The following is a 55,033-nucleotide window of genomic DNA, read 5'->3' as shown; positions in this document are numbered from 1 at the left end:
GCGAATATCGCCAATCTTGCCGGCGACAATGCCTAACGCCGCCTTTTCAAGATTGCGGTCATAGGGTGTTTCGGCCGCGGCCGGCAAGACCATCACTGCCAAGAAGGCCGCGCCGCACAGAAGCGTCTTCATCGTTGTCTCCCTGCCTGACGCCGGTCTAGCAAGGTGCCGTTGAAAAACCGCCAAGGGACACAGTAAGCGAAACGCCAAACGGCAGCGTTAACAATGCGTTACAAAAGAAAGCCGGCAAACTGATCCAAGCTGTTCAGGTTTTGATTCAGGCGCGCTGGGCGCGGACCGTATGACCGAGGGCCGTGAAAACAGTGCGCACGATCCCGGCGGCGTCGAGGCCAGCGTCGGCATACATCTTCTCCGGCTTGGCGTGGTCGGTGAAGGCGTCCGGCAGTACCAGCGGGCGTACCTTCAGGCCATTTTCCAGCAGTCCTTCATGGGCAAGGAACTGCAGTACATGGCTGGCGAAGCCTCCAATAGCGCCCTCCTCCACCGTCACCAGCACCTCATGCGAGCGGGCCAGCCGGCGGATCAAATCCTGGTCAAGCGGCTTGGCGAAGCGGGCGTCGGCAACGGTGGTGGAAAGCCCGGCCGCGCCGAGTTCCTCGGCGGCGATGAGGCAATCCTGCAAGCGCGTGCCGAAGGACAGCAGGGCAACCTTGCTGCCTTCCCGGACGATGCGGCCTTTGCCGATCTCGAGAACCGAGCCGCGCTCGGGCATGTCGACGCCGACCCCGTTGCCGCGCGGATAGCGGAAGGCGATCGGCCCATCGTCATAGCTGGCGGCGGTGCGCACCATGTGGCGCAGTTCCGCCTCGTCGGCGGCGGCCATCACGACAAAGCCCGGCAGGCTTGCCAGGAAGGTGGTGTCGAACGCGCCGCAATGGGTGGCTCCATCGGCGCCGACGAAGCCGGCGCGATCGATGGGGAAACGCACCGGCAGTTTCTGGATCGCGACATCATGGACGACCTGATCGTAGGCGCGCTGCAGGAACGTCGAATAGATCGCCGCGAAGGGCTTGTAGCCTTCCGTTGCCAGGCCGGCGGCGAAGGTCACCGCATGCTGCTCGGCGATGCCGACATCGAAGGTCCTCGACGGGAACACCTCGCCGAACAGATCGAGGCCGGTGCCGCTCGGCATGGCGGCGGTGACGGCGACGATGCGGTCGTCATCGCGGCCCTCCTGGATCAGGCTTTCGGCGAACACCTTGGTGTAGGCCGGCGCATTGGCCGGCGCCTTGGCCTGCGCGCCGGTGATGACGTCGAATTTGTTGACGCCATGGTATTTGTCGACGGCCGCTTCCGCCGGCGCGTACCCCTTGCCCTTCTGGGTGACGACATGGATCAGCACCGGACCCTTGCCGTTGTCGCGGACATTTTTCAGGACCGGGATCAGATGCTCCAGATTGTGACCGTCGATCGGGCCGATGTGATAGAAGCCGAGTTCCTCGAACAAAGTGCCGCCGGTGACGTAGCCGCGCGCATGTTCGACCGCGCGGGTGATGGCTCGATCGGCCCGCTTGCCGAGATAGGAGGTCAGTTTCTTGCCAAAGTCGCGCAAGCCGATATAGGCCTTGCCGGAAGCCAGGCGCGCCAGATAGGCGCTCATGGCGCCGGTCGGCGGCGCAATCGACATGTCGTTGTCGTTGAGGATGACGATGAGGCGGGCATCGAGCGCGCCCGCATTGTTCATCGCCTCATAGGCCATGCCGGCCGACATTGCGCCGTCGCCGATGACTGAAATGACATTGTTGCGGCCGCCTGAGAGGTCGCGGGCGGCGGCCATGCCGAGACCCGCCGATATCGACGTCGAGGAGTGGGCGGCGCCGAACGGGTCATACTCGCTCTCGGCCCGGCGGGTGAAGCCCGACAGGCCGCCTTCCTGGCGCAAGGTGCGGATGCGGTCCCGGCGTCCGGTCAGGATCTTGTGCGGATAGGCCTGATGGCCGACATCCCAGATCAGCCGGTCATCGGGTGTGTTGAAGACATAATGCAGCGCCACCGTCAGTTCGACCACGCCAAGGCCGGCACCGAGGTGGCCGCCGGTGTGGGAAACAGCATCGACCAGTTCGGCGCGCAGCTCGGACGCCAGTTGCGGCAATTCGCTCTCGGCCAGCGTGCGCAGGTCGGCCGGGACGCGAACCTTGTCGAGAAGCGGCGTATGCGGCGTTGCGTTCACGTTGGGCCCAGACTCTCTTTTCATCGGCGGGATAGGCCGCCGGCCGGCGAAAGTAAATGTGTGTCGGTGACGCGGATGGTCAGCCCCTCACCGCGCCGCTCAGCCTTCCGGCAGCGGAATGAATTCTTTCTCATCGCCAGGAACGATATCGAAGCGGCCGGTCTTCCATTCCTGCTTGGCCTGCTCGATGCGCTCCTTCGACGAAGAGACGAAATTCCACCAGATGTAACGCTTCGAACCGAGCGAGGCGCCGCCGAACAGCATGAAATGCGCACCGGTTTGCGACGATATGACGATCTCGTCGCCGGGCCGGAACACCAGCAGCCGTTCAGCCGGAAAAACGTCGCCCGAAATCGAGACCTCGCCCTCCAGCGTGTAGATGGCGCGCTCTTCCGCATCGGCCGGGATTTTGACGCTGGCACCGGGGTCCAGCCGCAAATCAGCGTAGAGCGTTTCGGAATCCGCCCGCACCGGGGACCGCAACCCCTGGAAGTCACCGATGACGACGCGGCCGTTGACGCCTTCGGCATCGATCTCTGGAAGCCGCAGCGCCGCTGTGTTCTCGAACACCGGTGCAACCTCTTCCTTGCCGTCCGGCAGAGCCAGCCAGGTCTGCAGGCCGGAGATCGACATCGGCGCGCCGCGCAATTCCTGCGGCGTGCGCTCGGAGTGGACGATGCCGCGGCCCGCGGTCATCAGGTTCACGTCGCCGGGCTCGATCACCATTTCGGTGCCGAGCGAATCGCGATGCCTGATCTTGCCATCGAACAGATAGGTCACTGTCGACAGGCCGATATGCGGGTGCGGACGGACATCGAGCGCCTGGCCGGCGCGCATGATCGCGGGGCCCATGCGATCGAAGAAAATGAACGGCCCGACCAGCCTTCTCTTGGCGGTCGGCAAGGCGCGGCGCACCTCGAAGCCGCCAATATCCTTGGCGTTGGGGATGACCATCAGTTCGATCTGGTCGCTGGCGAAGGCATCGCCGACCTCAGGGTCTTTCCCCGGGAAGAAGCTCATGAACTCTCCTGGTCAGCGATCGATGGCCGCTTTGGACATGTCAGGCGAACCGGATCGCCGCCTTTGCTCTCAGTTTGGCTGCCACCTCTTCGCGATTGCGCGGATGCTGGTGGGTTTCGAGGGAATCAAGCAATTCGCGTGCGGATGCCGCGATGGCTTCGACCGCATGATCGAACGCATGCTGGTTCTGTTTCGACGGTCGCGTCGTTCCACTCAGCTTGCGGACAAACTGGAGTGCCGCGTCGCGGACTTCGTCATTGGTTGCCGGCGGATCAAAATTGAACAGGGTCTTGATGTTTCTGCACATCGCTTCCGTATCTCCTCTCCGTTTCAATCGGGACGAGTTGTATCCTCAATCATGATCGTGTCCAAAAGTCGGTAAGCCTGCTCCGCACCTCAGTCCGCGTCGAGCGGCTCGGTTCCAACCGGCTTGCCATCGCGCGACAGCCTGATCTTCTCGACCTTGTCCTCGGCGGCCTTCAGCAACCGGTCGCAATGTACCTTCAGCGCCTCGCCGCGCTCGTAGATCCGGATCGACTGGTCGAGCGGCACGTCGCCACGCTCCAGATCATCGACGATCTTCTCCAGCGCGTCGAGTGCCTGCTCGAAGCTCATCGCCTTGACGTCTTCGTTGATCTCACCAGTCATCATTCATCCTTTCATCAGTCGCCCGACATGGGCGGCGACCGAAAATGCCAATCCCTGCAGATCGTAGCCGCCCTCGAGCACGCTGACGAGCCGGTTGCCGCCATGGCGCGCGGCGCGCTGCATCAGCTGGCCGGTCGCCCAGTCGAAATCGTCCTCGGTCAGATTGATTTCCGCCAGCGGGTCGCGATGGTGGGCGTCGAAGCCGGCCGAAATGATGATCAAATCGGGCGCGAAATTGTCGAGTGCCGGCAGCACGCGCGACAGGAAAGCATCGCGAAACACCTCGCTGCCGGTCCGCGGCGCCAGCGGCGCGTTGACGATGTTGCCGGCGCCGGTCTCGTTCTTCGCGCCGGTGCCGGGATAGAGCGGCATCTGATGCGTCGAGCAATAGAGCACCGAGGGATCGTACCAGAAAATATCCTGCGTGCCGTTGCCGTGGTGCACGTCCCAATCGACGACGGCGACACGCTCCGCGCCATGCTTCTTCTGCGCATAGCGGGCAGCGATAGCCGCAGTGTTGAAGAAGCAGAAGCCCATGGCCGTGGTCTTTTCAGCATGGTGGCCGGGCGGCCGGGCCGCGACGAAGACATTGTCGGCGCGGCCCGCAAAGACGTCGTCGACTGCGGCATTGGCGGCGCCGATCGCCGTGATCACCGCCTGCCAGCTCTTCGGGCTGGCGGTGGTGTCGGCGTCGATGCGGGCGAGGCCTTCATCGGGAATGGCGGCGCGCACGCGCGCGACGAAATCGGCGGGATGCGCGTAGAGGATGGTCGCCTCGTCGCCTTGCGGTGCCTCGACGCGGTCAAGCGCGGCAAAAGCTTCGTCGTCGAGCACGCGCTCGATGGCGCGCAAGCGGTCGGGCCGCTCGGGGTGACCTGGCGGGGTGATGTGTTCGAGGAAGATCGGGTGCGTGTAGAGACGAGTGGCCATGTCCCCTATCTAGTGCCCCGGCGCCGTGATGGCCATGCGTTGCGGCTTGATCGCTGGGGAAAATCACGCCTGCGTCCATTCATGTCGCTGCGGGGATTGGCGTCGCCGGCCCTTCGGCGTAAGGTCGCCGCCACTGCCTGGTGCCTGCCGGACGTTTGTTTTAGCCGCATTCCGCGACGCCAAGTGATTCCACTTGGCTGCAAATGCTCTGGCGGGAGAATCGGGAACACGGTTTGATACCGTGGCGTGCCCAACGCTGTGAGGGGGACCGCGCCGGTAAATGCCACTGTCGATGACGGGAAGGCACCGGACGCGGGTTGATCCCGAGCCAGAAGACCGGCCTGGCAGGCATCGTCATCCGCATGGTCAGGCGGACGGCATCAGAACGACGTGCGCCCTCCTGGACGCACGGACTCTGCTGCAATCGCAAGGGGACAAGCGATGCCGGAAAACATGACCGTTCCAGTTGGCGACGGATTCGACCAGGCGGCGCGCGACGCGGTTTACCGCGCCATGTTCACGCGGCGCGACGTCCGCAGTCATTTTACATCGGAAGCGATCGACGACGAGGTGCTGGCGCGGCTTTTGCTCGCCGCCCATCACGCGCCGTCAGTCGGCTTCATGCAGCCTTGGAATTTCATCGTCATCCGCGATGCCGCGCGACGGGCGGAGGTGCGCGATCTGTTCCTGGCGGCGCGCGAACAGGAACTGCCGGCAATCGAGGCGGACCGGCAGGCGCTTTACCGCAAGCTCAAGCTCGAAGGCATCTGCGAAAGCGCATTGAACATCTGCATCACTTGCGACCGCGAGCGCTCGAAAGGCTCGCCGCTGGGACGCTGGCACAATCCGGAAATGGATCTCTACAGCACGGTCTGCGCGGTGCAGAATTTCTGGCTGGCGGCACGCGCCGAGGGCATCGGCGTCGGCTGGGTCAGCATCATCGAGGCGCAAGCGCTGAAGAGCCTGCTGTCCATCCCCGATCACGTGACGCCGATCGCCTATCTCTGCGTCGGCCGTGTCTCGGAGTTCGCGCCAAAACCGGATCTCGAAACGCATGGCTGGGGCCGACGGCTGCCGTTGCCCGACCTGATCATGAGCGAGACTTTTTGCGGGCAAGGCGAAGCGCCGCTCAAATCGACAGTGGCCCGCTTCAGCACCGTCGCCGGTGGGCCCGCCAGCCCAACCGATCAGCGTGTCGCGCCGGCCGTGCCCCAGCGCGAACCATCGAAGGTGGAGAGCGCCTTGCGCTTGAGTTCCCGGAACTTCGACGAGGCATCGGCCAGCCTGGCGTCCCAGGCGGCATCGGGCACCTGACCCTCGATGGTCTTGAAATAGACCTGCATCAAGCAGGCGATGGCGAACGGCTCGATGAACGCCGCCTTAAAGGCCCAGGCAAAGACGATGGCCAGAACGAAGGCCCAACCGGCGAGCTGTCCTGGCATGACGTAAAGAATGGCGGCTGCCGGGGCCAGCATCAGCAGGAAGATGACAAAGGAGACCCCCCACATGATCACGGCCAGCCAGACGGCGTTCTTGACCATGATCTTGCCGTTCTGGGCGTAGAGCACAACGCCTTGCCGCGCGGTCTCGAAGGGTGAGGACGAATTGATGCGGATGTTGTAGCCGAGAATGATCTCGTCGACATAGGTCAGCGACAGGCGGATCACCGTGTTGAGGAACGAGACCAGGCCGCTCAGGCCCGGAATGGGCAGGAAAGCCGCGATGCCGCCCAGCAGGCCGGTGATGGCGCGGATGGCGCCCTTGACCAGCTGGTCGACGACGAAAAGGATGTTCGCCTCGGCAAAACGCTCGGTCACAACCTCTTTCGCGTAGGCGATCTGGTTCTGGCCGTCGGGTACGTCGTGGCCGTCGATCAGATGCACCATGACAGCGATATGGCCTGCCTTGACGACGTAGAGGATGTATTCGCGGATCCAGTAGACAGCGATCGAGACGAGGCCGAAACCGACAATCCCGCCCCACATGGCAAAGGACAACGGCCCGTCGGGATCGGTGGAGATATGGCCGACGCCATAGCCGACCGAGGCGCCCGTGCCGGTGGCCATGATATAGGCCAGCGTAATGCCGAAATAGACGATCATGCGAAAGACAATGAAAGGCCAGGTCCGCATCATGATGGACACCGACCTGCCGATATCGAAATCCCACATGCCCCGAATCCCCCAGAGGTGGCTGTGGAGGATGCGCCCAAACCGTCTATTGTCAACTGCGAGCGGTGGCGGAGCCCGATTGCGGGTCAGTTTGGCCGCGCTTCCGGCTTCCGAGCAGGCCTTCGAGCAATTGCTTGAACGCGACCACCACCTTCCTCGACGTCGCTTCGGGATCGTTCGAGTTGGCGATCCGCTGCGCGGCCTGGCTGCTCGCCCCGTTGATCAGCCGCGCCGCGGTCTCGGGATCGAGGCCCGGCACGACCACCCCCTCCTGTTGCAGCGCGGTCAGATGATCGGTCATTGAACCGACGCAGGCATTGGCATTCGACCACTGTGCCGGATCGCCCAGCACGGCCGGACCGTCCCGGAACATGATGCGCTGGATTTCCGGCTCCAGCGCCATTTCGATGTAGGTCGTGCATTCGTCGACGAAATGCTGCCAGCGGGTCGGCGCCCTCGATGCGACCTCATTCACCCGCGCGGCCATTTCGGCATCGATTTGCGCGATAACCGCCTGCAGCAGTCCCTTCTTGTCGCCGAAGTGATGGTAGAGGGCGCCGCGCGTCAGTCCGGCCGACGCGGTGAAATCGTCCATCGACGCTTCGGCATAACCGATGGTGCCAAAGGCTTGGCGCGCCGCGGCGATCAGCTTGGCACGCGTCTCGGCGATCATCTCCTTGCGGGGTCTGTGCATGCTCTGGCCTTATCTACATACGCTCCGTATGCCAATTGACATACGCGACGTATGGTCTATCTAACACTTATACGTCTCGTATGTAATTGTCGAATCGCCCCTTGTCGAGGAACAGGATCATGCAAAACCCCTACTCGGAAATCTTTCGCGCTCCTGGCGCCAGGGGCTTTGCCGCCGCCGGCTTCATGGCGCGCCTGCCGATCGCCATGGCGCCGATCGGCATCGTGGCGATGCTGTCGCAGACGCGTGGCGAATACTGGCTGGCGGGTGCGGTTTCGGCGACGTTCGCCTTGGCCAATGCATTCCTGGCGCCGCAAATATCGAGGTTGGTCGACCGCCTCGGCCAGACGCGGGTTGTCGTCCCCACCACCATCATCTCCGTGCTCGCATTCGCGGCCCTGATCGCATCGGCCAATCAGGACTGGCCGGTATGGACGCTATTCGTGTCGGCATTGCTGGCCGCGGCGATGCCAAGCATGCCGGCCATGGTACGCGCGCGCTGGACCGAGATTTTCCGGGGCCGGCCCGAGATGAACACCGCCTTCGCCTTCGAGTCGGCGGCCGACGAACTGGTCTACATCGCCGGCGCATCGCTGTCGGTTGGTCTCAGCGCCGCGCTGTTCCCGGAAGCGGGCGTGCTCGTCAGCACGCTGTTCCTAGCCCTGGGCTCGACAGCCTTCATCCTGCAGCGTTCGACCGAACCGCAAGTGCGACCGGTGGACCATGGCTCAACCGGCTCGGCTATCCGCCTGGGGCCGGTTCAAATCATCACCTTCGCCATGATCTTCGTCGGCGCGACCTTCGCGACGACGGAGGTGAGCACGGTGGCGATCACCAAGGAACTCGGCCAGCCGGGCGCCGCAAGTCTCGTCATCGGCGTCTATGCGCTGGGCTCCTTCGTGCTCGGCATCATCATCGGCGCGCTCAACCTGAAAGCACCGCTGCAGCGCCAGCTCGCCATCGCGGTCGCGTTGGTCGCGCTCGGCACACTGCTGCCGCTTACCGCCAGCACCGTGCCCGTGCTCGCGCTGACTGTCTTCATCAGCGGCGTGGCGATCTCGCCGACCTTCATCACCGCCTTCGGCCTGATCGAACGGCATGTGCCTGAGACGATGCTGACCGAAGGCATCACCTGGGTGACCACCGGCATCGGCATCGGCATGGCGCTCGGTTCGTTCGCCGCCGGCGCGGTGGTGGATGCGTTCGGCGCCCAGAACGGGTTCTGGGTTTCGGTGGCATCGGGCGTTATCGCACTGGTCACGGTGCTGCTCGGCCAGCGCAGCCTCGCCACCCACGAATGCGAGTTGGAAGGATGCGAGGCGGCAATCCCGGCCGAGTGACAGGGAGGGTTTGTTGAGCTCAGATAATCTCGGTCTTGGCGATGTGGATGCCAAACCCTTCGAGGCCGACATAGTGGCGTTCACGCGAGGCGATCAGGTTGATCGAGGAAATGCCGAGATCCTTCAGGATTTGCGCACCAAGGCCGATCTCGCGCCATTCGCTCTCGCGCCGGCGCGCCTCTTCATGGTCCTCGCGATCACCCGGCGCCGGCCGGTTGCGCTCCTGGTGGGCGACGCCGACCGAGCCCTCGCGCAGATAGACGATGACACCGCGCTTGCGTTCGCCCATCGCCTTCATGATGCCGTCGAGTCGGTGGCTGGTGCCGAACACGTCGGTTACGACGTCCTCCGAATGCAGTCGCACCGGGACGTCCTCGCCGTCGCGGATATCGCCGAAGACGATGGCGACGTGATGCATCGTGTCCCAGGGCAGCGTGTAGGTGAAGACCTGCGCCTTGCCACCCAGCGTCTCGATGTCGGAACAGGCGACGCGCTCGACCAGCGTTTCCTTGCGCTGCCGGTAAGCGATGAGGTCGGCGACCGATACCTGCTTGAGACCGTGCTCCTCGGCGAAGGCCGCGACCTGCGGGCCGCGCTTGACGGTGCCGTCATCATTGACCAGTTCCGAGATAACGCCGATCGGCGGCAGGCCGGCGAGCTTGCAGAGGTCGACCGCGGCCTCGGTGTGACCCGAGCGCATCAACACGCCGCCTTCGCGCGCGATGAGCGGAAAGATGTGGCCGGGGCGGACGAAATCGGAGGCGCCGACATTGCCGTTGGCAAGGTTGCGAACGGTCAGCGTGCGGTCGTCGGCTGAAATTCCTGTCGTGGTGCCATGCTTGAAGTCGACGCTGACGGTGAAGGCGGTCGTGTGGGCCGAATCATTATCGGCAACCATCGGCGCGAGGTTCAACCGCTTGGCTTCCTCGCGCGGCATCGGCGTACAGACGATGCCCGACGTGTTGCGCACGATGAAGGCCATCTTCTCCGGCGTGCAGTGGACGGCGGCGACGATCAGGTCGCCCTCGTTCTCACGCCCGTCATCGTCCATGACGACGACGATCTCGCCGCGTTCGAAGGCCCGAATTGCTTCGACGATTTTCTTCTGGTCGTAAGGCATAAAGCGCTCGTTTCACTCGCAGGGAGTAGGGGAATAGGGCAGTGCGGGAGTAGGGAAAAGGAAAATTTGACCGTTTCGGCGTGGCAGCCAAGCTTAGTCCCCTATTCCCTATCCCCTTCCTGTCTGTCCTCGGTGCCGCAGATAGTGGTCGGCGATGGCGCAGGCAACCATGGCCTCGCCGATCGGCACGGCGCGGATGCCGACGCAAGGGTCGTGGCGACCCTTGGTCATCACCTCCACGTCGTTGCCGTCCTTGTCGATCGATTTGCGCGGCGTCAGGATCGACGACGTCGGCTTCACGGCAAAGCGCGCAACGATCGCCTGGCCGGTGGAGATGCCGCCGAGTATGCCGCCGGCATTGTTGGACAGGAACACCGGCTTGCCGTCATTGCCCATACGCATCTCGTCGGCGTTCTGTTCGCCGGTGATGCGGGCGGCCTCGAAACCATTGCCGATCTCGACGCCCTTGACGGCGTTGATCGACATCAGACCGGAGGCAATGTCCTGGTCGAGCTTGGCGTAGATCGGCGCGCCGAGGCCGGGAGGCACGCCGTCAGCGACGATCTCGATCACCGCGCCGACCGAGGAGCCGGCCTTGCGAATGGCGTCGAGATACTGCGTGAAAACAGAAACGGAAGCCGGATCGGGAGTGAAGAACGGATTTTCCGCGTCGCCGATGAAATTCCAGTTCCAGTTGGCGCGGTCGATCGACTTTTCGCCCATCGACACCAGCGCGCCGCGCACCACCATGCCCGGCACCACCTTGCGGGCGAGGGCGCCGGCGGCGACCCTGGCCGCGGTCTCGCGCGCGGAAGAGCGGCCGCCACCGCGATAGTCCCGTACGCCGTATTTGACCTCGTAGGTGTAGTCGGCATGGCCCGGCCGGAACTGGCGGGCAATCTCGCCATAGTCCTTCGACCGCTGATCGACATTCTCGATCAGCATCGAGATTGGCGTACCGGTAGTGATCATCGTCGCGCCGTCCTCGTCGAGGACGAAGCCTGAGAGGATCTTCACCTCGTCCGGCTCGCGGCGTTGGGTGACGAAGCGCGATTGCCCGGGTCGGCGCTTGTCGAGTTCGGCCTGGATTTCATCGCGCGTGAAACGGATACCCGGCGGACAGCCATCGACCACGCAGCCGAGCGCCGCGCCATGGCTCTCGCCCCAGGTGGTGACGCGGAAAAGATGGCCAAACGTGTTGTGAGACATGGAAAGTGCCCTGCCCGGCATCGAAACCGGCTGAAGCCAGCCTTCTATTGGCGTTTTCCACAGTGGTCAAACTGTGATCTGGCGGATTTAGTTTTGACACATTCGGTTGGTTTCTGCTCTGCTCCATTCGCCGTTGAGGATCCGCCGCCACCCAGGCCGGCGTAATGACCAAAGAGGACGATTATGCGTACCCTGATTGGCGCTGTTGCCGCCACGCTGCTGCTCTCCACCGCCGCCTTTGCCGGCCAGACCGAAGGCCTGATCAAGAAGGTCGACAAGGACGCGTTGACGCTGACGCTTGATGACGGCAAATCCTACAAGCTGAACGCCGAGACCGATCTCGACGCGCTGAAGCCAGGCATGGACATCGTCATCGCTTACGATGTGACCGATGGCGAAAACGTCGTCACCGACATGCAGTTGCCGGGAGACAGCGACACGAACTAAAGCGCGTCGCGTCGAAATGGATTCATGCGACACGCTTTAGGTCTTGTTTTTGTGCATGTCGTCTTCCCCAAAACCGAGGTCACTTTTGGGCGACATGCGTTAGGAATTGGCCTCTCCAGGCGTCCTAAAGCCACTCCAGGCTGTTCCCTTCGAGTTTGAGCACGCGATCGTGCGGTATCTCCAGGTTCGCGGCCTCGTCCTCGGGCCTACCAAGCACGAAGCGAAACAGGGCGCGCATGACGCCGCCATGCGTGACACAGATCGTCTTGCGGTCGATCTCGCCGAACCATGGCTTCACCCGCTCAAGCAGCATCTGGTAGCTCTCGGCACCTTCGCCCGGTGGCTGAAAATTCCATTTGTCGCGAGCACGCGTCCTGCTTGCCCCGGGAGACCGCGCATCGAGCTCGGCAAAGGTAAAACCCTGCCAATCGCCGAAATTGACTTCAATGAGCCTGATATCGGTTCGATAGGCGAGCGGATCGAGCTTCATGGCGGCGCGGATGCGTTCCATCGTCTCGCGCGTCCGCCTCATTGGGCTGGCGACGAAGTCGAACTCGTTGGGATCGCCGATGAGTTCGGCCAGCCGATGGCCGTTTCTGGTCGCCTGCTCGCGGCCGAGGGCATTGAGATCGGTGTCGGCCTGGCCCTGAAGCCGGAACTCGGCGTTCCACGCGGTCTGGCCGTGGCGCACGATATAAACCAGCGGGTACATCAGCTCTTCCGAAGATCGGGCCAGGGCCTGGACGGAGGATAGGCGGAGAGAACTAATCCTTGACCGTCGAAATATCCGGCGCGTCGACCGCCTTCATGCCGACGACGTGATAGCCGGAATCGACATGGTGCACCTCGCCGGTGACGCCACGCGACAGGTCGGACAGGAAATAGACGCCGGAATCGCCGACTTCTTCCTGCGTGACTGTCTGCTTCAGCGGCGAATTGTATTCGTTCCACTTCAGGATGTAGCGGAAATCGCCGATGCCGGAGGCGGCAAGCGTCTTGATCGGGCCGGCGGAAATCGCGTTGACGCGGATCTTCTTGGCGCCGAGATCAACCGCGAGGTAACGCACGCTGGCCTCGAGTGCCGCCTTGGCGACGCCCATGACGTTATAGTGCGGCATTACCTTCTCGGCGCCGTAATAGGTCAGCGTCAGCAGCGAACCGCCCTCGGTCATCAGCGCTTCGGCGCGCTTGGCGATGGTGGTGAAGGAATAGACCGAAATGTCCATGGTGCGCAGGAAATTGTCGCGCGTCGTCTCGACATAGCGGCCGGTCAGCTCGTCCTTGTCGGAAAAAGCGATGGCGTGGACGAGGAAGTCGAGCTTGCCCCAGTGTTTGGCGACATTGGCGAAAACCTCGTCCAAGCTCGCGGGATCGGTGACGTCGCAATGGCCCGCGACAAAGGCGCCCAGTTCCGCCGCCAGCGGCTCGACGCGCTTCTTGAAGGCTTCGCCCTGATAGGTCAGTGCGATCTCGGCGCCGTGATCGACGCAGGCCTTGGCAATGCCATAGGCGATCGACCTGTTATTGGCGACGCCAAGAATAAGGCCGCGCTTGCCGGCCATTAGGCCCTGTCCACCCGCCATGTCAGCGCTCTCCGCAAGGTTTCTGCTTTGTGGAGTGCCTATCGCACAGGCACACAGCCCCTTCAAGCGTTCAAACCGGACAGTTCGGGGGACAAAAGCTCTTGATCAGCCTTTTTGGCCGCGCAACAGCGATTCCAGCGCGCTGTCACCGCCTTCCGGCAGCATGATGCGCACATGGGCGTAGAGGTCGCCATGGCCGCCGGCTTTCTCCGGCAAGCCCCTGCCCTTGAGCCGCAGGACCTTGTCGGAACTCGACCAGGCGGGAACGTTGACAGCGAGCCTGCCGGTCGGCGTCTCGACCGGCACCTTGGCGCCCAGCACCGCATCGGCCAGCGAAACCGGCAGATCGGCGTGCAGGTCGCGACCCTCGATGCGGTAGCGCGGATGGCGGCGGATGTGGATCTTGACCAGTGCGTCGCCGGGCTGGCCCGGTCCCTGCTCGCCCTGGCCTTTCAACCGGATGGTCTGGCCATCCTCGACATAGGCCGGCAGCTTGACCGCCACCTTGCGGCCGTCCGGGAACATCGCCGTGACCTTTTCGGCGTTCGCAGCTTCCTCGATGGTGACGTCGAGCGTGACGTTCAGGTCAGCTGATGTCGCCGGCTGGCGGCGGTCGCCTGCGCCTGGCCCGCGCGCGCCTGAAAAGGCATCGCCGAAAATCTGGCTGAAGATGTCGCTGTTGCCATCGAACGGATCGCCGCCGGGGCGGCCCGAGCGGAACTCGAATCGCGAGCCGCCGGCGCCCTGTTGCTGGCGGCGAAACCCAGCAAAGGGGTCGCCGCCGCCGGCCGCACCTTCAAAACCCTGGAAACGCGGCTTGCCGTCGGCGTCGATTTCGCCACGATCGAAAGCGGCACGGTTCTTCTCGTCGCCGATGACCTCATAGGCCTGATTGGCCGCGGCAAAACGGTCCTTCGCCTTGGGATCATTCGGATTCTGGTCCGGATGATGCTTCTTGGCGAGTTTCCGGTACGCCGATTTTATGTCCTTGGCCGATGCGTTCTTTGCAACGCCCAGCACCTCATAGGGGTCGCGCATGCTTCCTGCCCTGGAAAAGGAGTGAGTCCATACTTGCCCCCTATATGCGCTCGCATAGGAAGAAATTCCAGTAGCGGTGCATCATATCAAAGCCGGAAAATCAGAGTGCCTTGAAGCCCTGCATGCGCCAGCCGCCGGCGCTGGCAAGACAGAGTTCGCCCTCGAACATGGCAACGCCGTCAAAGCTCTCGCGCGAAGCCTTGAAGCGGCGGCACGTCTGGCCGCTGTCCTTCAATTCCGCCAGTTCCGTGATGGAGCCGCGCGAGCCGGTGCCGGCATTCGCCCAAGGCACGGCCTGGCCACTGAGTTGCTCGATGTCGGCGGAGGATACCGCATTGCCGATCGTCGTCTGGTCCGAGTCGCGATCCGAATCGGCCGGCTTGGCCGAAGCCGATGTGCTGCTGGTCAGGATCGAGCGGTCGACTTCGGCTTTGTCCAGGCTGAAGCCGCCCGCACCGCAGCCAGCAAGCGGCAGGGCGATTGCCACGATCGCCGCTTTCGCGCTGGCTGAAGCGATAACGCCCCATTGCCTGCTGTCAAAAGCTTGCGCGATACGCGACAATCGGCAACCTCCCTGATCTCGTGACAATTTGAGAAAAACTATGAGTGACACAGCGTTAATAACCAGTGACTTTACCGAAGCGGCCGAGCCGTTTCGCCTCTTTGCCGCATGGCTGGACGACGCCACCAAGAGCGAAATCAACGATGCCAACGGCGTGGCGCTGGCGACCGTCGATGCCGAGGGCATGCCGGACGTACGGATGGTGCTGCTCAAGGGGTTCGATAAAAGCGGCTTTGTGTTCTACACGAATTTCGACAGCGCCAAGGGCCAGGAGATTCTGGGCAGCATGAAGGCGGCGATGTGTTTCCACTGGAAATCGCTGCGCCGCCAGGTCCGCATTCGCGGTCCGGTGGAAATCGTCAGCGACGCCGAGGCCGACAGCTATTACGCGACGCGGCCACGCGGCAGCCGCATCGGCGCCTGGGCCTCGAAGCAGTCGCGGCCGCTGGAAAGCCGCTTTGCCCTGGAAAAGGCCGTCGCGGAATACACAGCGCGCTACGCTATCGGCGAGATTCCACGGCCCAAGCACTGGTCGGGCTTCCGCATCGTGCCGAAGACGATCGAATTCTGGCACGACAGGCCGTTCCGGCTGCATGACCGAGTGGTCTTCTCACGCGACGCCGATGGTGGTTGGAGCAAGACGAGGCTTTATCCCTGAAAGGGTAAGGTTCAGCCCTTTTTCCTGGTCATGAATGCCGTGAGGGCCGCGCGCGCCTCATCGGATTTCAGCCGCTCACGGAAATGCTCGCTCTCCACTCCGATGCGGGCAACCAGATCGTCGCGTGAGCCGCGCATCAGGTCGCGCGCGATCTTGAGAGCCTGCGGGGGCTTGGCCGCGATGTGGCCGGCTGCCGAGAGGACCGAGGCCTCCAGAGCGCCCTCCTCGACCACCTCGTAGATCAGTCCAGCGGCCTTCGCGCGCTCGGCCGAGAAGCCTTCGCCGAGGGCAAGCAGCGCAAACGCAGCTTGCTGACCCAGGATGCGCGGCGCCAAAAGGCTCGATCCAGCCTCCGGCACGAGGCCGAGATCGACGAAGGGCGTGCGGAACACGGTGCTTGGCGTGGCGAAGGTCAGATCGCAATGCAGGTTGATCGTGGTGCCGATGCCGACCGCGATGCCGTCGACGCCAGAAACGATGGGTTTTTCGACCCGGGCCAACGCCAGCAGGAAATCCCAGACTTCCGTGCCACCATCGCCGCCGGTGGCCATAACCATGAAATCGGCAAGGTCGTTGCCGGATGAGAAGGCGCCGGGCACACCGAGAAAGACATGAACGCGGACCGCCGGATCGGCGTCGCCTTCGGCAAGGGCCGCCGACATCTTCGCATACATGGCGCGCGTCAGGGCGTTCTTCTTGTCCGGGCGGTTCATGCGGATGAGCTGGATGGCGCCCTGGCGCTCGACGAGGATGTGGTCTGTCACGGTCTTTTCCTTGTGAAGATCAGGCGGAAATCAGTGCCTTGCCGGCAGCAGCCAGGCTTTCGGCGCCGCCGATGACGCGCTCCTTCAAAGCGCTGACTTCGCCAAGCAGGTTTTCGGCGAAGAAGCGGCAAAGCGCGATGCGGCCCTGGTCGGCAAGAGCGGCCCGCGCCAGATAGGCGCCGCCGGCGGCAAGCGAGATCAGCCTGAGATAAGGCGTCGCACCCGCCAGCGCCTCCTCCGTCCGGCCGTCGGCCGACAATCTCTGCAGGAAACGCGTCGCTTGCGTCAAATCGGAGAGCGCCTGATCGAGAGCATCAGCGGTGCGGCCAAACCCTTCGAGGTTCGACGTTCGCACCGCATTGGCGATACCAGCCAGTTCGTCGATATAGCCATGCACGTGCTCGCCGCCACCAAGCGGCAGCTTGCGCATCACCAGATCGATCGCCTGGATGCCGTTGGTGCCCTCATAGATCGGCGCGATGCGCGCGTCGCGGTAGAGCGCGGCCGCACCCGTTTCCTCGATGAAGCCCATGCCGCCATGCACCTGGACGCCAAGCGAGGCGACCTCTACGCCGACATCGGTGGAAAAGGCCTTGGCGAGCGGCGTCAAGAGATTGGCACGGTCGCGCCAATGCGCCGCCTCGTCATCGGACGTTGCGCGCGCGAGATCGATGGCGTGGGCGCAGGAATAGCTGATGGCGCGGGCGATCTGTGTCAGCGCCTTCATGGTCAGGAGATTGCGCTGCACGTCCGGGTGATGGACGATCGGCGCCATGCCGGCGCCACCAAAGCTTGCCGCCTTGCCCTGACGGCGCTCATTGGCATAGGCGATCGCTTTCTGGGTCGCGGCTTCCGCGACAGCGACGCCCTGCATGCCGACGCAAAGCCGCGCATTGTTCATCATGGTGAACATGCAGGCGAGGCCCTTGTTCTCCTCACCGATCAGCCAGCCGATGGCGCCGGGTTGGGCACCCTGGAAACCGTCGCCATAGATCATGGTGCAGGTCGGCGAGGCATGGATGCCGAGCTTGTGCTCGAGCCCGGAACAGAAGACGTCGTTGCGCGCACCCAGCGTGCCATCGTCGCCGACCAGGAATTTCGGCACCAGGAACAGCGAGATGCCGCGCGTTCCGGCCGGTGCATCGGGCAGCCGCGCCAGCACCAGGTGGACGATGTTGTCGGTGAAATCGTGCTCGCCATAGGTGATGAAAATCTTCTGGCCGAAGATGCGGTAGGTGCCGTCGCCGGCCGGCTCGGCGCGGCTGCGCAGGGCGGCGAGGTCCGATCCGGCCTGCGGCTCGGTCAGGTTCATCGTGCCCATCCATTCGCCGGAGACGAGCTTTGCGAGATATTTGGCCTTGAGGTCCTCAGAGGCGTGTTTATCGAGCGCTTCGACCGCGCCCATGGTCAGCGTCGGACCGATGCCGAAGGCCATGGCGGCCGAATTCCACATTTCGAGCGCGGCGACGCCGAGCATGGTCGGCAGGGCCTGACCGCCATACTCTTCCGGCCCGGAGAGCGCGTTCCAGCCGCCTTCGATCCAGCGGCGATAGAGTTCCTTCCAGCCCGCCGGGGTGGTGACGACCGCGTCCTTCAACACGGCGCCTCGTTCGTCGCCGATCTTATAAAGGGGTGCCACCTCCTCGGTGGCGAAGCGGCCGGCTTCGCCAAGGACGGCATCGACCAGATCCTCGCCGAGATCGCCGAACGCACCGGCATCAATGGCCGATTTCATGCCGGCGACGTGCTTCAGGGTGAACGCAATATCCCCGACCGGTGCCCGATACATGCCGCTCGATCCTCCTGATGCACCGGCCTCGCCGACCCTAGAGCCAGTGCCGCCGCAAAACCATCCGCCTTTGGGCGGCCTCCATTTTCTTTTTACGTAAACGTCAAAATTTGTCACGCGGATTTTGCATTGCGACTGCGTTGGCCGGCAAGGCTTCAAACTTACCGAGGCTGTCCGAGACGATGCCAAGCATTGCGCGCCTCGACCATCTCGTAATCTGATCCGGGGGTATAATAGCGACGGTGCAGCCAGAAGAGCCGCTGGTGTTCAGGTTTCCCTGATCGGATACCCGGATCGCGTCCCATGCGATCGCGAATCTCTGCTAACGAAATCACGTAGCACACCGGTTCTGGGCTAAGCGCAAACGCTATAAAGACCCACCACGGTGTAATATAGCTCTCCGGCTCAAGGCCTAAATGTGTATCCTGTGGTTTTTTTGCGTGAGCCTTGACCTGAATCGGATGCATGACGCTCTCGTCTGCCGAGATAGCAAACAAGTCAGCTCCTTTGGCGTTGCGGACCGTGAGCATAACGTTCCAACCGGACCTCGACAACTCACGGGCCGCATGAAAAACGCCAACGTTACCTGTCATTTGCTTGTCATTGCTCAATGGTGCTGCCTCCTCCATCCATCAATTCGACTATGCTGCTCATACTAGCTGGTAATTGCCGAACCACCATTGGCCGAGAATAGCCGCGCTTCACCCTCCAGCCGGACACCAATCTCCCGAGAAGCATTTCCTTAACCATAGCGGTCCAGGATTTGCCTTTGATCAACGGGGATTCCCTGTTTGAAAAGGACGGCGTGTTTCCTTCGCCGCACAGCGCCTCTCGCTCTTGCGGCGACAATGGCGCTGTCGATGGCGGCAAAGGCTTCGGATTTTTCCGAGCCGTGGAAGAGTGCCGACCGTGCCCTGGTGGTCGATGCCTACGAATACAATTCCATCGACTGGGCCCGGCTTGCCACCGACAAGCGCATCGTCGCTTTCATCAACAAGGCGTCCGACGGCATGCCGCCGCCCTACTTCTGTTTCGGCAGCGACACCGACGTGAAGCTGTGCAAGGCGCTGTGGAAACGCCACGCGGTGACGCGCGAATTGTTCCAGACACGCAGGGTCGTGGCCAAGGCGCTCGGCATGAAATGGGGCGCCTATCATCTCGCCCGTCCCGGCAATCCGGTCGAGCAGGCCAACAATTTCCTCGATTTCGCCGACCCCGCGCCGGATGATCTCATGGCTCTCGACATCGAGGGCAACGATCCCTCGCAATGGATGTCGCTCGATGACGCCGAGGAGTTCGCGCGCCAGGTGCATCGGCGCGTCGGCCGCTTCCCGGTGCTCTACACCAATGGCAAGACCGCCCAATATATCGCCGACAACCGCTACAAATACCGGCTCCTGTCGCGGCTGCCTCTGTGGTACGCGCGCTACAAGCCCGACATCGACGTGCATTTTCCGATGGGTAATTGGCAGGGCTACGCGCTCTGGCAGTTTTCGGCGCAGGCCAATTGCGGGCGCTTCCGTTGCCCCTACAGGGTTGCCGGCACGCCCGACAACATCGACGTCAACGTGGCGCCCACTAATGCCGTCACGCTGCGTCAGCAATGGCCTTTCGGCGGCCTGATCGACGTGCCTCCCGATTATCTTGCCAGCGTGCCGGTGCCGCTCTCGCGGGAAGCTGCCCTGGCCGGTAAAGCGACCATCATCTATGCCGATGTGGCGACGCCGCCGACATTCGAGGAAATGGCCGCCGTGCTCGGTTCGCGCTGGTCGAAATTCCGCGACGGATTCCGCATGCCTGTCGTGAAGACGGTGCCGCGACGGCCGGGCTTCGGTATTGTCCAATATGTCGCCTGGAAGCGGGCCGGGCAGCGTTCACCCGAGCAACTCGACGCCGCCTTCGCAGCGGCCGCCGACCCGGTCAGCACCGCTTCGACAACCCTCGACCGCGGCCAGCGGTAGCCGCCACCCGGTCGGAGTTCAGCCTGCCTGCTCGCGCGCCACGGCCTGCCAGCCGATGTCGCGGCGACAGAACCCGTCAGGCCAGTCGATCCGGTCGAGCGCGGTATAGGCCCGCGCCTGCGCCTCCCCGACCGTGGCGCCGGTCGCCGTGACGTTGAGCACACGGCCGCCATTGGCAACCAGCGCGCCGCCATTGATGGCTGTACCGGCATGGAAAATCTGGACGCCTTCGCCCGCGGCGTCCTCGACGCCGCGGATGACGGAGCCTTTCTCCGGCGTGCCGGGATAGCCCCTCGCCGCCATTACAACGGTCAGCGCCGCCTCGTCGCGCCAGCGCACGGAGGTATGCGCAAGCTGGCCGTCGACGGCGGCATTGAGCAGCACCAGAAGATCGTCCTTCAGCCGCATCATCAACACCTGGCATTCAGGATCGCCGAAGCGGGTGTTGTATTCGATCAGCTTCGGCCCGTTTTCCGTGATCATCAGCCCGGCGAACAGAATGCCGGCGAAAGGCGCGCCGAGATCGGCCATGCCGCGCATGGTCGGGTCGATGATCTCGCGCATGGTGCGCTCGATCATGTCAGGCGTCATCACCGGGGCCGGCGAATAGGCGCCCATGCCGCCGGTGTTGGGGCCGACATCGCCGTCGCCGACGCGCTTGTGGTCCTGTGCGGTGCCGAAGGGAAGCGCCGTTGTACCGTCGCAGAGGCAGAAGAAACTCGCCTCCTCGCCGGTCATGAATTCCTCGATCACCACCTCCGCGCCTGCGGCGCCGAACGACCCGTCGAAGCAGGAAGCGAGTGCCGCCTGCGCTTCATCCATCGTCATGGCGACGGTGACACCCTTGCCGGCTGCGAGCCCGTCGGCCTTGATGACGATCGGCGCACCCATCTTCTCGACATAGGCCTTGGCGGAGGCCAGGTCGCCGAACCGGCCATAAGCGGCGGTCGGGATGTTGTAGCGGGCGCAGAGATCCTTGGTGAAACCCTTCGAGCCTTCCAACCGCGCGGCGGCCTTCGAAGGCCCGAAGACGCGGATGTTTTCGGCGCGCAGATCATCCGCGATGCCGGCGACCAGCGGCCCTTCCGGACCGACCACGACGAGATCGATTTTTTTCTCGCCGCAGAAGGCCGCCACGGCGGCATGATCGGCGATATCGAGCTTCACCAGTTCGGCCTCGGCGCCGATGCCCGGATTGCCGGGCGCCGCGTAGAGCTTGGTCAGCAGCGGCGAAGCGGCGATCTTCCAGGCCAGCGCATGTTCGCGGCCGCCGGAGCCGAGAAGAAGAACGTTCATGGCCACCTCATGATGCCGACTATCTCATAGAGAGAACAACCCGCTATTGCTCTCTGGGCCACGGGTCAAGGCATCAGGGTGGATTGATCTGAATTGCGCACGGGAACGTTATGCCTGCCGAATAGGGGGCGCAGGCCACCAGCGCCCCCTATTCTGGCTCTCGTTCAGCCCTGATGGACCACCGGGAACCAGTCCTCGCGCAGCTTCTGCCCCGGCTGCATGCCATGACCGTGATAGGGCGGCGAGGTGCGGCCCGGCCGCTCGACATAATGGGCATCGTCGCCGACCCAGCGCAGCGACAGCGCCCGGCGCCGTGCCGAGGTCATATTGCCGCGCGCGCCGTGCGCCGTCCTGAAGTCGAACAGGATGGCGTCGCCCGGCTCCATCTCCCACTCGATAACTTTCATCGATGGATCGTTGTCGGGATCGGGCACAGGACGATAATCACCCTCGGCGCCGTAGAAATTGCCGTCGTCCAGCCAGCGTACCGGCAGGATCATCTTGTCCCATTTGTGCGAGCCGGCGATCAGGCGCAGCGTCGCCTCCCTCACCGGATCGATTGGGATCCAGAAGCTCACCGTCTGCTGGCCGTCGACGAAATAATAGGGAATGTCCTGGTGCCACGGCGTCGGCTTCTGCGTGCCAGGTTCCTTGACCAGAACATGGTCGTGGAAGAACTGCGCGGTGCGCGACCGCATCACCGCGGCTGCCAGTCGCGCCGCGGGCGATTCGCGCACCACCTTGACGAATTCGGGGATGCGCTCCCAATTGCAATAATCGTCGAAAAAGCTGCCGCGGCCATTGGCGATGTCGGACGCCGTGGCGCTGCGGTTCTGCATGTTGCGCTCGATGCCGGCGGCGATCGTGTCGACCCAGCCCTTGAAGGCGCCGCGGACACAGACCGCGCCGTCGCGCTGGTAGTCGGCGATTGTCCGCGCATCTATGATTTCGGTGTCCATTGCCCGTGGAGCGGTTTGGAAAGCCATGTTGTCCTCCTTTCAGTATCGAGGCGACTATCGCAACGGCCGCTCATTCAGTAAAATAATAACTTCTCATCCGACACATAGGTTTGAACTATGAGTCTGACGCTCACCCAGCTACGCTATCTCGTCGCCGTCGCCCGCCATGGCAGCGTCACGGGCGCAGCCCGGGCGCTCAACATTTCGCAACCGTCTATTTCGGTGGCGATCGACGCCATCGAAAAGGATTTCGGCCAGAAACTGTTCGTGCGCCAGCGTGGAAGCGGTGTCTCGCTGACCTCCTTCGGTCGTGTTGCCGTGGCAAAGGCAAAGCAGGTTCTTGCCGAGACAGACGAACTCCTGGGCTTGGGGAAGGTCAACTCGGCGATCGGCGGCGAGCTGGTGCTCGGCTGCTTCGAGGATCTGGCGCCCTATTTCGCGCCGGGCCTCATCCGCGCCTTCTCCGAACGCCATCCAGCGGTCGCCGTCATCGTCCGCGACGAGACGTTCGAGACGCTCGGGCGACGCCTGGCGGACGCCGCCGTCGATCTCGGCCTCAGCTACGATCTCGGCCTGCCGTCGCATTTCGCCCGCATCCTGCTGCACGAGCTGCGGCCGCATGCGCTGTTGCCGGCGGGCCACGCGCTGGCGGACCGCCCCGAGGTCAGCCTGGCGGATCTGGCCGCCTACCCGCTGATCACGACCGACCAGCCGCATAGCTGGCAGCATATGCTTGACCTGTTCCGCAGCCGTGGCCTGTCACCCGTCGCCGACATGCGCACAAGCTCGTTCGAACTCCAGCGCAGCATGGTGGCGAACGGCTTCGGCGTCGCGGTCAGCTATACCCGCCCGCATGGCGACCACAGCTATGACGGCTTGCGCCTCGTCTGCAAACCGCTATCGGATCCGCTGCCCATGCAGCGCATCATCCTCACCCACGATACGCATCAGCGCGTGTCGAATGTGGCGCTGGCTTTCATCGAGGTGGCGAAAGTCTGGTTTTCCACACGCGACATCTTCACCTCCTGACGGGTGGACGGACGCTCCTGCCCTGCTTGCCGCTTGACGGTTTCCGCCGCTGCTGCCACTCCATGCCAATGGAACCTGTCCAGTCGAAAGCGTCCCAGGGCCGCGTCTCCGATGCGCCGAACCGCCATTGGGTCTATCGCGTGCTGCCGCGCGCGATCTGGCCCTATGCACAGCTTGCACGGTGGGACAGGCCGATCGGCTGGCAGTTGCTTTTGTGGCCATGCTGGTGGTCGGCCGCACTGGCGGCGAGCGCCTATCCCCGGCCTGGCGACCCGCTGCTTTCGCTGCTGCCGGCGCCACTCTATCTCGTGCTGTTCCTGATTGGCGCCATTGCCATGCGTGGCGCCGGCTGCACCTATAACGACATTGTCGACGAGGACATCGACAACCAGGTCGAACGCACCCGCTCACGCCCGCTGCCATCCGGCCAGACCACGCGCCGGCGGGCCTGGCTGTTTCTTGTCCTACAAGCCCTGGTCGGCCTGGCGGTGCTCCTGCAGTTCAACAGCTTCGCCATCCTGCTCGGCGTCTGCTCGCTGGCGATCGTGGCCGTCTACCCATTCATGAAGCGGATAACCAACTGGCCGCAACTGTTTCTCGGTTTTGCCTTTTCCTGGGGCGCGCTGATGGGATGGGCGGTCGAGTTCGGTGATCTCGATGGTCCCGCCATCATGCTCTATATCGGTTCGATCCTGTGGGTGATCGGCTACGACACGATCTATGCGCACCAGGACAAGGAAGACGACGCCATTGTCGGCGTGCGTTCGACGGCGCGGCTGTTCGGCGACAACACCAAAGCGTGGCTCGCTGGGCTTTATGGCGGTACGCTGATCTGCTTCGCCATCGCCTTCGCCTCGGCGCAGGCCCCGGTGGTGGCGCTGGCTGGCTTGATAGCGGCCGGTGCCCATATGGCCCGGCAGATCGCGGTGCTGGATATCGACGATCCGGATCAATGCCTGCGGCTGTTCCGGTCGAACAACCAGGTCGGCTGGCTGATCTTCCTCGGCCTGATCGGCGGCGCGCTATGGGTGGCGCTGAAGCCGCTGGTGTAGCGGCTTTTTCCCCTCCTCCCCGTTACGGGAAGAAGGGGAGCCAAGTCTCACTCCCGCGCAATGATCTCCTGGCCGTCGATGACCAGCCTGAGGCCGAGGTCACCAGCCCTGCGGCGGGCAAGGAAGCGCGGGCGGCGCATGGTCGAGATACGGCCCTTGCGGCGGTCCTGCGGCGGCAATGTCTTGATGGCGGCGCCGAGCGATTCTTCCAGGGTGCGGGCGACGCCGTCGGATTCGATCAGCAGCATCGGCAGGCGGTAGGCATCGGCCCAGGCGCGCCAGTCGGCGGCGACGTCTTCGAGATCGTCGGCCACCAGCAGCGGCACCGACAACATCGGATCGTTGTGGAGGAGTTCCAGGGTCACCGTGACATTGCCTTCCGGATCCTCCATCGCACGAGCGGCGACACCGCGAAATGCATTGGCGGGCAGCACAATGATCGCCGGCAGGCCGCTCATCTCGAGCAGGCGGCGGATCACGGCGCCACGCTGGTCGATGGTGAAGGTCACGTCGCCATAATCGTCGCGTGTCGCGTAGCTCACCACCTGCGGCAGGCGGAATGGGTCGAGACGCATGTTGCGTCCCGCCCAGACTGGCTTCAGTCCAGTGTTCACGTTCATAGAGCGCCTTCCTGTCTGTCTCCTGAGAGCCGATGTCCGGTTCTCTCCGGGCCAGTTTTCCCGGCCTCGTTATGGGGAAACAGTAGCGCCGGCTCCTTACCGCCGCGCTTAAGAAAGTCGGTTAAATTTTGCTGATCTCAGGGATGGTTATCGGAATGCCACCAGCCACAAGATGTTGAAAGGATCAGATAACCTTACCAGGATTCATGATGCCGGCCGGATCGAAGGCAGCCTTTACCCGGCGCATGAGATCGATGGCCATCGGCGGCGCGGTGGCGATCAGTTCGTCGCGCTTCAACTGGCCGATGCCATGCTCTGCCGAGATCGAACCATGCAGGCTGCGCACCACGTCATGCACGGCCTTGTTCATGGCATGGTAGAGCGCCAGAAACGCTTCGTCGTCGCCGTCGACGGGCCGCGAGATGTTATAGTGTAGGTTGCCGTCTCCCATATGGCCGAAACAGACCACCCTGGCGCCAGCACTGACCGAGGCCACCGCGCCAGCGGCCTCCGCGATGAAGCGCGGTATCGATGCGATCGGCACTGAAATGTCGTGCTTGATCGAAGCGCCTTCCGGCTTCTGCGCCTCGGGCAACAGCTCGCGGAAATCCCAGAAGGCGTCGCCCTGCCCGAGGCTGGCGGCGATGACCACGTCGCCGACGAATTCCTGCTCGAGGCCCGCGGAAAGCACGTCCTCGATCAGCGCCCGAGAATCCTCCGATGAGCGGCCGGACGAAATCTGCATCAGCACATACCAGGGCCAATCCTCCATCAGCGGCCGCGTCACGCCCGGGGCATGCGCCAGCGTGAAATCGTATGGCCGCTTGCCGATCAGTTCGAAGGCGGTGAGCGCTGCCCCGGCGCGGTCCATGGCCAGGCTGAACAGGGAAAGAGCGGCCTCGGGCGACGACAGGCCGACGAAGGCGACGTCGCGCCCCTTCGGCTTCGGAAACAGTTTGAGCACGGCGGCGGTGATGATACCGAGCGTGCCTTCGGCGCCGACGAACAGGTTCTTCAGGTCGTAACCGGTATTGTCCTTCTTCAGCTTGCGCAAATCGTCGAACACCTCGCCGGTCGGCAGCACCACCTCGACGCCGAGACACAGCTCGCGCGCATTGCCATAGGCAAGCACGCCGGTGCCGCCGGCATTGGACGACAGATTGCCGCCGATCTGGCAGGAGCCTTGCGCGGCGAGCGAGAGCGGGAACAGCCGGTCGGCGGCGTCGGCCGCTTCCTGCAAGGTCTGCAGGATGACACCGGCCTCGACCGTGACCGTGTTCGACAGGACATCGATCTCGCGGATGCGGTTCAGCCGCGACAGCGACAGGACGATTTCATGGCCGGATTTGTCCGGCACCTGCGCACCGACCAGCCCGGTGTTGCCGCTTTGCGGCACGATTGGCGTTCCGATCTCTGTCGCCAGCCGCATGATCCGGCTGACCTCGTCGACGCTGCCCGGCCGCAGCACCAGGGACGTCGCGCCATGCCAGAGGCCGCGTCGCTCGATCAGATAAGGTGCGATGTCCTGCTGGTCGCGCAGCGCATATTTGTCGCCGACGATCGCCGCGAAACGATCGATGAGAGCGGGATCGAGTGTCTTTGCGGTTTCGGTCATGTGGGAAAACTACGTTGAGGACTATGCATTGTCACGAGGAGCGGCGGCGCGGGAGAGCCGGTCGTTGATCGCCTCGCCGAGCCCGTCAAAGGGAATCGGCTCGACGGCGATGGTCCGCGCCCCGCTGCGGTCGAGATCCTGCATGTAGGCGAAGAGATTGCTTGCCGCTTCACGCAGGTCGCCTGAAACCGACAGGTTGAGGAAAGCGGTTGCGCCGCGCCAGCCTTCCGCTCTTTGGTCGCCAAAGCCGAGCAGCGCTTCGCCCTCGCCGATCGCCCGCGCATTGAGCCGCACCGCGGCACCCGGCGCGTAGTGCGAGGCCAGCATGCCCGGCGCTTCGACACCGGCAGCGCCGCCGCGCAGCAGGTCCATGCCGATGGCCGCCTCGATCTCCCCCGCGGCAATGCCACCGGGCCGAAGCAGGCGCAACCTTTCGCCTTCGGCCTTGACGATGGTCGATTCCAGCCCGACCGGTGTTGCGCCGCCATCGACCACCAGCTTGATGCGCGCGCCTAAATCCGCGGCCACCGCTTGCGCTGTCGTCGCGCTGATCTTGCCGGATGAATTGGCGCTGGGTGCCGCAAGCGGTCGGCCAAGGCTGGCGATCAGGTCACCGCCAAAACCCCTCGGCATGCGCAAGGCGATCGTGTCGAGCCCGGCGGTGACCAGCGGATGAATGCCGTTGCCGGGGCGCTGCGGCAGCACCAGCGTCAGCGGACCCGGCCAGAAGGCATGCGCGAGCTTCTTCGACAGCGGATCGAACGAAGCAATGCGCTCGGCCATCGCCATGTCGGCGACATGGGCGATCAGCGGATTGAAACGCGGCCGTCCCTTAGCCTCGAAAATGCGCGCCACGCCAATGCCGTTGGTGGCGTCGCCGGCCAGTCCATAGACGGTCTCGGTCGGAATGGCGACGACATCGCCGCCCTCAAGCAGCGCCAACGCCGGTTCCATCGCTTCGCCGACGGCAAGTATTTCAGCCACTCTCGTCACCTCGCGGATGCCGGCTGCGTAGTACGACAGCGTCGCCGGGGCAAGCGGGCATTGGCAATTCATCAATTCCTAAAATGCTATGTTTCCATGAAAGCCGGTATCAATCGCAGGGCACTATCGTGCGGCTTCTGGGCAATGGGGAGCTATGTCAGTGTCGATGCGCATTTGGGGAACGCTTGCTATCAGTCTGGCAGCTACGGCTGGCGGGGCTCAGGCCTCGTCGCTGATCTTTCCCAGCGCGCCTGCCTCGACGCCCTCCATCCTTGCGCTGAAGGCGACCGACGGCAAGGCGAGCGACGTGGTGTCCGTCGTTGCGCTTGGCGAGCCTGACGTCACCGATGAAAAGGTGGCGGCAATCCCGGACAAGGCCGGGGCAAGGCACGCCTTCCCGCTGAGCCCGATGATCATTCGCGGCGGGGTCGTCGGCGGCGCCTTCTCGACACCGGTGCAGGCCAAAACCCCGGCAGCGGCAACCGCCCCCGCCACGGCGACCGCCTCGGCCGCCCCCGCGCCTGCAGTGCAAGGGAAAGCAGCGGCACCGGCGGCAGCCGCACCGCGGCCGGCAGCCCGACAGCCCGCTTCGGGAGCCGGCAAGGTCAAATAGCGACCTCGCCAAACCGGGCAGTCAAAATGCTCGGCTGCTTGACGGCGGTTTGGCGCGCTGCGCACCATTGTCAGGCAAATTTCGTCCGGCGTATCTCGCCGGTCGGCGCCGCGGCCTGAATTTCGCCAAGCGGCTTCGGCAGACGGGATTGCATTGTTCAAGGCAAGGGGGTTGCTCATGAAAAAATCGAAGACCGTTACAGTGGCAGGGCTTCTGCTGGCGTCATTGCTTGGCGGCGCGGCCCATGCGGACGACATGCTGGGGTCCTATGTCGCGCGCATTTCCGATCGCGATCACCAGGCGAGCGACGGCTATGCGCTGGACGGCGCCGCGCAGATGGTGCGGCAGGACCGCGCCAACTGGCACAAATTCCATCGCCGCGACAGCGACGACGAGGGCGACGGCTGGTTCAGGACCAACGACCAGCGCGCCGACCTGCAGCGCATGCTGGAGCGCCCCGGCGCGATGAGTTCCTCGACCAAACGCGCCATCGTCAATGGCGAGCCGCTGATCCAGGTCGACGTCTATGAAAACAGCGTGCGCGTCAGCATTCTGGAGAACTGATCAAATCAGTTTGAAAAGACAACAAAAAGGGCGGCGCCAAAGCACCGCCCTTTCCTCGAGAAAACCTGTCACCTGAAATCAGGCCGCTTCTTCCTTGTCGTCGTCTTCTTCGTCGGACTCGCCGTCTTCGGATTCTTCTTCGCCCTCGGCGTCGTCGCCTTCGGCCTTCACGGCGTCATCGGCGTCGTCTTCGTCAGACTCTTCGCCGTCTTCATCATCGCCATCCTCGTCTTCATCAGACAGATCCGCGGCTTCGACCGTGGCGGCGGCGGCATGATCGAGGGCGGTTTCGGAAGCGGATTCAAGCGCCTCGGCGGGGGCCGAGGTTTCTTCTGTCACTTCGATTTCGTGATCGGAATTCATGGAAGCCTCCGTTGGGTTGGGGAACATGTCCCTTTTGCCACGGAGAGATCATCGTCATATGACTGTAAGCCGGCTCGAACGACCGGCTGGAAGATATTTTTCGTGGGCCTACAGCCCGGTTTATCCCTGCATGATGTTTTCCCTGCATGATCTTGTCCGAAAACCGGTGCCCACTTTTCGGGATCATGTTTCTCAGCCGGCGATTTTCGAGAAATCCGCGACCTGGCCGGTAGCGGTCCGAATACGGGCGAGCAGCGCAAGACGGTTGGCACGTACCGACAAGTCCTCATCATTCACGAGAACATGCTCAAAGAATGAATCAACGGGTTCACGCAACACGCTAAGCGCCAGCATGGCAGCGGAAAAGTCTTGGTTTTGAATCGCTTCGCCGGCTTGCTTCTCGGCCTGATTCACCGCCGCAAACAGCGACTTCTCGGCATCCTGCCGGAACAACGCCGGCTCAACGGTTTCGGCGACCGCCGTTTTCTTCTTCTCTTCGGCGGCCAGAATGTTGGCGGCACGCTTGGTGCCGGCGAGCAAATTCTTGCCGTCCTCGGTATCAAGGAAAGAGCCAAGCGCCTCGACGCGGCGCACGATCTGCAGGAGGTCGTCGGACTGCGGCGTGATGACGGCATCGATGAGATCGTGCCGCGCGCCCTGGTCGCGAAGATAGACTTTGAGACGATCGTGGAAGAAAGACAGGAGGTCGGCAATCAGCGGCGACAGCGATGCCTCAAGCTCCATCAGACGCTGGCCGTCAAAGAACTCTCGCTCCTGGTCAGCGGAGCCAAAGCTTTCTGAACTTGCCTTGGCCAGCCCGCCTTTCAACAGGTTGGAAATCAGGCCTGCTTCCAACAACAATCGGCTTGCGCCCTTGTAGTCGCGAATGCGCGAATCGAGCATGGCGACGACGCCGCGGCTCACAGTGCCTTCGCCTTTTTGTTCGTATGCGGCGAGTGCCGACGAGACCGCCGCCGCGATGGCGATGCCCAGTGAAAGCTTGAGCTTGTTTTCCAGTATGACCCGCACCACGCCTAGCGCCGATCGACGCAGCGCGTACGGATCCTTCGATCCCGTAGGCTTTTCGTCGATGGCCCAGAAGCCGACCAGCGTGTCCAGCTTGTCAGCGAGCGCGACAGCGACCGACACCGGGTCGCCCGGCACATAATCGGACGGGCCTTGTGGCTTGTAATGCTCCTCGATAGCCGCAGCCACAGATGCCGGTTCGCCCTGCAGCAGCGCATATTTTCGACCCATCGCGCCCTGGAGCTCGGGGAACTCGCCGACCACTTCGGTGGTGAGATCGGCTTTGGCGAGAACCGCCGCGCGACCTGCGAGCGCACTATCGGCGCCGACGATCGGCGCCAATTCCCTGGCAAGCCGGGCAATCCGCTCCACCCGCTCGCCCTGCGTACCGAGCTTGGCATGGAAGGTGACATTGAGATGGTCGAGCCGGGCCATGCGCTGGTCGAGCGGCTTCTTCAGATCGAGCCCGAACTTTTCAGCCGACGCTTCCAGCTCAACGAGATCAGGCAGATCGCCCTGGTCCGTCTTCCAGAAATAGAGCGCGTCGGACAGGCGGGCACGCACCACCTTGCCGTTGCCGTGCGCGATTTCCTTGCCGCCGTCACTGGCTTCGATGTTGGCGGTGAGAATGAAACGGTTGGAGAGCGCCTCGCCTTCCCCCTGCGGCCGCGTCACAAAGCATTTCTGGTTGGCGCGGATGGTCAGGCGGATCACCTCCGCCGGAATGGCCAGGAAAGCCTCTTCGAACTCGCCCATCAGCACGACAGGCCATTCGACCAGCCCGGATACTTCTTCAAGCAGTCCGTCGTCCTCGACAAGGTCGAGCCCGTTGGCGAAGGCGAGATTGCGGGCGTCGGCGAGGATGATCTCCTTGCGCCGGTCTGCATCGAGCACGACCTTGGCCGCTTCCAGCTTGCTCACATAATCGTCGAAGCGGCGCACGGCGATTTCGCCGGGCGCATGGAAACGGTGGCCGTAGGTGATGTTGCCCGAGCGGATACCGTCGATCTCGAAGTCGACCACGACCGGCTCCTCGGTCTCGGGGCCGAAGGTGCACAGGATCGATTGCAGCGGCCGCACCCAGCGCAGCGAGCCCGGCTTGGCCGAGGCCGGCCCCCAGCGCATCGACTTCGGCCAGGGGAAAGTGCGGATGATATCTGGCACCAGACAGGCGATGATCTCTTCGGCCGCCCTGCCCGACTTCGAAATGTGCGCGACATAGAAGTCGCCCTTCTTCGGGTCGGAATGGATATGCGCCTCGGCGATCGAAGACAGCCCGGCCTTGCGCAGAAAACCCTGGACCGCCTGTTCAGGCGCCGATGTCGACGGCCCCTTGATATCCTCGTGAATATCCTTCGAGCGTGCGTTGAGGCCACGGATATCGAGGGTGAGGCGCCGCGGCGTCCAATACTCACGCGCCGCCTCGTAGGTCAGCCGCGCCTCGACCAGACCGTCGGTCAGCATCTTCCTCAGATCACCCGCCGCCTTGCGCTGCATGCGAGCGGGAATCTCTTCCGAGCGAAGTTCTAGAAGCAGGTCAGGCATGGTTGGGGCTCACGCGGCAAAATGGTCCGCGCGGGGCATAGCAACTCGGCTGGCCGCTGTCACCCTTTCCAGAAATTTTGGCCACCTTGTCGGGACGAGCCGATGCCGCCCGTCCTTGGATCAAAGATTTCCATGAACCGAACGCAGTGCTGAAGCGACCCACGCTCAGGCAGGGAACTATTGGCTGAACGATCATGAAAACGGCATCCAGACTTCTTCAGATCCTCGCGCTCAGCGCCTGCTTCGCCGCGCAGGCTCACGGCGCCTTCTCGATGCCGGGCGTGCGGCAGGCGCTGCGGACGATGGCTGGTCCGAGCGGCCAGATCCTGCCGCCGATCAACGCTTTCCTCGAAATGATCAACGGCGGTTGAGACTCAGGCCGCCAGACCACCGGCTTGCGTCTTCAAGAACGCCTCGCCGCAGGCTTTCGCCAGATTGCGCACCCGCAGGATGTAGCTCTGGCGCTCGGTGACCGAGATCACGCCACGCGCGTCGAGCAGGTTGAAGACATGGCTCGCCTTGATGCACTGGTCATAGGCCGGGAAGACCATCTTGTGCATCGGCAGATTGTCGTTTGAGGCCGGCGCGCCGGCCTCGAGCAGCGCCTTGCACTCGGCCTCGGCGTCCTCGAAATGCCTGAGCAGCATCGCCGTGTTGGCGTATTCGAAATTGTGGCGCGAATATTCCTGCTCGGCCTGCAGGAACACATCGCCATAGGTGACCTTGTCGGCGCCCTCGCGGCCGTTGAAGTTGAGTTCGTAGACATTGTCGACGCCCTGCACATACATGGCCAGGCGCTCCAGGCCGTAGGTGAGTTCGCCCGCGACCGGCGCGCATTCGATGCCGCAGACCTGCTGGAAGTAGGTGAACTGCGACACTTCCATGCCGTCACACCAGCATTCCCAGCCAAGGCCCCAGGCGCCCAACGTCGGGCTTTCCCAGTCGTCCTCGACGAAGCGGATGTCGTGCAGCAACGGGTCGACGCCTATCGCCGCAAGCGAGCCGAGGTAAAGCTCCTGCAGGTTCGGCGGATTGGGCTTCAGGATCACCTGGTACTGGTAGTAGTGCTGCAGCCGGTTGGGATTCTCGCCGTAGCGGCCGTCCTTCGGACGTCGCGATGGTTGGACATAAGCGGCGTTCCAGCGCCTGGGCCCGAGCGCGCGCAGCGTCGTTGCGGGATGAAACGTGCCGGCCCCGACCTCCATGTCATAGGGCTGCAGGATAACGCAGCCATAAGCCGCCCAGTAATTGTGCAAGGTCAGGATCAGCCCCTGGAAGGAGCGGCTGGGATGCATATGGGCTGATATTTCAATCGTCACGGTGGCCTCGGCGACACAGGCTAGCTTGCGGCCACGTCCTAGAGACACGGCGGCGAAGCGTCAAGCAAGGCGCGTCCGATGCGGGCCGTCGTGAGCATGCCGGGGGATGTTGAAAACTTTGCGTGCGACTGGCCCATTGCTCGCCGCCACGGTCCGCGATCCAACAAAGCGTCCGCTTCAAGCACAGCAGGTTCAGCCATGTCCAACCCGATCACCATCCGCCCCGTCACGCGCCAGGATTGCGACCGATGGCTGCCGCTGTGGGACGGCTACAATGCGTTCTATGGCCGTTCGGGCGAGACGGCGCTGGCAAGCGACATCACCGCGATGACATGGTCGCGCTTCTTCGACGCCTACGAGCCGGTCCATGCGCTGGTCGCCGAGAGCGGGGGCCAGCTTCTTGGCCTCGTCCATTACCTGTTCCACCGCAGCACCACGGCGATCGCGCCGAACTGCTATCTGCAGGACCTTTTCACCAACGAGGCCTCGCGCGGCAAAGGCATCGGCCGGGCGCTGATCGAAGGCGTCTACGAGCGCGCCCAGGCGGCCGGTTCCGGCCGGGTATATTGGCTGACGCATGAAACCAATCACACGGCAATGAAGCTCTATGACACGGTCGACGAACGCTCGGGCTTCGTCGTCTATCGCAAGATGTTCTGAGGACGTTTCCGGCGCGCCGGCAGGCATTTTTGAGCGGAACAGATATCAAAACGAAAACGGGGCCCTGAGAGCCCCGTTCGCATTCCAAAAAAGGCGATTTTCAGCCCTTGGGGGCCGGAACCGGCTCCGGCTTGACCTTCGGGGTCTCCTGCGCCGTGTTGGATTCGATCGGCGGCAGGCCCTTCATCAGCTTCTGCTGCAGGGTGGCCAGCACGTCGGGATCGGGCTTCAGGTCGCGGGCCTGGTTCCACTGGAAGGTGGCTTCCAGCTTGCGGCCGACGCGCCAATAGGCGTCGCCGAGATGGTCGTTCAGAACCGGATCTTCCGGCTTCAGCGCGACCGCGCGTTCCATCTCGCGCACGGCGTCATCAAAGCGGCCGAGGCGGAAATAGGCCCAACCCAGGGAATCGACGATGTAGCCGTCGCTTGGCCTGAGATCGACGGCCTTCTGGATCATCTCCAGGCCTTCCTTCAGGTTGGTGTTCATGTCGACCCAGGAATAGCCGAGATAGTTCAGCACCTGCGGCTGATCCGGCTGCAATTCCAGCGCCTTGCGGAAATTCGGCTCGGCCTTCGGCCATTCCTTCAGCCGCTCATAGGCGATACCGCGCTGATAGAAGATGTTCCAGTTGGCGGCGGTTGGCGTCTTCAGCGCCTCGACGGCCTTGTCGTAGAGATTTGCGGCGGAGCGGAAATCATCCTTCGAGGAGTAGACTCCGCCGAGCGCCAGATAGGCGCGCATGTCATTGGGATGGGCCTCGACGAAAGCCTTCAGATGCGTGATCGCCTCGTCATGGCGGTCGAGATCGGCAAGATTGAGGCCAAGCTGCAGGTCCGAAATCTCCTTCAGCGGCGAAGAGTCCGGGATGCGCCGATAGAGCGCGATGGCGCCTTCCCCGTCCTTCAGCTGTTCGGCGACGGCGGCGAGCTGCACGAGGGCCGCGTCACTGTCGGGCTTCAGGGCCAGGGCATATTGCAGATAGAGGCGCACGAACGGCTCGCCGCCGCCACGGTTGAGCGCGGTGGCAAGATCAAGCAGGATTTCGGAAGCACCGTCGGACGGACCGGAAACGAAGGGCGCAATCTTGTCGCCCTTGCTGATCCTGTCACGCAAGGCGACGATTTCCAGCTTGCCCGGCGAGAACGCCTCGGCCTGGTCGAGCACCGAGATCGCCTTGGCCTTGTCACCCTTGCGGGCCAGGAACGATGCATAGGCCTGCGCGTTGCGCATCCAGGTTTCAGGCGCCGCACCGCCGGCCGTGGCATCCTGCATCGTCGCCGCGTAGATCGCCTCGGCCTTTTCGGGCATACCAGACGCATCGGCGATCAGGGCGCGGTGGAAGGATTTGAACAGGCCGAACCAGTCCGGCCCCTGCAGCTTGTCGATCGAAGCCATCGCTTCGCCGGCCTGACCGGCACCTTGTTCGGCCCAGCCGGACATGACGCCGGAGATCAGCCGGTCGAGGTCGGATTCCAGCGACAGCTTGAGCCAGTACTGCGCCTTGGTGAAATCCTTCTTGTGGAAGGAATCGACGGCCAGCGCCAGGCGCGAGAAGCGCTCCACATCGGGCACTTCCTTGAGCTTGTCGGCATAGACCAGCGATTCGTCGAAGCGGCCTTGCGCGATCAACGATAGCATCAGGCTCTGCTGCAGTGCGGTGTCGCTCGGATTGAAGGCCAAGGCCTGCTTGTAGTACGCTATGGCGCTGTCGAGGTCGTTGTCGCCCTCGGCGATCCGGGCAGCCAGATAAGCGCCCGAGAACGACGAGATCTTGACCGGTTCGGTGGATTGCTTGGCATAGGCCGGCAAAGCCGAGATCGCCATGCCCGTCACAATTGCCAGCCTTGTCAGCCAGCGCGCACGTCCTTGCTGCATCATATCCCTTTCAGCCAGGCGCCATCTCCGCGTCAGCGGGATCGACCCAGACTCGATCTTTCCAGGCAAAGCATGGCCTTTTTGGGGTCGCGCTTCAATCCGCCCGAAATTCACAATCGGGTCACCCGATTAACAAACCATGGCTAAAAGGGACAGTTTTGCGTCTCAACGGGCCGTTGCAACCGTGTATCGCGATAGCCGCCACTTGCCACTGTGCCGCACAGCCCGCTCCATTCGCAGCCCCCGCATGCCTTGCGCACGTGGCCGGCCGAAAACGCCAGCCGCAGCCGCATCAGGGTCGCGGCATCGAGATCGAGGCGGACGCCGTCCCGGATCGGCCGAGCCAGCAGCGCTTCCACGTCATCGCCGGCCTGCCGGTCCCGCCCGGCCGCGCTGTCGCGCAAGCAGTGCGGTTCCGGTTCGCCAAGCAACGGGGCGCAGATGTCGTCCGGGCCGGAGACGAGGAGGATGTCCTCGCCCCGGCTCAGGCGCTCCGCGATCCTGTCATAATTGGCGGTGAAAGCGGGGCTGTATCCCTTGCCCACATAGGTGAGCAGGCAAAGGAGATGATGGGCGCGAAGCCTGATCGTCACGGCTTCGGCAAGTTCATCTTGCCACGCGGGAGCGCCATCAGCGTCGCGGCGCCAAGCGCCGACTTCAGCAATCCGCCGACGATAAACGGCACGAAGCCGAAGGTGATGGCCTTCTCGGCGCCGATCATGACGGCAAGCCAGGCCGTGCCGAGAGCCAGGCAGGCGACGTTGCCGAGCAGCATGGCGGCGAAGGCAAGCAAAACCCTGTTGCCGTTCCAGCCGCGTTCGGCCAACCAGCCTACCAGCGCGCCGGTGATGGGGAAGGCAAAGAGATAGCCGCCCGTCGGGCCGACGAAATGCTGTATGCCGGCAGCGCCGCCGGCAAGGACCGGGAAGCCGACAGCGCCTTCGACCAGCCATGCGGCGATCGTCACGGCGCCAAGCCGCCAGCCATAGAGCGCGCCGATCAGCGTTACCGCGAAGGTCTGCATGGTCACGGGAACAGGCACCATCGGCACCTCGATGTAGGAGGAGAGCGCCAGGAAGAGCGTGCCGAGCACGACGGCGCCGGCCTGCCAGCCGAGCGATCGCTGCTGGAGGCGCAGCGGGCTGAAGGACGGTCTGGCGGACGAAAATGCGAGGTTGGTCATAGGCTTCCCTTCGGTCGATCCAAAATTATAGATAATTTATGCCTTCGATCTATTATCGAATCCACATTTTTGGAGTGATAGCAAGCCCAGGCTCGGGAAAAGGGCGCTTAACCCACGATCGCGAAGGCTTCGCGCGTGGCGCCGGACGCTGTCCTGACCGGCTTGCGGCCAATCCATTGGACATGCCGTCCCAGTGTTGCCGCGGCCGATTCGGTATTTCCCTGCCGCAAGGCGCTGAGGATCGCCCGGTGGTCCTGATCGGTGCGCGTCTCCCACTCCGAGCGCCATGCCGCGAACAGGAATCGTGCGCTTGCCGCGTGCAGGTCGTCGATGGTGGCAAGCAGGCGCGGCATGCCGCATGGCGCAAGGATCAGCCGGTGAAAGGCACGATTGGCCTCCTCCCACGACCTGACATCGCGGGATTTGTCGCCGGCCTTGGTCGCCTCCTCGGCCTGGTCGAGAATGGCCGAGGTCAGATGCGGCGCGGCGTGGCGCAGTGCCAGCACTTCGAGCGCCGCCCGCATTTCGGCGACCTCCTTGACCTCACCCAGATCGAAGGCCGCCACGCGCACGCCACGGCGCGGCTCGCTGACGGCGAGCCCCTGCGCCTCGAGGCGGCGGAAAGCCTCGCGCACGGGAACATGGCTGGTGTTGAATTCCTCGGCGACATGATCCTGCCGCAGCCTCGCCCCCGGCTCGATCGCGCCGGAAATGATGCGATCCGCCAATACCTTGCCGATGCGCACCGCTATGGTGTCGTCCGTGCCCTTTGCCATGATTTATAGATAATTTGCGGCAAGGCGGCTTGTCGAGACGGCAGGGTCGAATTCACAGGCGTCTTTTCACTGGCGCAGCCCCGGGAAACCCAGCGAAAGCCGGTCGCCTCAGTTCACCCGGCTGATGCAGAAATCGATGACGTCGATCAGCGCCGATTTCTGCGGCGTCTCTTCCAGAGGCGCCAAGGCGTCGCGGGCGATCTCGCCGAAATGGCTGGCGCGCCCGATCGTGTCGGCAATGGCGCCATGGCGGGTCATCAGGCCGATCGCCTTTTCCAGCCCGGCGTCGTCGACCACATTGTCCTCGATGGCACGCTTCCAGAAGGTGCGTTCGGCCTTGCTGCCGCGCCGGTAGGCGAGGATGACCGGCAAGGTCACCTTGCCCTCGCGGAAATCGTCGCCGACATTCTTGCCGAGATCCTTGCTGGTGCCGCCATAGTCCAACGCATCGTCGATGAGCTGGAAGGCAAGACCGAGATTCATTCCGTAGGAGCGCAGCGCAGCGCGATCGTTGCGGGTCGCCTGGGCGATAACCGGGCCAACCTCGGCGGCGGCCGAAAACAGCGCTGCGGTCTTCGCCTTGATGACGGCGAAGTGCTCGTCCTCGGTGGTTTCGAGGTTCTTGGCGGCGGCAAGCTGCATGACCTCGCCCTCGGCGATGATCGAGGCGGCGCTCGACAGGATGTCGAGCGCTTCGAGCGAGCCGACATCGACCATCATGCGGAAGGCCTGGCCGAGCAGGAAGTCACCGACCAGCACACTGGCCTGGTTGCCCCAGATCATGCGAGCCGTCTTCTTGCCGCGCCGCATGCCGCTTTCATCGACAACGTCGTCATGCAGAAGCGTGGCCGTATGCATGAACTCGACCGAAGTGGCGAGCTTGACATGGCCCTCGCCGGCATAGCCGAACATCTGCGCCGCAGCCAACGTCAGCATTGGCCTGAGCCGCTTGCCGCCGGACGAGATCAGATGGTTGGCGACTTCGGGAATCATCTCGACGTCGGAGCCGGCCTTGGACAGGATCAGTTTGTTGACGCGCCCCATATCGGCCGCCGTCAGATCGATCAAATCCTTGATGGAGGCGGGCTCCCGCTTCCCGTTTTCGATGTTGAGAACGACACCCACGACAATCACTCCCGTCTTGGTATAACGCGTGCGACGGCACCCTTAGTCCCGGCACGGACTCTAGGGCGGCGGGCACGGCCACGGCAAGTGGCGAATTGGCGCGGCGGCGACGACAGCCTGTCAACGTCGGCAAACGCGGGAGTGCGGCCGCACGTTTACATGCATGCTGCAACCTGCGAGTTTCTTGCGATGATAGAGCTAATCCGCACCAACGACGCCGTCATCATCTCGTTTGTCGAATCGCTGATGCGCGACGCCGGCATCGGCTGCTTCGTCGCCGACCAGAATATGAGCGTGCTCGACGGCTCGCTCGGCATCCTGCCGCGGCGCGTCATGGTCGACGCCGACCAGGCCGACGCAGCGCGACGCATCCTGACCGACGCCGGCATCGCCAACGAGATCCGCCAGAAATAATGTCCGCCGCGCCAGCCACCCTTGACACGGATATGCCGGCCCACACGGTCGATGCCTTCCACCGCGGCCGGTTCTGGCTCGTGCAGCCCAAGCATGGCGGCCATCGCGCCGGGATGGATGCGATGATGCTGGCCGCATCGGTGCCATCCTCGTTTGGCGGGCGGGTCGCCGATTTCGGGGCGGGCGCCGGTGCTGCCGGTCTGGCAGTGCTGTCGCGCTGTCCGGACGCCCAGGCTGTGCTGGTCGAACGCGCGCCTGAGATGGCGGCCTTCGCGGCGGCCACGCTTGCCCATCCCGGCAATGCGCATCTCAGCGATCGCGCGGCCGTGCTTGTCGCCGATGTCACCGTTTCGGGCCGGGCCAGGGCCGCCGCCGGCCTTGCCGACAATGATTTCGACTTCGTCATCATGAACCCGCCTTTCAACGCCGCACGGGACCGCGCCACATCGGACCGCCTGCGAAAAGAGGCCCATGTCATGGAGGATGGCCTGTTCGAAAACTGGATCCGCAGTGCGGCAGCGGTTGTCAGGCCGCGCGGCGGGCTTGCCGTGATCGCCCGCCCCGAACAGCTCGGCTCCATTCTCGACGCGATTTCAGGCCGCTTCGGCGAAGCCGAGATGCTCGCCGTGCACCCTCGCCCGGACGCGGCGGCGATCCGCATTATCGTGCGGGCGGCGCTTGGGGCGCGGGGAAAGCTCGCCATCCGTCCGCCCCTGATGCTTCACGCGCGATCGGGCAACGGCCCCGACGAGCGCAGCGAAATGATAACCAACGGGCTCGCCTCGCTGTTCGGAGACTGAGCTGTTCGCGGCCTGAACATTGCCGTTGGCCGGGAAATCACTACATGCCTGCAACCATCGCCGGAGACCACTTCATCGTGAAACGTCTTTTCAACCGTCTGCTGCCGAAGTCCTGGCGCTCCACCGTCGACACCATTCCGGTCATCCGGCTGCACGGCACCATCATGGCCGGCGGCGGTCCGTTCCGGCCGAGCCTGTCGCTTGCCTCCACCGCCGGGCTGATCGAAAAGGCGTTTTCCTTCGACGCGCCGGCAGTCGCGATCTCGATCAACTCCCCCGGCGGCTCGCCGGTGCAGTCGCGGCTGATTTTTAAGCGAATTCGTGACCTTGCGGTCGAGAACAACAAAAAGGTGCTTGTCTTCGTCGAGGATGTCGCGGCGTCTGGCGGCTACATGATCGCTGTCGCCGGCGACGAGGTCTTCGCCGACCCCTCCTCCATCGTCGGATCGATCGGCGTGGTATCGGCCTCGTTCGGTTTCCCGGAACTGATGAAGAAGATCGGCATCGAGCGCCGTGTCCACACCGCCGGCCAGAACAAGGCAGTGCTCGATCCGTTCAAGCCCGAGAAAAAGGAAGACGTCGAGCGGCTGAAGGTGCTGCAGCTCGAAGTGCACGAGACCTTCATCGATCTGGTCAAGGAGCGGCGCGGCACGAAGCTGGCGGACGATCCGGAGCTGTTCACCGGACTGTTCTGGACCGGCAAGAGAGGCTTGGAACTCGGCCTCGTCGATGCGCTCGGCGACATGCGCACGGTACTGAAGACCCGCTTCGGGCCGAAGACCCAGCTCAAGCTGATAACGGCGCCGCGCGGTCTGTTCGGCCGCTTCGGACTGTTCGGCTCGAGCAAGGGCTTTTCAGCGCCCGATATCGCCGCGGCAGCGGCCAGCGGCATCATTGATGCGGCGGAAGAGCGCGCATTGTGGGCGCGCTTCGGGCTTTGAAAAAGCCGTGAAAGCGTCTAGCATGGTTGCCCGAAAGACCCGACCGGCCGCCCTTACCGGCCCAGCGTGGTAGGAGTTTTGACATGCCGCAGCTTATTTTCTTTGCCGTCGTCGGCATTGCCGCCTATTTCGGCTACCGCACCTTCCTGCGCGAGGCTGAGCGCGTGACGGCCAAGGTACGGCGGACCGAAAAGCAGGCGGCCAACGGCGCGATGGGAACGCTGGTCAAGGATCCGAAGACCGGCGAATACCGGCTGGCCAAGGACTGACCCTCATTTCACTCGCAATCGAGACTGTGGAGTCCGGTCCGGATGTCCGGACATGGGCAGCACCCGCCAAGATAAACCTTGCCCTGCACGTCACCGGCAGACGCCCCGACGGCTATCATCTTATCGAAAGCCTGGCTGTGTTCACGCGCTTTGGCGACAGGATCGAGATCGCGCCGGCTGAAGGCGACGATTTCACCGTATCCGGCCGCTACGCGCCGGACGTTCCGCCCGATGGCAACAATCTGGTGCTCAAGGCACGCGACGCGTTACGGCAGGCGGCTGGTCTTCGGAGCACGCCGCCCGTGATCATCAGGCTCGAAAAGAACCTTCCAGTCGCGTCCGGCGTGGGCGGAGGGTCGAGCGACGCGGCGGCCGTGCTGCGCGGGCTGGCCGACAGCTGGGGGCTGGACATCGATAGCGCCGAGCTGGCGCGGATCGGTCTCTCGCTTGGCGCCGATGTGCCGATGTGCCTGGCGGAAAAGCCGCTGGTGGCGCGCGGCATCGGTGAGGAGCTGTCGATGGTGCCGGATTTTTCGGCGCTGGGTCTGGTGCTGGTCAATCCGGGCACGCCGGTCTCGACGGCGGAAATCTTCGCAGCACTGTCCCGGCGCGACAATGAGCCACTGCCGCCGCTGCCGCGCTTCATCGAGTTTCACAGCCTGCGCAACTGGCTGGAGATCACCCGCAACGATCTCGAACCTGCGGCCCTTGCGATGCGGCCCGCCATAGGCAGGGCGCTTTCATGGCTTGATAAGGCGGGATCGGGTTTTTCACGAATGTCCGGATCGGGCGCGACATGCTTCGGCCTGTTCGAGACCGGCAATGTCGCCAAGCGCGCGGCCGCCGAGATCCGCAGCCGCCAGCCCGACTGGTTCGTCGCGGCAACACGCAGCATTGGATCGGAGGCTGAGTGAGATGGCCAGGATTGACGAGAGCCGTGCCTTCATTCCGGTGCGCATCGCGGTGCTGACGGTTTCCGACACACGCAGCCTCGCCAACGACAAATCCGGCCAGACGCTGGCCGATCGCATCACCGAGGCCGGCCACATCCTGGCCGGCCGGGATATCGTCACCGACGACCGCGAAAAAATCCGTGACACCGTTCTGGCGTGGTCGCGGGACAAGGCCATCGACGTCGTGATCACCACCGGCGGAACCGGTTTCACCGGCCGCGATGTGACGCCCGAGGCGCTGGAGCCGATTTTCGAAAAGCGCATGGATGGCTTTTCGGAAGTTTTCCACCGCATCTCCTACGACAAGATCGGCACCTCGACGATCCAGAGCCGGGCGACCGGCGGCGTCGTCAACGCCACTTTCGTCTTCGTGCTGCCGGGCTCGCCCGGCGCCTGCAAGGATGCCTGGGACGGCATCCTCAAGGCACAGCTCGACTACCGGCACATGCCCTGCAACTTCGTCGAGATCATGCCGCGCCTGGACGAACATTTGCGGCGCGGCAAATCGGCCCCTTAAAAAGCAACGCCACGCAGAGCAGCTGCAAAATCACCTCGGAGAGCGCTGCGCCTGCCTCGGTGGCGCCACCCAGATCTCGGCGTCGAGCTTCTTAGTCGCCAGACCGCGCGCCAACGCCTCGGCGCTGCCGGCAGTCTTGGACAGAGATGCCGCCTGCCGCTTGCTGATCACCAGTCCGTCGGCGAGAGCACGGTTTGCGGAAAAGACCCGGGCCAGGAACGGCGTACGGCTGCCCCGCGCCCGCGAGAACCGGGCGGCCATGGTCTGCCTGGCCGTATGGGCGACGACCGCGTCGATCCAGCCCTCTACCAGTCTCGCACCCGGTTCGAGAAACAGCAGCCAGTCACCCTTGGCCTGGCGGATGCCGGCGGCGATGCCGCCGCTCCCCACATAGTGGCAGCCGGCATGCTCGGCGACACGATGCGTGTGGTCGATGGAACCGGTGTCGCAGACGACGACCTCGCGCACCACGCCCTCGACCGCGCCGCCAATCAGCGTCGCCAGCGTGCGGGCAAGACCCTCCTCGTCATTATGCGTTTCGATGAGAACACTGAGCATCGTGAGCCGAATAGCGGAAACCACTGACCGACGCCAGTTTTTGCATCGCGCCATAGAAAAGTTCTTGCTTTGTTCTTATCAATAAAATAGGAATAATTTCATGAGCAGAGCGATTCGACACAACATGGACAGTCCCTGGGAGCGGGCGAAGATGGAACCGATCATGCGCGCCGATATTGCGGCCTTCGGAGCAGGACGAGCCGAGATGGCCAACGCGATGATCGAGCAGAGTGGCATGCGGGTCCGTCCGGACCGCAACCGTGGCCGATCGGCGGGCATCAATCCGTCTGGCCGGTTCGAACCTGTCAGCCGGCATGCCTTCGACGATGGGTGGAGTTCGCTGGAGGAGTTGCCCCCGTTCAAGACCGAGGTGCAGGTGGAGAAGCCGCGCACCATCATCACCCGCAACGAATCGCCCGACATCTCCTTCGACCGGTCGATCAATCCCTATCGCGGTTGCGAGCACGGTTGCGTCTATTGCTTCGCGCGGCCGACGCATTCGTTCATGGGCCTGTCGCCGGGCCTGGATTTCGAATCCAAGCTGTTCGCCAAGCCGGATGCGGCACGCCTGCTCGACAAGGAGTTGTCGAAGGATGGCTACCAGCCGCGCACCATCGCCATCGGCACCAACACCGATCCTTACCAGCCGATCGAGAAGCAGTACCGGATCATGCGCGAAATCCTCGAAGTGCTGGAGGCACGCGGTCATCCGGTCGGCATCGTCACCAAGTCAGCCCTGGTGGTGCGCGACATCGACATTCTGTCGCGCATGGCCGAGCGCGGGCTGGCCAAGGTGGCGCTGTCGGTGACGACGCTTGACCGCATGCTGGCCAGGACGATGGAACCCCGCGCATCGACCCCGACCAAGCGGTTGGAAGCGATCAGGCGGCTTTCGGATGCCGGTATCCCGGCTTCGGTGATGGTGGCGCCGATCATTCCGGGCCTGACCGACCAGGAGATGGAACGCATCCTCGACTCGGCACACCATGCCGGTGCGCGCGAGGCCGGCTATGTGGTGCTGCGCCTGCCGCTGGAGGTCAGCCCGATTTTCAAGGACTGGCTGCTGCGCCACTATCCCGACCGCTATCGCCACGTGATGTCGCTGATCCGTTCGATGCGCGACGGCAAGGACTACGATTCGGAATGGGGCAAGCGCATGAAAGGCGCCGGACCTTATGCTTGGCAGATCGGCCGGCGCTTCGAGATCACCGCCAAGCGGCTCGGCCTCAATGCTGAACGGCGCACGCTGCGGACCGATCAATTCGTCGCGGCCGGTAAGGACCAGGAGCAGTTGATGCTGCTCTGAAGCCGAAAGACACCGCGGCTGTTCATTGCCGCCGTGGCGAAAAAATCCCGTCCGGCCTGCCCCGGCCTGCAGACGGTGCCCTCCCGGTCCGGCGCCCCACCCGACCCGGAGGGACTTGCGGAGAATCAGAGCCGATGCGAACCTCGCCGCAACATGGCTCGCGCGCGTTCTGATTCTCCGCCTCTCTTCGAAATCGTCGAGAAACCCGATTTCTCCTTCGAGACGAAGGCGATGGCCGATGGCCTGTGGCCGGTCGCGGGGATGGACGAAGCCGGCCGTGGCCCGTTGGCCGGGCCGGTGGTCGCGGCGGCAGTGGTACTCGACCCCGCCAACATTCCCGAAGGGCTCGACGATTCCAAGCGGCTTAGCCACTTGCAGCGCGAAGCGCTGTTTCTGCGCATCATCGGCTCCGCGCTCGGCGTCTCGATGGCGTCGGTCAGCGCCGAAGGCATCGATGGCAGCAACATCCTCAAGGCGAGCCTCGAAGCGATGCGCCGCGCACTTGTCGGGCTGCCCATCCAGGCAAAGCTCGCGCTGGCGGATGGGCGCGACGTGCCGCCGGGACTGCCTTGCGAAGGGCGCGCGCTGATCAAGGGCGACCAGCGCTCGCAGTCGATCGCCGCAGCCTCGATCGTGGCCAAGGTCATGCGCGACCGCATGATGTGCGGCTGCGGCAATCATCACGACCGCTACGGCTTCGAAGTCCATATGGGCTACGCCACGGTCCGGCACCGTACGGCGATCGAGGCGCATGGCCCCGTCGCTCGGCTGCACCGCACCTCGTTTGCGCCGTTCAGGTTAGGCGGCGCCGAGGTGACGGAAGAAGAAGAAAGCTTCGCCGGGCTGGAGTAAAACGACGGCAGCGGTGTCGGCCGATCTCCCCCCTTGTTGTGGGGGAGATTGGCAGCGTTGACGCGCCGCATAAAAAAAGCCGCCAGGTTGCCCGGGCGGCTCTTCAATATTGATCGTTCAGCTCAGTTCAGCTTCGCCTTCACATCCTGCAGCGCGGACTTGAACAGGTCGGCTCCGGCCTTGGCGTCGATCTTGCCGGCAAGCAGCGCGCGTGCCGCCTCGACAGCGATGTCGACGGCGCTGGCGCGCACTTCGCCGATCGCTTCGCGTTCGGCCTGGCCGATCTTCTGCTCGGCAAGCGCGGTGCGCCTGGCAACGTAATCCTCGGTCTTCTTGTGGGCATCGGCGGCCAGCAGATCTGCCTCGCGCTTGGCGGCCGCGACAATGTCGGCAGCTTCCTGCTCGGCTTCCTTGCGCTTCTTCTTGTACTGACCGAGCAGTTGCTGAGCTTCTTCGCGCAGCTTGCGTGCCTCGTCGAGTTCACTGCTGATCCTGGCGGCGCGGGCGTCGAGCGCCTTGGCGATCATGCGGGGCACCTTGATGTAGACGGCGATGCCCAGGAAGATGATCAGGGCAATCGTGGCCCAGAGCGTTGCGAGAGATGTAGCGTCCATGATGCGCTCCTCACCGGGCCACGGATTTGACCGCGGCCGCGATCTCGGCCTTGCTGGCCTTGCCGCCAACCAGTGCCTCGACGATCGCCGAAGCGGTGTCCTCGGCGATGCTGCCGACTTCCTTCATGGCATTGGCCTTGATGGAAGCAATGCGTGCCTCGGCCTCGCCAAGCTTGGCGTCGAGCGCGGCCTCGATCTTCTTGCGCGCGGTCTCGGCTTCCGCCTTGGCCGCATCGTTGGCCTGCTGGCCGATCGAGTTGGCGTTCTTCTTGGCTTCAGCCAGTTCCTGCTCGTAAGCGGCAACGGCGGCGTCGGCCTCGCCCTTCAACTTGGCTGCCTGGTCGAGATCCTGGCTGATGCGGTCGTTGCGGACATCGATGATGCCGCCGACGCGCGGCATCACGACCCGCTTCAGGAAGAGGTAGAACAGCCCGAACGTGATCGCCAGCCACAGAAGCTGCGACGGAAACGTCTCCGGATTGAATGGCGGAAACGTGCCGTGCGCTTCGGCAGGCACGCTGGTGCCGGAATGCGTGTCGCCTCCGGTCGCAGCGTGGCTGGTGTCGGCTGATGGCGCGGACTCTTGCGCGAAGGCAGATGTCACGAACATGGACTATCCCCAGATATCAGGCCCGCCGCTAGCGCGGCCGGCCTGTCCAATCTTCTCAGTACTCAGCCGAACAGGGCCAGCAGGGCGATGAGAAGCGAGAAGATGCCCAGAGCTTCGGTCACGGCGAAGCCGAAAATCAGGCGGCCGAACTGGCCGTCGGCAGCCGACGGGTTGCGCAGCGCGCCCGAGAGGTAGCTGCCGAAGATGTTGCCCAGGCCAATGCCCGCGCCACCCATGCCCAGGCAAGCGATGCCGGCGCCGATGTACTTTGCTGCTTCTGCGTCCATTTGTTCAACTCCTTTGGATCTGAAAATTCCGTTGCGATTTCATCCGGCACCAATGTTGGAAACTCTTGGGCCGGAACTCTTGGCCTCAGTGCCCGGGATGCAGGGCGTCGTTGAGATACATGCAGGTCAACACGGCAAAGACGTAGGCCTGCAAGAAAGCGACCAGCAGTTCAAGCGCCGTCAGCGCCACCGCCATCGCCAACGGCAGGATCGAACCCGCCACACCGACCGCGCCCAGAGCGGAGAGGCTGACGACGAACCCAGAGAACACTTTGAGCGTGATGTGGCCGGCAAGCATGTTGGCGAACAGACGAACCGAGAGGCTGACCGGGCGCGACACGAAGGAGATGACCTCGATCAGCACCACCAGCGGCAACAGGAACACCGGCACGCCATGCGGCACGAACAGCTTGAGGAAACCAAGACCATGCTTCATGAAGCCGTAGACCACCACGGTTCCGATCACCAGGGCCGCGAGGCCGAAGGTGACGATGATGTGGCTTGTGACAGTGAAGAAATAGGGAAACAGGCCGAGCAGATTGGCGACCAGCACGAACATGAACAGCGAGAACACGAAGGGGAAGAACTTCATGCCCTGCGTGCCGGCGGCGTCGCGCAGCATGTTGCCGACGAATTCGTAAGCCATTTCGGAGACCGACTGCAGTCGTCCTGGCACCAAGCTGCGGCTCGACGTCGTCAGAAACAGGAACGCCGCGGCAACAACGACGGTGGCGACCATGAACAGGGCGGAATTGGTGAAAGACAGGTCATAGCCGCCGATTTCGATCGGTATCAGCTTGTTGATATGGAACTGGTGGATCGGATCGACCTTGTCAGCTGCCACGTTCAAACCCCGTCAATGCCGCGTACGGCTAAATTACCATTGCCGCCTGAAGGGCGGTCATTTGCTGTCGTCCCGGTCATGGCGCGGCTTGGCACCTTGTCCGAATTCCGCCACAACGCCAGCCGAACGCATGACATTGAGCACGCCGGCGCCAAAACCAAGCAGCAGGAAAACGATCAGACCCCACGGCGATGTCCCCGCCATACGGTCGATGATCCAGCCGATGCCGGCGCCCACCACCACCCCGGCGATAAACTCGCTAGATAGTTTGATCGCCTGACCGTATCCGGTCACTGGTTTCGCGTCGTCTTTCCCCTCGAGCCGGTTCGGCAGCCTTGTCGCAAGCGATGCTCCAAGTTCACGCCGACGTCGCTCAAGATCGTCGTCGCGGATTTCGGGGTCATGCTCTTTGCCACGGCCGGTTTCTCCGGTTCCGTCTGGCCCTTTTTTTTCGGCCATCGCAACCCCCTGCCCGGGCAGACCGTCACCGTCCGTCCGCTTCTAAAGTCGCCGGCAACATAGTTAGAGGGTTTGCGCCCGTCAAGCCACGGACGGAACTTCCGAGCTGTGTATTTTAGACAATAAAATCAATGTACTAGGAAGGTGCGACATCGTGCCCGCGGCGATCAGGGGGATGCGCCGCGCGAATCCCCCAGACAATGGCTCTCCGATCGACCGTGCGACCGCGCGAAAGAACGGCGGGCGGCGGGCCGCTCAACTCCAGCCGCCACCATAGGTCCGGTAAAAGATATGCAGGCCGATCTTGGTCATCTTCTGCATTGTGCGCGCCCAGCCGGGATGGACATAATTGGCATAGTAGTGGGTGGACGATCCTACTTCCGGAATGAAGATCTTGCCGGCGGTGACGGCCATGCCGATGTCCTGCGCGGTCTGGTAGGCGACAGGATTGTCGATGCGCTTCTTCCTGCCGTCGCAAGCGAATGAAAACTGACAGCGGTTGAACCAGTTGTCGTTCTGGTAGACGACGCCGCAGATCGAATTGGGATAGGCGGGATTGCGGACCCGGTTGAGGATCACCTGGGCGACGGCGGCCTGGCCGCGCACTGCTTCGCCGCGTGCCTCGAAATAGATGCCGTTGGCCAGGCATTTCTGCTCCGGCTTGGAGAAGACGCCGGCAGGAAGCGGATTCTGGATCCAGGCGTGGTCGCCCTTGGCCATCGGCGGAATGAAGCGGCCGCTGTTGGGCTGCTCGTCCTGAAGCAGGGCTTCAAAGGGCGAGGCCTTGGCATAGTCCGGCGCGGATTGTGCGTAAGCGGTCGCCAGCACATCGGGATGGTCGTTGTTGACCAGGGCTGCAAGCATGGCCGGCACGCCGGGATCCGGCTTCCTGTCCTCACGCGCGTGGAAGGCGGCGGCGATCTGGATTTCCTTGCCTTTGATCTGAGGCTTGGCGAATGCCATTTTCAAGTCGCTGTCCATGCTCGGCCGCATCAGCGAGGAGGTCCGCTGGAAGATCGAGCCGGCATTGAAGTTCTTCGGCGGCGCTACGGGAGAGACCTGGACGATGCGGCCCTTCTTGTCGGCGCGCACAACGCGATCCTCGTCGGGCGACCCGCTGACCTTGCCGCCCTTGCCGCGGAACGAAACGGAGCCGATGCCGGGAAGGCGAACGCCGGAACCCGAGATCGAGCCGGTGATGTCGGACTCGACGAACGGCATCTCGGCCGCGTGGACCGAACCGGCGACGGATTTCTCGACATAGGAGTTCCAGCGCGCGGTCGGCGATTCAAGGCCGGAAACGAGGCTGGTCATGTCCTGGTAGGCGGCGACGGTCGGAAAGCCGATCCAGATACCGAGACCGAGGATGAACGGAGACACAAGGCTGCGTTTCTCACCGGCGGCGGCCATCAGCCGCTTCAACACACGTCGATGCACGGAACTCTCTCCAGGAACGCAACTGACCCCACTGGAGAGCAAAATGATGCATTAACCTTGATGGGACGTTAACGGGATCGGTCGGGTTTTCCCGGTCGGCTCAAGGTCGTGGCTTCGAAGTCGGGCGGTTTTGCGGCGGGAACTCAGGCCCGCGGCAGGAAGATCGGCCAGGCGATCAGCGCGCAAACCGCGGCCGACAGCCAGACGCCGGGCCAGGACCAGAGGTGCAGCAGCCCCGGAATGGCTACCGGCACCAGGAAGAAGCCGACGAAGACAAAGCTGTTGGCGAGGCTGAGCGCGGTTCCGACATGGCCGGCACCGGCCAGCGTGGCAAGCTCGGTATAGGCAACGCCGTGCCAGGCGGAGACCGAGATGCCGGCGACGACAAGCACCAAGGGCAGGACGGCGATCAGGACGGATTGGCTGCCAGGCATTGCGGGTACGGCCAGAACCAGCACCCAGAGCATCACGAAGGCCAGGGCGCTCAGCGCACTGCACAAGCGAAGAAACTGACGGCGGTTGCCGTGGCGGTCGGTGAAGCGGCCGCTCCAGACGCGCATGACCATGGCACCGACCTGTACCGCGGCGAGGCTGGTGCTGATCGCCGTCGTGCCAAGTCCGGCAAAGTCGTGCAGGAACACCGATGCGAAAGTGAGGACCGCCACTTGCGGAAAACAGAGCAGGCCGATGGCGGTCGAGATGCGCCAGACCTCTGTGTTGCGCAACGGTGCCGGACCGGCCACGCCAGACGGAACGGCGTGGCCGCCACCCGCCGTCGGCGGTTCGTGCAGCCAACGCCAGGCGAACAGGGCGGAGAGAGCGGACGCCGCCGCCAGGAGCCCGAACACCGCGGCAAAACCGGAAGCCAGAGCAAGCGAAGGCAGGACGAGCGCGCCGAGGCCGCCGCCAAGCGGCACCGCCGTCTGCCTGATGCTCATGGCAAAACCGCGCTCATTCTCGCTGAACCAGGCCATGATGGCCCGACCGCTCGAACCGTTGACACTGCCGCCGAGCAGTCCCGTGACGAGCAGGCTTGCCGCCAGCAGCGTGACATCGGGAATGCCCGCCCTTGTCGGCACCACGAGCATCGCCATCGCAAGCAGCCACGCCGCCGTCGCGCCAAGCCCGATCAGAAGCACGCGGCGATCCCCCCAGCGGTCGGTGAGCAGACCCCATGGCAGTTCGCTGAGCGCAACCCCCAGCCCGAGAAGGCCGAGCGCCAGGCCGAGTTCGGCATTGTTCAAGTGATAGCCTTGGCGAAGCACGACCGCCGTGGCCGGTATGCCCGAGAAAGTGGCCGAGAAACCGGCGTTCGCGGCAACCCCGATACCCAGGACCTTCCAGCGATGATTAGGCCCGAAGGTCCGGCCGGCCGGGGTGGTGGCGGCGCCTCGCCCGGATGGCTGGCAATCGTTGCGAATGACGGTGGCAGACATGATTCCATTCCCGTGACGCCGGTCGAGCGGCCTTGACGGGATGGATGTAGCGTCATAGCTTCATCCATAAAATCAGGAAGTTTTTGATTAATAATCCTAAAAACAAGGACGATCCGATGCGACGTGTCACATTCGATCTTGACGTGCTGAGAACTTTCATCACCGGGATGGAACTGGGAAGTTTCGCCAGGGCAGCCGAGCGGCTTGGCCGCTCGACCTCCGCCGTCAGCGCACAGTTGAAGAAACTGGAGGAGCAGGCCGATACGCCGATCTTCCGCAAGGCAGGGCGTGGCCTGTCCCTGACCGAAGCCGGCGAGACGATGCTCGGTTATGCGCGGCGCCTGATCGAGCTCAATGACGAGGCAGCGTTGGCCATCCGTGACGTCGAATTGGAGGGCTGGGTGCGGCTCGGCCTGCAGGAGGATTTCGGCGAGGCCGTGTTGCCGGAAGTGCTCGCCCGCTTCGCCCGTGCCCATCCCAAGGTTCGGATCGAAGCACGGATCGGGCGCAGCCACGAATTGGCCGAGCGTATCCTCTCCGGCAATCTCGACATCGCGCTCGCCTGGCATGACGGCACGAAGCTGCCATACAGCCGTCATGTCGCCGACGTGCAGGCGCGCTGGATCGGCCCGGCAAAACCGATGGAGGCAGGCTCACACACTGACGAGACGCTGCAACTGGTTGTGTTCGAGGCGCCTTGCCTGCTGCGCACCGTGGCGACCGAGACGCTGGATCGTGCCGGGCGGCCCTGGCGCATGGCGTTCTCCAGCCCTAGTCTTGGCGGCATATGGGCGGCGGTGGCGGCAGGCCTCGGGCTGACGATCCGCACCGATATCGGCCTGCCCGCAAATGTCAGGGCGCTCGCGCCCGGAGTGCTCGGGTTGCCGCCGCTGCCGAAGATGGCGCTGCACCTGCATCAGAAGGATGCCGAGATCGATCCGGTCGCGGCGCGGCTGGCCGACATCCTGCTCCAATCGGCGTTCGAGGCGTTGCCTGAGGGCGCCGAGACGAAAGAGAACCTGCTGAAAGTCGCTTAAGCGTTGCCGAGCCGCGCCTCAGCGCTTCTTCGCCCTGCCAGCGAAGGGGTTGTCTGAAGTGCGCAGCGCGATGCGGATCGGCACGCCCGGCATGTCGAAGGCTTCGCGCAGGCTGTTGGATAGATAGCGGACATAACTTTGCGGCATCGCGTCCGGCCGCGAGCACTGGACCACGAAGCCCGGCGGCCGCGTCTTGGCCTGGGTGACGTATTTGACCTTCAGCCGGCGCCCGGCAACGGCGGGCGGCGGATGATGCGTCAGGATGGCTTCGAGCCAGCGGTTGAGCTTGCCCGTCGAAACACGGCTGTTCCAGACCTTGTGCGTCTTCAGCACCGCATCCATCAGCTTGTCGAGGCCGCGTCCGGTCTCGGCCGAGACCGGCACGGCCTGAATGCCGCGCGCCTGCGGCAACAGCCGCTCGGTCTTCTCGCGCAGTTCGGCCAACAGCTCCTGCGGGTTGTCGATGAGGTCCCATTTGTTGAAGGCGATCACCGGTGCCCGGCCCTCGCGGATGATCAGGCCGGCGATCTGCAGATCCTGCTTCTCGAAAGGAATGGTGGCGTCGAGCACGATGATGACGATCTCGGCGAAGCGGATGGCGCGCAAGCCATCCTGCACCGACATCACTTCCAGCTTCTCGTGGATCCTGGCCTTGCGGCGCATGCCGGCCGTGTCGAACAGTTTTATGCGGCGGCCGCGCCAGTCCCAGTCGACGGAGATGGAATCGCGGGTGATGCCGGCTTCCGGTCCGGTCAGCAGCCGCTCCTCGCCGATCAGTGCATTGATCAGCGTCGACTTGCCGGCGTTAGGACGGCCAACGACGGCGATGCGCATCGGCTTGGTGTCGTCATAGGCCGGCTCTGCATCCGGATCGGCGATGTCCTCGCCGATCAGCACTTCGTTGGCGGCGGCTTCTTCGTCTTCGCCGTCCTCGTCTTCACCGAAGGCGCGCGCCTGGCCAAGTGCTTCGATCACGGCGTCGCGCAGGTCGGGCATGCCCTGGCCATGTTCGGCCGAAACCGGGATCGGCTCGCCAAGCCCGAGCTCCCAGGCTTCCAGCATGCCGCCTTGGGCGCCCTTCGCCTCGGCCTTGTTGGCAACGAGCACGACCGGCTTGCCGGATTTGCGCACGATCTCGGCAAAGGTCCTGTCATCCGGCAACAGGCCGGACTTGGCGTCGATGGTGAAGAAGATCAGATCCGCCTCGCGGATGGCGATTTCGGTCTGCGCGCGCATGCGTCCCGGCAAGGTCGAAGCGCCGGCATCCTCGAAGCCCGCTGTGTCGATGACATCGAAATGAAGATCGTAAAGCTTGGCGGCATGGACACGGCGGTCACGGGTAACGCCCGGCGTGTCGTCGACAAGCGCCAGCTTCCTGCCCACCAGCCGATTGAAAAGCGTCGATTTGCCGACGTTAGGTCTGCCTATGATGGCGACTTTGAAGGTCACGATGCACTGCCCGACCCGCGGATCAGCTCGGACATCAAGGTCGCCCGCTCGCGCGTGTTGCGCGGGGCGCCGTCATCGGAGGCGATCTGGTCGAACAGCTTCAGCGCGTCCTGGGTCTTGCCTTCCTTCCAGGCGGCAAGCCCGAGCGCCTCGCGCGCGCTGTGGCGCAGCGTGTTGGTGTCCGATGTCAGCGCCTCGACGCGGCTCGACACGTCGGCGAAGGAGCCGTGATCGACGAGCAGGAGCGCCGCCCTCAGCCGCGCCATGTCGCGCAGACCCTGGGGAATAGCGGTGTCGGCGGCGACATCGTCGAAATCCTTGACGGCGGCATCGACGTCGCCCTTGTTGGCCTTGACGGTCGCGGCGCGCATGCGGGCGAGCAGCGGATAGGCGCCGTAGCCATCCTTCTCCAGCTGAACGAGCGCGGCCAGCGCATCATCGTTCTTGCCGTCATTGGCAAGCTTCAGCGCCTGCGAGAAGGCGTCGCCGGAGCGGTTGGCACGTGTCTCGTCCCAATAGCGATAGCCGACGAAGGCGGCGGTACCGAGCACCACCAGGATGGCAATCACAAGCAAGGCCGGGCCGAAACGGTCCCACAGCTTCTGCGCCTGTTCGCGACGCATCTCGTCATTGACTTCGCGGATAAAACTGTCGTCGGACATCAATCAAGCCATTCCTGCCCCGGGCCGGGGCGGTTCATGAGCCCGCGTTTTAGCGAAATTTTGTCGGCATGGAAGGGGTTCGAGCGGAAAATCGGCTATTGCCGGGGCAAACCAACGAAAACCCCAATCGCACCGGCGCCACATTTGCGCGATAGCCGGCTTGCCGACCACCCGGAGCCCGTAAATTTGCCGATGCCTTGTTTGTCCCGCGCTGTCGCGTTCTCGCTTGCCTCGTTCGCCACCGCCGGCGCGGCCCTGGCCGATCCGCCCGCGCCACCAGCACCGGCAAGGCCGAAGCAGGTCGTCATCATCTCCTTCGACAGTGCGCGCGACATCGCGCAGTGGAAGCGCAGCAGGGCGCTGGCCCAGCGCACCGGTGCGCATTTTACTTATTTCCTGTCCTGCGTCTTCCTCCTGTCGCCCGAGACACGCGGCCAATATACCGCGCCGGGCAAGAGCGCGGGCAAATCCAACATCGGCTTTGCCGTCTCCAGGCAGGAAGTGGCCGAGCGGCTGGAACAGATCGGCCTCGCTGCCCACGAGGGCCACGACATCGCCAGCCACGTCTGCGGCCATTTCGACGGCAAGGACTGGACCAAGGCCGACTGGCTGAAAGAGTTCGGCTCCTTCGAGCACATTCTCGAGAACGCCTATGCGATCAACGGCATTGCGCCCGAACCCGAGGGCTGGCGTGATTTCGCGCGGCATGCGGTGGTGGGTTTCCGGGCACCGTATCTGTCGACAGGCAAAGCGCTTTACGAGGCACTGCCGGCGGCCGGCTATCAATTCGACGCCAGCGGCGTTTCAAAGGGCCCTGCCCTGCCGCCGACCGTCGGCGGCATCACCCGTTTTTCCCTA

The 55,033-nt window shown here is 63.7% G+C and carries 60 protein-coding genes, 1 pseudogene and 1 riboswitch (2 of these 62 cut by a window edge); of the genes and pseudogenes, 21 read left to right on the top strand and 40 right to left on the bottom strand.

All coding sequences use genetic code 11. From position 1 onward, the window contains the following. The 6 genes from M653_RS1000000137210 to M653_RS0105145 all read right to left on the bottom strand — a co-directional run. Positions 1-132 carry the 5' end (the start) of a hypothetical protein gene (locus M653_RS1000000137210; protein WP_027142347.1) on the bottom strand. It extends 162 nt beyond the left edge of the window, so only the first 132 of its 294 coding nucleotides appear in the window; the start codon lies at positions 130-132; its stop codon lies off the left edge, out of view. Between the two features lie 145 nt (positions 133-277). Further along, positions 278-2,215, bottom strand: coding sequence for a 1-deoxy-D-xylulose-5-phosphate synthase (dxs, locus tag M653_RS0105165; protein WP_198028716.1), 1,938 nt, complete (start codon positions 2,213-2,215; stop codon positions 278-280). 75 nt (positions 2,216-2,290) lie between these two features. Then, positions 2,291-3,211: a pirin family protein gene (locus tag M653_RS0105160; RefSeq protein ID WP_027142345.1), complete on the bottom strand. Its 921-nt coding sequence runs from the start codon at positions 3,209-3,211 to the stop codon at positions 2,291-2,293. Positions 3,212-3,251: 40 nt separating this feature from the next. Further along, complete coding sequence (locus M653_RS0105155; protein ID WP_027035955.1) at positions 3,252-3,518, bottom strand: DUF2277 domain-containing protein; 267 nt, start codon at positions 3,516-3,518, stop codon at positions 3,252-3,254. 89 nt (positions 3,519-3,607) lie between these two features. Next, on the bottom strand, positions 3,608-3,859 hold the full coding sequence (locus M653_RS0105150; protein ID WP_015318808.1) for an exodeoxyribonuclease VII small subunit: 252 nt from the start codon (positions 3,857-3,859) through the stop codon (positions 3,608-3,610). 3 nt (positions 3,860-3,862) lie between these two features. Continuing rightward, on the bottom strand, positions 3,863-4,789 hold the full coding sequence (locus M653_RS0105145) for a histone deacetylase family protein (protein ID WP_027142344.1): 927 nt from the start codon (positions 4,787-4,789) through the stop codon (positions 3,863-3,865). Between the two features lie 177 nt (positions 4,790-4,966). Beyond that, positions 4,967-5,149: riboswitch (cobalamin riboswitch) on the top strand. 81 nt (positions 5,150-5,230) lie between these two features. On the opposite strand from M653_RS0105145, the pseudogene bluB reads away from it, so the two are divergent. Next, a pseudogene (gene bluB, locus M653_RS1000000137550) lies at positions 5,231-5,809 on the top strand (5,6-dimethylbenzimidazole synthase); the annotation flags it as partial. A 167-nt stretch (positions 5,810-5,976) separates the two neighbouring features. On the opposite strand, the gene M653_RS0105135 reads toward bluB, so the two are convergent. Then, complete coding sequence (locus M653_RS0105135) at positions 5,977-6,960, bottom strand: hypothetical protein (protein ID WP_027142342.1); 984 nt, start codon at positions 6,958-6,960, stop codon at positions 5,977-5,979. A 52-nt stretch (positions 6,961-7,012) separates the two neighbouring features. Beyond that, positions 7,013-7,654 (bottom strand): TetR/AcrR family transcriptional regulator, encoded by a 642-nt coding sequence (locus M653_RS0105130; protein ID WP_027142341.1) that lies wholly within the window; start codon positions 7,652-7,654, stop codon positions 7,013-7,015. Positions 7,655-7,773: 119 nt separating this feature from the next. Between M653_RS0105130 and M653_RS0105125 the strand changes: the two genes are divergently transcribed. Next, positions 7,774-8,994: an MFS transporter gene (locus M653_RS0105125; RefSeq protein WP_027142340.1), complete on the top strand. Its 1,221-nt coding sequence runs from the start codon at positions 7,774-7,776 to the stop codon at positions 8,992-8,994. Between the two features lie 19 nt (positions 8,995-9,013). Here the strand turns inward: M653_RS0105125 and ribB are convergent, their stop codons facing one another. Continuing rightward, on the bottom strand, positions 9,014-10,114 hold the full coding sequence (ribB, locus tag M653_RS0105120; protein WP_027142339.1) for a 3,4-dihydroxy-2-butanone-4-phosphate synthase: 1,101 nt from the start codon (positions 10,112-10,114) through the stop codon (positions 9,014-9,016). A gap of 108 nt (positions 10,115-10,222) precedes the next feature. Further along, on the bottom strand, positions 10,223-11,323 hold the full coding sequence (aroC, locus tag M653_RS0105115; RefSeq protein ID WP_027142338.1) for a chorismate synthase: 1,101 nt from the start codon (positions 11,321-11,323) through the stop codon (positions 10,223-10,225). Between the two features lie 183 nt (positions 11,324-11,506). Here aroC and M653_RS0105110 point away from each other — a divergent pair, with 183 nt between their 5' ends. Beyond that, positions 11,507-11,770, top strand: coding sequence for a DUF1344 domain-containing protein (locus tag M653_RS0105110; RefSeq protein ID WP_023783490.1), 264 nt, complete (start codon positions 11,507-11,509; stop codon positions 11,768-11,770). 124 nt (positions 11,771-11,894) lie between these two features. Here M653_RS0105110 and M653_RS0105105 read toward each other — a convergent pair whose 3' ends face one another. The 4 genes from M653_RS0105105 to M653_RS0105090 all read right to left on the bottom strand — a co-directional run bounded on the left by M653_RS0105105 (position 11,895) and on the right by M653_RS0105090 (position 14,953). After that, positions 11,895-12,482: a histidine phosphatase family protein gene (locus M653_RS0105105; protein WP_027142337.1), complete on the bottom strand. Its 588-nt coding sequence runs from the start codon at positions 12,480-12,482 to the stop codon at positions 11,895-11,897. Between the two features lie 52 nt (positions 12,483-12,534). Continuing rightward, positions 12,535-13,353, bottom strand: coding sequence for an enoyl-ACP reductase FabI (fabI, locus tag M653_RS0105100; protein ID WP_015318818.1), 819 nt, complete (start codon positions 13,351-13,353; stop codon positions 12,535-12,537). Positions 13,354-13,458: 105 nt separating this feature from the next. Further along, positions 13,459-14,391, bottom strand: coding sequence for a J domain-containing protein (locus M653_RS0105095; protein WP_027142336.1), 933 nt, complete (start codon positions 14,389-14,391; stop codon positions 13,459-13,461). A 100-nt stretch (positions 14,392-14,491) separates the two neighbouring features. Beyond that, positions 14,492-14,953 (bottom strand): RT0821/Lpp0805 family surface protein, encoded by a 462-nt coding sequence (locus tag M653_RS0105090; RefSeq protein ID WP_027142335.1) that lies wholly within the window; start codon positions 14,951-14,953, stop codon positions 14,492-14,494. Between the two features lie 40 nt (positions 14,954-14,993). Here M653_RS0105090 and pdxH point away from each other — a divergent pair, with 40 nt between their 5' ends. Beyond that, positions 14,994-15,611: a pyridoxamine 5'-phosphate oxidase gene (gene pdxH, locus M653_RS0105085; RefSeq protein ID WP_027142334.1), complete on the top strand. Its 618-nt coding sequence runs from the start codon at positions 14,994-14,996 to the stop codon at positions 15,609-15,611. 11 nt (positions 15,612-15,622) lie between these two features. Here pdxH and M653_RS0105080 read toward each other — a convergent pair whose 3' ends face one another. The 3 genes from M653_RS0105080 to M653_RS1000000134910 form a co-directional block, all read right to left on the bottom strand. After that, on the bottom strand, positions 15,623-16,375 hold the full coding sequence (locus M653_RS0105080; protein WP_027142333.1) for a crotonase/enoyl-CoA hydratase family protein: 753 nt from the start codon (positions 16,373-16,375) through the stop codon (positions 15,623-15,625). A gap of 19 nt (positions 16,376-16,394) precedes the next feature. Continuing rightward, positions 16,395-18,164: an acyl-CoA dehydrogenase gene (locus M653_RS0105075; RefSeq protein ID WP_027142332.1), complete on the bottom strand. Its 1,770-nt coding sequence runs from the start codon at positions 18,162-18,164 to the stop codon at positions 16,395-16,397. Between the two features lie 161 nt (positions 18,165-18,325). Continuing rightward, positions 18,326-18,775: a hypothetical protein gene (locus tag M653_RS1000000134910; protein WP_156938149.1), complete on the bottom strand. Its 450-nt coding sequence runs from the start codon at positions 18,773-18,775 to the stop codon at positions 18,326-18,328. A gap of 237 nt (positions 18,776-19,012) precedes the next feature. Between M653_RS1000000134910 and M653_RS0105065 the strand changes: the two genes are divergently transcribed. Beyond that, on the top strand, positions 19,013-20,125 hold the full coding sequence (locus tag M653_RS0105065; RefSeq protein ID WP_032935012.1) for a glycoside hydrolase family 25 protein: 1,113 nt from the start codon (positions 19,013-19,015) through the stop codon (positions 20,123-20,125). 18 nt (positions 20,126-20,143) lie between these two features. Here M653_RS0105065 and purD read toward each other — a convergent pair whose 3' ends face one another. Further along, the gene (gene purD, locus M653_RS0105060; protein WP_027142330.1) at positions 20,144-21,421 is read right to left on the bottom strand and encodes a phosphoribosylamine--glycine ligase; all 1,278 of its coding nucleotides are present in this window, start codon (positions 21,419-21,421) and stop codon (positions 20,144-20,146) included. A 164-nt stretch (positions 21,422-21,585) separates the two neighbouring features. After that, complete coding sequence (locus M653_RS0105055; RefSeq protein WP_027142329.1) at positions 21,586-22,407, bottom strand: phytanoyl-CoA dioxygenase family protein; 822 nt, start codon at positions 22,405-22,407, stop codon at positions 21,586-21,588. Between the two features lie 90 nt (positions 22,408-22,497). Here M653_RS0105055 and M653_RS0105050 point away from each other — a divergent pair, with 90 nt between their 5' ends. Further along, on the top strand, positions 22,498-23,409 hold the full coding sequence (locus M653_RS0105050) for a LysR family transcriptional regulator (protein WP_027142328.1): 912 nt from the start codon (positions 22,498-22,500) through the stop codon (positions 23,407-23,409). 68 nt (positions 23,410-23,477) lie between these two features. Further along, entirely contained in the window at positions 23,478-24,461 is a 984-nt protein-coding gene (gene ubiA / locus M653_RS0105045; RefSeq protein WP_027142327.1) for a 4-hydroxybenzoate octaprenyltransferase, read from the top strand. A gap of 47 nt (positions 24,462-24,508) precedes the next feature. Here the strand turns inward: ubiA and M653_RS0105040 are convergent, their stop codons facing one another. The 3 genes from M653_RS0105040 to M653_RS0105030 all read right to left on the bottom strand — a co-directional run bounded on the left by M653_RS0105040 (position 24,509) and on the right by M653_RS0105030 (position 27,680). Then, on the bottom strand, positions 24,509-25,075 hold the full coding sequence (locus tag M653_RS0105040) for a DUF6101 family protein (RefSeq protein WP_027142326.1): 567 nt from the start codon (positions 25,073-25,075) through the stop codon (positions 24,509-24,511). A gap of 190 nt (positions 25,076-25,265) precedes the next feature. After that, a complete protein-coding gene (locus M653_RS0105035) occupies positions 25,266-26,696 on the bottom strand; it encodes an FAD-binding oxidoreductase (protein ID WP_027142325.1) in 1,431 nt (476 codons plus the stop codon). A gap of 21 nt (positions 26,697-26,717) precedes the next feature. Next, the gene (locus M653_RS0105030; RefSeq protein ID WP_027142324.1) at positions 26,718-27,680 is read right to left on the bottom strand and encodes an L-threonylcarbamoyladenylate synthase; all 963 of its coding nucleotides are present in this window, start codon (positions 27,678-27,680) and stop codon (positions 26,718-26,720) included. Positions 27,681-27,846: 166 nt separating this feature from the next. On the opposite strand from M653_RS0105030, the gene M653_RS0105025 reads away from it, so the two are divergent. Next, a complete protein-coding gene (locus M653_RS0105025) occupies positions 27,847-28,293 on the top strand; it encodes a hypothetical protein (protein WP_245262062.1) in 447 nt (148 codons plus the stop codon). 177 nt (positions 28,294-28,470) lie between these two features. Further along, positions 28,471-28,857 carry a hypothetical protein gene (locus M653_RS0105015; protein ID WP_027142322.1) on the top strand — a complete coding sequence of 129 codons (387 nt, stop codon included), beginning with the start codon at positions 28,471-28,473 and terminating at the stop codon, positions 28,855-28,857. Between the two features lie 78 nt (positions 28,858-28,935). On the opposite strand, the gene M653_RS0105010 is transcribed toward M653_RS0105015, so the two are convergent. Further along, a complete protein-coding gene (locus M653_RS0105010) occupies positions 28,936-29,220 on the bottom strand; it encodes a hypothetical protein (RefSeq protein WP_027142321.1) in 285 nt (94 codons plus the stop codon). 192 nt (positions 29,221-29,412) lie between these two features. Beyond that, positions 29,413-31,791, bottom strand: coding sequence for a glycine--tRNA ligase subunit beta (glyS, locus tag M653_RS0105005; protein WP_027142320.1), 2,379 nt, complete (start codon positions 31,789-31,791; stop codon positions 29,413-29,415). A 194-nt stretch (positions 31,792-31,985) separates the two neighbouring features. On the opposite strand from glyS, the gene M653_RS1000000137205 reads away from it, so the two are divergent. Further along, positions 31,986-32,162 (top strand): hypothetical protein, encoded by a 177-nt coding sequence (locus tag M653_RS1000000137205; protein ID WP_198028715.1) that lies wholly within the window; start codon positions 31,986-31,988, stop codon positions 32,160-32,162. A 3-nt stretch (positions 32,163-32,165) separates the two neighbouring features. On the opposite strand, the gene M653_RS0104995 is transcribed toward M653_RS1000000137205, so the two are convergent. Continuing rightward, positions 32,166-33,110 (bottom strand): glycine--tRNA ligase subunit alpha, encoded by a 945-nt coding sequence (locus tag M653_RS0104995; RefSeq protein ID WP_027142319.1) that lies wholly within the window; start codon positions 33,108-33,110, stop codon positions 32,166-32,168. Between the two features lie 198 nt (positions 33,111-33,308). On the opposite strand from M653_RS0104995, the gene M653_RS0104990 reads away from it, so the two are divergent. Continuing rightward, on the top strand, positions 33,309-33,770 hold the full coding sequence (locus M653_RS0104990) for a GNAT family N-acetyltransferase (protein WP_027142318.1): 462 nt from the start codon (positions 33,309-33,311) through the stop codon (positions 33,768-33,770). A gap of 100 nt (positions 33,771-33,870) precedes the next feature. On the opposite strand, the gene M653_RS0104985 is transcribed toward M653_RS0104990, so the two are convergent. From M653_RS0104985 to M653_RS0104965, 5 genes are all read right to left on the bottom strand, one after another. Further along, positions 33,871-35,646 carry a tetratricopeptide repeat protein gene (locus M653_RS0104985; protein ID WP_027142317.1) on the bottom strand — a complete coding sequence of 592 codons (1,776 nt, stop codon included), beginning with the start codon at positions 35,644-35,646 and terminating at the stop codon, positions 33,871-33,873. 143 nt (positions 35,647-35,789) lie between these two features. Then, the gene (locus tag M653_RS0104980) at positions 35,790-36,239 is read right to left on the bottom strand and encodes a DUF1284 domain-containing protein (protein ID WP_027142316.1); all 450 of its coding nucleotides are present in this window, start codon (positions 36,237-36,239) and stop codon (positions 35,790-35,792) included. Further along, entirely contained in the window at positions 36,236-36,829 is a 594-nt protein-coding gene (locus M653_RS0104975) for a biotin transporter BioY (RefSeq protein ID WP_027142315.1), read from the bottom strand. Before M653_RS0104975 ends, M653_RS0104980 begins: the two co-directional genes overlap by 4 nt. A gap of 107 nt (positions 36,830-36,936) precedes the next feature. After that, complete coding sequence (locus M653_RS0104970) at positions 36,937-37,605, bottom strand: GntR family transcriptional regulator (protein WP_027142314.1); 669 nt, start codon at positions 37,603-37,605, stop codon at positions 36,937-36,939. Positions 37,606-37,713: 108 nt separating this feature from the next. Further along, a complete protein-coding gene (locus tag M653_RS0104965; RefSeq protein ID WP_027142313.1) occupies positions 37,714-38,730 on the bottom strand; it encodes a polyprenyl synthetase family protein in 1,017 nt (338 codons plus the stop codon). Between the two features lie 189 nt (positions 38,731-38,919). Here M653_RS0104965 and M653_RS0104960 point away from each other — a divergent pair, with 189 nt between their 5' ends. The 6 genes from M653_RS0104960 (at position 38,920) to moaB (ending at position 42,624) form a co-directional block, all read left to right on the top strand. After that, the gene (locus M653_RS0104960; RefSeq protein WP_027142312.1) at positions 38,920-39,144 is read left to right on the top strand and encodes a DUF2007 domain-containing protein; all 225 of its coding nucleotides are present in this window, start codon (positions 38,920-38,922) and stop codon (positions 39,142-39,144) included. Beyond that, positions 39,144-39,944, top strand: a complete 801-nt coding sequence (locus tag M653_RS0104955; RefSeq protein ID WP_032935011.1) for a methyltransferase — start codon at positions 39,144-39,146, stop codon at positions 39,942-39,944. Before M653_RS0104960 ends, M653_RS0104955 begins: the two co-directional genes overlap by 1 nt. A gap of 77 nt (positions 39,945-40,021) precedes the next feature. After that, positions 40,022-40,885 (top strand): S49 family peptidase, encoded by an 864-nt coding sequence (locus M653_RS0104950; protein ID WP_027142310.1) that lies wholly within the window; start codon positions 40,022-40,024, stop codon positions 40,883-40,885. A gap of 83 nt (positions 40,886-40,968) precedes the next feature. Then, positions 40,969-41,154, top strand: coding sequence for a membrane protein (locus M653_RS0104945; RefSeq protein WP_027142309.1), 186 nt, complete (start codon positions 40,969-40,971; stop codon positions 41,152-41,154). 26 nt (positions 41,155-41,180) lie between these two features. Continuing rightward, positions 41,181-42,068, top strand: a complete 888-nt coding sequence (locus M653_RS0104940) for a 4-(cytidine 5'-diphospho)-2-C-methyl-D-erythritol kinase (RefSeq protein ID WP_027142308.1) — start codon at positions 41,181-41,183, stop codon at positions 42,066-42,068. A gap of 1 nt (position 42,069) precedes the next feature. Further along, entirely contained in the window at positions 42,070-42,624 is a 555-nt protein-coding gene (gene moaB, locus M653_RS0104935; RefSeq protein WP_027142307.1) for a molybdenum cofactor biosynthesis protein B, read from the top strand. A 30-nt stretch (positions 42,625-42,654) separates the two neighbouring features. On the opposite strand, the gene M653_RS0104930 is transcribed toward moaB, so the two are convergent. Next, complete coding sequence (locus M653_RS0104930; protein WP_027142306.1) at positions 42,655-43,182, bottom strand: glycosyltransferase; 528 nt, start codon at positions 43,180-43,182, stop codon at positions 42,655-42,657. A 151-nt stretch (positions 43,183-43,333) separates the two neighbouring features. Between M653_RS0104930 and M653_RS0104925 the strand changes: the two genes are divergently transcribed. Then, positions 43,334-44,488: a PA0069 family radical SAM protein gene (locus tag M653_RS0104925; RefSeq protein WP_027142305.1), complete on the top strand. Its 1,155-nt coding sequence runs from the start codon at positions 43,334-43,336 to the stop codon at positions 44,486-44,488. Between the two features lie 153 nt (positions 44,489-44,641). Further along, on the top strand, positions 44,642-45,340 hold the full coding sequence (locus M653_RS0104920) for a ribonuclease HII (protein ID WP_027142304.1): 699 nt from the start codon (positions 44,642-44,644) through the stop codon (positions 45,338-45,340). 122 nt (positions 45,341-45,462) lie between these two features. Here the strand turns inward: M653_RS0104920 and M653_RS0104915 are convergent, their stop codons facing one another. The 7 genes from M653_RS0104915 to M653_RS0104885 form a co-directional block, all read right to left on the bottom strand. After that, entirely contained in the window at positions 45,463-45,954 is a 492-nt protein-coding gene (locus tag M653_RS0104915) for a F0F1 ATP synthase subunit B (protein WP_027142303.1), read from the bottom strand. Between the two features lie 10 nt (positions 45,955-45,964). Continuing rightward, complete coding sequence (locus tag M653_RS0104910; protein WP_027142302.1) at positions 45,965-46,564, bottom strand: F0F1 ATP synthase subunit B; 600 nt, start codon at positions 46,562-46,564, stop codon at positions 45,965-45,967. A 62-nt stretch (positions 46,565-46,626) separates the two neighbouring features. Next, the gene (locus tag M653_RS0104905; RefSeq protein WP_013896722.1) at positions 46,627-46,851 is read right to left on the bottom strand and encodes a F0F1 ATP synthase subunit C; all 225 of its coding nucleotides are present in this window, start codon (positions 46,849-46,851) and stop codon (positions 46,627-46,629) included. Positions 46,852-46,936: 85 nt separating this feature from the next. Then, a complete protein-coding gene (locus tag M653_RS0104900) occupies positions 46,937-47,695 on the bottom strand; it encodes a F0F1 ATP synthase subunit A (protein ID WP_027142301.1) in 759 nt (252 codons plus the stop codon). A gap of 57 nt (positions 47,696-47,752) precedes the next feature. Beyond that, positions 47,753-48,154: an AtpZ/AtpI family protein gene (locus M653_RS0104895; protein WP_027142300.1), complete on the bottom strand. Its 402-nt coding sequence runs from the start codon at positions 48,152-48,154 to the stop codon at positions 47,753-47,755. Positions 48,155-48,409: 255 nt separating this feature from the next. Further along, positions 48,410-49,591, bottom strand: coding sequence for a cell wall hydrolase (locus M653_RS0104890; RefSeq protein ID WP_027142299.1), 1,182 nt, complete (start codon positions 49,589-49,591; stop codon positions 48,410-48,412). Positions 49,592-49,734: 143 nt separating this feature from the next. Beyond that, the gene (locus M653_RS0104885) at positions 49,735-51,027 is read right to left on the bottom strand and encodes an MFS transporter (RefSeq protein WP_027142298.1); all 1,293 of its coding nucleotides are present in this window, start codon (positions 51,025-51,027) and stop codon (positions 49,735-49,737) included. A 116-nt stretch (positions 51,028-51,143) separates the two neighbouring features. Between M653_RS0104885 and M653_RS0104880 the strand changes: the two genes are divergently transcribed. Beyond that, on the top strand, positions 51,144-52,064 hold the full coding sequence (locus tag M653_RS0104880) for a LysR substrate-binding domain-containing protein (protein ID WP_027142297.1): 921 nt from the start codon (positions 51,144-51,146) through the stop codon (positions 52,062-52,064). A gap of 18 nt (positions 52,065-52,082) precedes the next feature. Here M653_RS0104880 and der read toward each other — a convergent pair whose 3' ends face one another. Together der and M653_RS0104870 are read right to left on the bottom strand one after the other, a co-directional pair. Further along, positions 52,083-53,513 (bottom strand): ribosome biogenesis GTPase Der, encoded by a 1,431-nt coding sequence (der, locus tag M653_RS0104875; RefSeq protein ID WP_027142296.1) that lies wholly within the window; start codon positions 53,511-53,513, stop codon positions 52,083-52,085. After that, on the bottom strand, positions 53,510-54,175 hold the full coding sequence (locus M653_RS0104870) for a tetratricopeptide repeat protein (RefSeq protein ID WP_027142295.1): 666 nt from the start codon (positions 54,173-54,175) through the stop codon (positions 53,510-53,512). The genes der and M653_RS0104870 overlap by 4 nt, the downstream gene beginning before the upstream one ends. A gap of 192 nt (positions 54,176-54,367) precedes the next feature. Between M653_RS0104870 and M653_RS0104865 the strand changes: the two genes are divergently transcribed. After that, positions 54,368-55,033 carry the 5' portion of a polysaccharide deacetylase gene (locus tag M653_RS0104865; protein WP_027142294.1) on the top strand. 342 nt of this gene lie beyond the right edge of the window, so only the first 666 of its 1,008 coding nucleotides appear in the window; the start codon lies at positions 54,368-54,370; its stop codon lies beyond the right edge, outside the window.

This window comes from Mesorhizobium sp. WSM3626, from assembly GCF_000513935.1.
Taxonomy (GTDB): Bacteria; Pseudomonadota; Alphaproteobacteria; order Rhizobiales; family Rhizobiaceae; genus Mesorhizobium; species Mesorhizobium salmacidum.
This window is presented reverse-complemented; position numbering and strand designations above follow the sequence as displayed.

Coding starts and splice junctions, on each gene's coding strand:
- M653_RS0104960 (WP_027142312.1), top strand. CDS start 38,920: ATGATAGAGCTAATCCGCACCAACGACGCCGTCATCATCTCGTTTGTC.
- M653_RS0104885 (WP_027142298.1), bottom strand. CDS start 51,027: ATGTCTGCCACCGTCATTCGCAACGATTGCCAGCCATCCGGGCGAGGC.
- fabI (WP_015318818.1), bottom strand. CDS start 13,353: ATGGCGGGTGGACAGGGCCTAATGGCCGGCAAGCGCGGCCTTATTCTT.
- M653_RS0105025 (WP_245262062.1), top strand. CDS start 27,847: ATGCGCATTTGGGGAACGCTTGCTATCAGTCTGGCAGCTACGGCTGGC.
- M653_RS0105065 (WP_032935012.1), top strand. CDS start 19,013: ATGGCGCTGTCGATGGCGGCAAAGGCTTCGGATTTTTCCGAGCCGTGG.
- pdxH (WP_027142334.1), top strand. CDS start 14,994: ATGAGTGACACAGCGTTAATAACCAGTGACTTTACCGAAGCGGCCGAG.
- M653_RS0104915 (WP_027142303.1), bottom strand. CDS start 45,954: ATGGACGCTACATCTCTCGCAACGCTCTGGGCCACGATTGCCCTGATC.
- purD (WP_027142330.1), bottom strand. CDS start 21,421: ATGAACGTTCTTCTTCTCGGCTCCGGCGGCCGCGAACATGCGCTGGCC.
- M653_RS0104990 (WP_027142318.1), top strand. CDS start 33,309: ATGTCCAACCCGATCACCATCCGCCCCGTCACGCGCCAGGATTGCGAC.
- ubiA (WP_027142327.1), top strand. CDS start 23,478: ATGGAACCTGTCCAGTCGAAAGCGTCCCAGGGCCGCGTCTCCGATGCG.
- M653_RS0105130 (WP_027142341.1), bottom strand. CDS start 7,654: ATGCACAGACCCCGCAAGGAGATGATCGCCGAGACGCGTGCCAAGCTG.
- M653_RS0104880 (WP_027142297.1), top strand. CDS start 51,144: ATGCGACGTGTCACATTCGATCTTGACGTGCTGAGAACTTTCATCACC.
- M653_RS0105035 (WP_027142325.1), bottom strand. CDS start 26,696: ATGACCGAAACCGCAAAGACACTCGATCCCGCTCTCATCGATCGTTTC.
- M653_RS0104910 (WP_027142302.1), bottom strand. CDS start 46,564: ATGTTCGTGACATCTGCCTTCGCGCAAGAGTCCGCGCCATCAGCCGAC.
- M653_RS0104985 (WP_027142317.1), bottom strand. CDS start 35,646: ATGCAGCAAGGACGTGCGCGCTGGCTGACAAGGCTGGCAATTGTGACG.
- M653_RS0105075 (WP_027142332.1), bottom strand. CDS start 18,164: ATGTATCGGGCACCGGTCGGGGATATTGCGTTCACCCTGAAGCACGTC.
- M653_RS0105125 (WP_027142340.1), top strand. CDS start 7,774: ATGCAAAACCCCTACTCGGAAATCTTTCGCGCTCCTGGCGCCAGGGGC.
- moaB (WP_027142307.1), top strand. CDS start 42,070: ATGGCCAGGATTGACGAGAGCCGTGCCTTCATTCCGGTGCGCATCGCG.
- M653_RS0104920 (WP_027142304.1), top strand. CDS start 44,642: ATGGCTCGCGCGCGTTCTGATTCTCCGCCTCTCTTCGAAATCGTCGAG.
- M653_RS0105095 (WP_027142336.1), bottom strand. CDS start 14,391: ATGCGCGACCCCTATGAGGTGCTGGGCGTTGCAAAGAACGCATCGGCC.
- M653_RS0105155 (WP_027035955.1), bottom strand. CDS start 3,518: ATGTGCAGAAACATCAAGACCCTGTTCAATTTTGATCCGCCGGCAACC.
- M653_RS0105105 (WP_027142337.1), bottom strand. CDS start 12,482: ATGTACCCGCTGGTTTATATCGTGCGCCACGGCCAGACCGCGTGGAAC.
- M653_RS0104870 (WP_027142295.1), bottom strand. CDS start 54,175: ATGTCCGACGACAGTTTTATCCGCGAAGTCAATGACGAGATGCGTCGC.
- M653_RS0104975 (WP_027142315.1), bottom strand. CDS start 36,829: ATGACCAACCTCGCATTTTCGTCCGCCAGACCGTCCTTCAGCCCGCTG.
- M653_RS0105160 (WP_027142345.1), bottom strand. CDS start 3,211: ATGAGCTTCTTCCCGGGGAAAGACCCTGAGGTCGGCGATGCCTTCGCC.
- M653_RS0104905 (WP_013896722.1), bottom strand. CDS start 46,851: ATGGACGCAGAAGCAGCAAAGTACATCGGCGCCGGCATCGCTTGCCTG.
- M653_RS0105135 (WP_027142342.1), bottom strand. CDS start 6,960: ATGTGGGATTTCGATATCGGCAGGTCGGTGTCCATCATGATGCGGACC.
- aroC (WP_027142338.1), bottom strand. CDS start 11,323: ATGTCTCACAACACGTTTGGCCATCTTTTCCGCGTCACCACCTGGGGC.
- M653_RS0104925 (WP_027142305.1), top strand. CDS start 43,334: ATGGAACCGATCATGCGCGCCGATATTGCGGCCTTCGGAGCAGGACGA.
- M653_RS0104930 (WP_027142306.1), bottom strand. CDS start 43,182: ATGCTCAGTGTTCTCATCGAAACGCATAATGACGAGGAGGGTCTTGCC.
- M653_RS0105010 (WP_027142321.1), bottom strand. CDS start 29,220: ATGAATTCCGATCACGAAATCGAAGTGACAGAAGAAACCTCGGCCCCC.
- M653_RS0104970 (WP_027142314.1), bottom strand. CDS start 37,605: ATGGCAAAGGGCACGGACGACACCATAGCGGTGCGCATCGGCAAGGTA.
- M653_RS0104955 (WP_032935011.1), top strand. CDS start 39,144: ATGTCCGCCGCGCCAGCCACCCTTGACACGGATATGCCGGCCCACACG.
- M653_RS0104945 (WP_027142309.1), top strand. CDS start 40,969: ATGCCGCAGCTTATTTTCTTTGCCGTCGTCGGCATTGCCGCCTATTTC.
- glyS (WP_027142320.1), bottom strand. CDS start 31,791: ATGCCTGACCTGCTTCTAGAACTTCGCTCGGAAGAGATTCCCGCTCGC.
- M653_RS0105145 (WP_027142344.1), bottom strand. CDS start 4,789: ATGGCCACTCGTCTCTACACGCACCCGATCTTCCTCGAACACATCACC.
- M653_RS0104895 (WP_027142300.1), bottom strand. CDS start 48,154: ATGGCCGAAAAAAAAGGGCCAGACGGAACCGGAGAAACCGGCCGTGGC.
- M653_RS0105015 (WP_027142322.1), top strand. CDS start 28,471: ATGAAAAAATCGAAGACCGTTACAGTGGCAGGGCTTCTGCTGGCGTCA.
- M653_RS0105050 (WP_027142328.1), top strand. CDS start 22,498: ATGAGTCTGACGCTCACCCAGCTACGCTATCTCGTCGCCGTCGCCCGC.
- M653_RS0105110 (WP_023783490.1), top strand. CDS start 11,507: ATGCGTACCCTGATTGGCGCTGTTGCCGCCACGCTGCTGCTCTCCACC.
- dxs (WP_198028716.1), bottom strand. CDS start 2,215: ATGAAAAGAGAGTCTGGGCCCAACGTGAACGCAACGCCGCATACGCCG.
- ribB (WP_027142339.1), bottom strand. CDS start 10,114: ATGCCTTACGACCAGAAGAAAATCGTCGAAGCAATTCGGGCCTTCGAA.
- M653_RS0105055 (WP_027142329.1), bottom strand. CDS start 22,407: ATGGCTTTCCAAACCGCTCCACGGGCAATGGACACCGAAATCATAGAT.
- M653_RS0105150 (WP_015318808.1), bottom strand. CDS start 3,859: ATGACTGGTGAGATCAACGAAGACGTCAAGGCGATGAGCTTCGAGCAG.
- M653_RS1000000137205 (WP_198028715.1), top strand. CDS start 31,986: ATGAAAACGGCATCCAGACTTCTTCAGATCCTCGCGCTCAGCGCCTGC.